At 51.3% G+C, this 56370-nt stretch carries 60 protein-coding genes and 1 other RNA gene (1 of these 61 only partly in view); 46 read left to right on the top strand and 15 right to left on the bottom strand.

Features of this window, described 5'->3' with window-relative positions; translation table 11 throughout:
• On the bottom strand, positions 1–402 hold the start of the coding sequence (locus Q3O06_RS02060) for an AI-2E family transporter (RefSeq protein WP_301817396.1). It extends 669 nt beyond the left edge of the window; the window shows 402 of its 1071 coding nt (coding positions 1–402); the start codon lies at positions 400–402; the stop codon falls past the left edge of the window.
• Between the two features lie 182 nt (positions 403–584).
• On the opposite strand from Q3O06_RS02060, the gene Q3O06_RS02055 reads away from it, so the two are divergent.
• From Q3O06_RS02055 to Q3O06_RS01925, 27 genes are all read left to right on the top strand, one after another.
• Positions 585–860, top strand: a complete 276-nt coding sequence (locus Q3O06_RS02055) for an HP0495 family protein (protein ID WP_301817395.1) — start codon at positions 585–587, stop codon at positions 858–860.
• A 1-nt stretch (position 861) separates the two neighbouring features.
• On the top strand, positions 862–1485 hold the full coding sequence (gene lipB, locus Q3O06_RS02050) for a lipoyl(octanoyl) transferase LipB (RefSeq protein ID WP_301817394.1): 624 nt from the start codon (positions 862–864) through the stop codon (positions 1483–1485).
• Positions 1478–2461 (top strand): lipoyl synthase, encoded by a 984-nt coding sequence (gene lipA, locus Q3O06_RS02045; RefSeq protein ID WP_301817393.1) that lies wholly within the window; start codon positions 1478–1480, stop codon positions 2459–2461. Before lipB ends, lipA begins: the two co-directional genes overlap by 8 nt.
• Positions 2462–2927: 466 nt before the next feature.
• Entirely contained in the window at positions 2928–3392 is a 465-nt protein-coding gene (gene bfr, locus Q3O06_RS02040) for a bacterioferritin (RefSeq protein WP_196428025.1), read from the top strand.
• Positions 3393–3419: 27 nt separating this feature from the next.
• The gene (bfr, locus tag Q3O06_RS02035) at positions 3420–3893 is read left to right on the top strand and encodes a bacterioferritin (RefSeq protein WP_301817392.1); all 474 of its coding nucleotides are present in this window, start codon (positions 3420–3422) and stop codon (positions 3891–3893) included.
• Positions 3894–4217: 324 nt separating this feature from the next.
• Positions 4218–4538, top strand: a complete 321-nt coding sequence (locus Q3O06_RS02030; RefSeq protein ID WP_003710267.1) for a helix-turn-helix domain-containing protein — start codon at positions 4218–4220, stop codon at positions 4536–4538.
• A 48-nt stretch (positions 4539–4586) separates the two neighbouring features.
• A complete protein-coding gene (gene glnD, locus Q3O06_RS02025) occupies positions 4587–7145 on the top strand; it encodes a [protein-PII] uridylyltransferase (protein WP_301817391.1) in 2559 nt (852 codons plus the stop codon).
• Positions 7146–7384: 239 nt separating this feature from the next.
• Entirely contained in the window at positions 7385–7822 is a 438-nt protein-coding gene (locus tag Q3O06_RS02020) for an SMI1/KNR4 family protein (RefSeq protein WP_301817390.1), read from the top strand.
• Between the two features lie 128 nt (positions 7823–7950).
• The gene (guaB, locus tag Q3O06_RS02015; RefSeq protein WP_301817389.1) at positions 7951–9414 is read left to right on the top strand and encodes an IMP dehydrogenase; all 1464 of its coding nucleotides are present in this window, start codon (positions 7951–7953) and stop codon (positions 9412–9414) included.
• Positions 9415–9737: 323 nt separating this feature from the next.
• Positions 9738–11270, top strand: coding sequence for a hypothetical protein (locus Q3O06_RS02010; protein ID WP_301817388.1), 1533 nt, complete (start codon positions 9738–9740; stop codon positions 11268–11270).
• 1 nt (position 11271) lies between these two features.
• Entirely contained in the window at positions 11272–11643 is a 372-nt protein-coding gene (locus Q3O06_RS02005) for a GtrA family protein (protein WP_301817387.1), read from the top strand.
• Positions 11640–12560 (top strand): glycosyltransferase family 2 protein, encoded by a 921-nt coding sequence (locus tag Q3O06_RS02000; protein ID WP_301817386.1) that lies wholly within the window; start codon positions 11640–11642, stop codon positions 12558–12560. Before Q3O06_RS02005 ends, Q3O06_RS02000 begins: the two co-directional genes overlap by 4 nt.
• 4 nt (positions 12561–12564) lie before the next feature.
• Positions 12565–13275, top strand: coding sequence for a methyltransferase domain-containing protein (locus Q3O06_RS01995; protein WP_301817385.1), 711 nt, complete (start codon positions 12565–12567; stop codon positions 13273–13275).
• An 81-nt stretch (positions 13276–13356) separates the two neighbouring features.
• Positions 13357–14001 carry a DedA family protein gene (locus Q3O06_RS01990; protein WP_301817384.1) on the top strand — a complete coding sequence of 215 codons (645 nt, stop codon included), beginning with the start codon at positions 13357–13359 and terminating at the stop codon, positions 13999–14001.
• A gap of 18 nt (positions 14002–14019) precedes the next feature.
• Complete coding sequence (locus Q3O06_RS01985) at positions 14020–15930, top strand: ATP-binding cassette domain-containing protein (protein ID WP_301817383.1); 1911 nt, start codon at positions 14020–14022, stop codon at positions 15928–15930.
• Positions 15931–15950: 20 nt separating this feature from the next.
• On the top strand, positions 15951–16316 hold the full coding sequence (locus Q3O06_RS01980; RefSeq protein ID WP_301817382.1) for a hypothetical protein: 366 nt from the start codon (positions 15951–15953) through the stop codon (positions 16314–16316).
• A 111-nt stretch (positions 16317–16427) separates the two neighbouring features.
• Positions 16428–17903: an anthranilate synthase component I gene (gene trpE, locus Q3O06_RS01975; protein WP_301817381.1), complete on the top strand. Its 1476-nt coding sequence runs from the start codon at positions 16428–16430 to the stop codon at positions 17901–17903.
• A 258-nt stretch (positions 17904–18161) separates the two neighbouring features.
• Positions 18162–19298, top strand: a complete 1137-nt coding sequence (locus tag Q3O06_RS01970) for a 5-(carboxyamino)imidazole ribonucleotide synthase (protein ID WP_301817380.1) — start codon at positions 18162–18164, stop codon at positions 19296–19298.
• Between the two features lie 46 nt (positions 19299–19344).
• The gene (locus Q3O06_RS01965) at positions 19345–19827 is read left to right on the top strand and encodes a GNAT family N-acetyltransferase (RefSeq protein WP_301817379.1); all 483 of its coding nucleotides are present in this window, start codon (positions 19345–19347) and stop codon (positions 19825–19827) included.
• 105 nt (positions 19828–19932) lie between these two features.
• The gene (locus Q3O06_RS01960) at positions 19933–20988 is read left to right on the top strand and encodes a sulfate ABC transporter substrate-binding protein (RefSeq protein ID WP_301817378.1); all 1056 of its coding nucleotides are present in this window, start codon (positions 19933–19935) and stop codon (positions 20986–20988) included.
• 5 nt (positions 20989–20993) lie between these two features.
• The gene (locus tag Q3O06_RS01955) at positions 20994–21179 is read left to right on the top strand and encodes a hypothetical protein (protein WP_301817377.1); all 186 of its coding nucleotides are present in this window, start codon (positions 20994–20996) and stop codon (positions 21177–21179) included.
• A gap of 389 nt (positions 21180–21568) precedes the next feature.
• Positions 21569–22174: a Smr/MutS family protein gene (locus tag Q3O06_RS01950; RefSeq protein WP_301817376.1), complete on the top strand. Its 606-nt coding sequence runs from the start codon at positions 21569–21571 to the stop codon at positions 22172–22174.
• A gap of 62 nt (positions 22175–22236) precedes the next feature.
• Positions 22237–22599, top strand: a transfer-messenger RNA (tmRNA) gene (gene ssrA, locus Q3O06_RS01945).
• A gap of 279 nt (positions 22600–22878) precedes the next feature.
• Entirely contained in the window at positions 22879–24102 is a 1224-nt protein-coding gene (locus Q3O06_RS01940) for a tyrosine-type recombinase/integrase (RefSeq protein ID WP_301817375.1), read from the top strand.
• A 54-nt stretch (positions 24103–24156) separates the two neighbouring features.
• Positions 24157–24927 (top strand): hypothetical protein, encoded by a 771-nt coding sequence (locus Q3O06_RS01935; RefSeq protein WP_301817374.1) that lies wholly within the window; start codon positions 24157–24159, stop codon positions 24925–24927.
• 133 nt (positions 24928–25060) lie between these two features.
• Entirely contained in the window at positions 25061–25294 is a 234-nt protein-coding gene (locus Q3O06_RS01930; RefSeq protein ID WP_030002182.1) for a helix-turn-helix transcriptional regulator, read from the top strand.
• 123 nt (positions 25295–25417) lie between these two features.
• Positions 25418–25672: a helix-turn-helix domain-containing protein gene (locus tag Q3O06_RS01925; RefSeq protein WP_118996886.1), complete on the top strand. Its 255-nt coding sequence runs from the start codon at positions 25418–25420 to the stop codon at positions 25670–25672.
• On the opposite strand, the gene Q3O06_RS01920 is transcribed toward Q3O06_RS01925, so the two are convergent.
• The 3 genes from Q3O06_RS01920 to Q3O06_RS01910 form a co-directional block, all read right to left on the bottom strand.
• Positions 25667–25987, bottom strand: a complete 321-nt coding sequence (locus tag Q3O06_RS01920; RefSeq protein WP_002234115.1) for a helix-turn-helix domain-containing protein — start codon at positions 25985–25987, stop codon at positions 25667–25669. The genes Q3O06_RS01925 and Q3O06_RS01920 overlap by 6 nt on opposite strands.
• A complete protein-coding gene (locus Q3O06_RS01915) occupies positions 25980–26321 on the bottom strand; it encodes a type II toxin-antitoxin system RelE/ParE family toxin (RefSeq protein WP_301817371.1) in 342 nt (113 codons plus the stop codon). Before Q3O06_RS01915 ends, Q3O06_RS01920 begins: the two co-directional genes overlap by 8 nt.
• A 156-nt stretch (positions 26322–26477) precedes the next feature.
• Positions 26478–26678 (bottom strand): hypothetical protein, encoded by a 201-nt coding sequence (locus Q3O06_RS01910; protein WP_301817370.1) that lies wholly within the window; start codon positions 26676–26678, stop codon positions 26478–26480.
• 33 nt (positions 26679–26711) lie between these two features.
• Between Q3O06_RS01910 and Q3O06_RS01905 the strand changes: the two genes are divergently transcribed.
• The 12 genes from Q3O06_RS01905 to Q3O06_RS01850 all read left to right on the top strand — a co-directional run bounded on the left by Q3O06_RS01905 (position 26712) and on the right by Q3O06_RS01850 (position 34624).
• On the top strand, positions 26712–27038 hold the full coding sequence (locus Q3O06_RS01905) for a hypothetical protein (RefSeq protein ID WP_301817369.1): 327 nt from the start codon (positions 26712–26714) through the stop codon (positions 27036–27038).
• Positions 26998–27222 carry a hypothetical protein gene (locus tag Q3O06_RS01900; RefSeq protein WP_301817368.1) on the top strand — a complete coding sequence of 75 codons (225 nt, stop codon included), beginning with the start codon at positions 26998–27000 and terminating at the stop codon, positions 27220–27222. The genes Q3O06_RS01905 and Q3O06_RS01900 overlap by 41 nt, the downstream gene beginning before the upstream one ends.
• 156 nt (positions 27223–27378) lie before the next feature.
• Positions 27379–27600: a hypothetical protein gene (locus Q3O06_RS01895; RefSeq protein ID WP_301817367.1), complete on the top strand. Its 222-nt coding sequence runs from the start codon at positions 27379–27381 to the stop codon at positions 27598–27600.
• The gene (locus Q3O06_RS01890; protein WP_070440650.1) at positions 27597–27782 is read left to right on the top strand and encodes a polyribonucleotide nucleotidyltransferase; all 186 of its coding nucleotides are present in this window, start codon (positions 27597–27599) and stop codon (positions 27780–27782) included. Before Q3O06_RS01895 ends, Q3O06_RS01890 begins: the two co-directional genes overlap by 4 nt.
• The gene (locus Q3O06_RS01885) at positions 27779–28831 is read left to right on the top strand and encodes a primase-helicase zinc-binding domain-containing protein (RefSeq protein ID WP_301817360.1); all 1053 of its coding nucleotides are present in this window, start codon (positions 27779–27781) and stop codon (positions 28829–28831) included. The genes Q3O06_RS01890 and Q3O06_RS01885 overlap by 4 nt, the downstream gene beginning before the upstream one ends.
• 105 nt (positions 28832–28936) lie before the next feature.
• The gene (locus tag Q3O06_RS01880; protein WP_373323483.1) at positions 28937–30679 is read left to right on the top strand and encodes a DUF927 domain-containing protein; all 1743 of its coding nucleotides are present in this window, start codon (positions 28937–28939) and stop codon (positions 30677–30679) included.
• Positions 30680–31296: 617 nt separating this feature from the next.
• Positions 31297–31635 (top strand): type II toxin-antitoxin system RelE/ParE family toxin, encoded by a 339-nt coding sequence (locus tag Q3O06_RS01875; RefSeq protein WP_301817357.1) that lies wholly within the window; start codon positions 31297–31299, stop codon positions 31633–31635.
• A gap of 98 nt (positions 31636–31733) precedes the next feature.
• Complete coding sequence (locus Q3O06_RS01870; RefSeq protein ID WP_301817355.1) at positions 31734–31949, top strand: helix-turn-helix domain-containing protein; 216 nt, start codon at positions 31734–31736, stop codon at positions 31947–31949.
• A 325-nt stretch (positions 31950–32274) separates the two neighbouring features.
• Positions 32275–32643 carry a type II toxin-antitoxin system RelE/ParE family toxin gene (locus tag Q3O06_RS01865; RefSeq protein ID WP_003754749.1) on the top strand — a complete coding sequence of 123 codons (369 nt, stop codon included), beginning with the start codon at positions 32275–32277 and terminating at the stop codon, positions 32641–32643.
• Positions 32640–32951: a helix-turn-helix domain-containing protein gene (locus Q3O06_RS01860; RefSeq protein ID WP_025458333.1), complete on the top strand. Its 312-nt coding sequence runs from the start codon at positions 32640–32642 to the stop codon at positions 32949–32951. Before Q3O06_RS01865 ends, Q3O06_RS01860 begins: the two co-directional genes overlap by 4 nt.
• Before the next feature lie 909 nt (positions 32952–33860).
• Positions 33861–34046 (top strand): hypothetical protein, encoded by a 186-nt coding sequence (locus Q3O06_RS01855; protein WP_234403402.1) that lies wholly within the window; start codon positions 33861–33863, stop codon positions 34044–34046.
• A 233-nt stretch (positions 34047–34279) separates the two neighbouring features.
• Positions 34280–34624 (top strand): DUF2513 domain-containing protein, encoded by a 345-nt coding sequence (locus Q3O06_RS01850; RefSeq protein WP_301817525.1) that lies wholly within the window; start codon positions 34280–34282, stop codon positions 34622–34624.
• A 52-nt stretch (positions 34625–34676) separates the two neighbouring features.
• Here Q3O06_RS01850 and Q3O06_RS01845 read toward each other — a convergent pair whose 3' ends face one another.
• The 3 genes from Q3O06_RS01845 to Q3O06_RS01835 are packed head-to-tail and all read right to left on the bottom strand — an operon-like array spanning position 34677 to position 37605.
• A complete protein-coding gene (locus Q3O06_RS01845; protein ID WP_301817353.1) occupies positions 34677–36131 on the bottom strand; it encodes a LutB/LldF family L-lactate oxidation iron-sulfur protein in 1455 nt (484 codons plus the stop codon).
• Positions 36128–36829, bottom strand: coding sequence for a LutC/YkgG family protein (locus Q3O06_RS01840; protein ID WP_301817351.1), 702 nt, complete (start codon positions 36827–36829; stop codon positions 36128–36130). Before Q3O06_RS01840 ends, Q3O06_RS01845 begins: the two co-directional genes overlap by 4 nt.
• A complete protein-coding gene (locus tag Q3O06_RS01835; protein WP_301817350.1) occupies positions 36826–37605 on the bottom strand; it encodes a (Fe-S)-binding protein in 780 nt (259 codons plus the stop codon). Before Q3O06_RS01835 ends, Q3O06_RS01840 begins: the two co-directional genes overlap by 4 nt.
• Before the next feature lie 282 nt (positions 37606–37887).
• On the opposite strand from Q3O06_RS01835, the gene Q3O06_RS01830 reads away from it, so the two are divergent.
• From Q3O06_RS01830 to Q3O06_RS01820, 3 genes are all read left to right on the top strand, one after another.
• On the top strand, positions 37888–39294 hold the full coding sequence (locus Q3O06_RS01830) for an MFS transporter (protein WP_301817524.1): 1407 nt from the start codon (positions 37888–37890) through the stop codon (positions 39292–39294).
• 108 nt (positions 39295–39402) lie between these two features.
• Positions 39403–40929 carry a phospholipase D family protein gene (locus Q3O06_RS01825; protein ID WP_301817349.1) on the top strand — a complete coding sequence of 509 codons (1527 nt, stop codon included), beginning with the start codon at positions 39403–39405 and terminating at the stop codon, positions 40927–40929.
• Positions 40930–41137: 208 nt separating this feature from the next.
• Positions 41138–41671: a C40 family peptidase gene (locus Q3O06_RS01820; protein WP_301817348.1), complete on the top strand. Its 534-nt coding sequence runs from the start codon at positions 41138–41140 to the stop codon at positions 41669–41671.
• A gap of 180 nt (positions 41672–41851) precedes the next feature.
• On the opposite strand, the gene Q3O06_RS01815 is transcribed toward Q3O06_RS01820, so the two are convergent.
• From Q3O06_RS01815 to zwf, 6 genes are all read right to left on the bottom strand, one after another.
• Positions 41852–43054: a lysozyme inhibitor LprI family protein gene (locus tag Q3O06_RS01815; protein ID WP_301817347.1), complete on the bottom strand. Its 1203-nt coding sequence runs from the start codon at positions 43052–43054 to the stop codon at positions 41852–41854.
• A gap of 217 nt (positions 43055–43271) precedes the next feature.
• Entirely contained in the window at positions 43272–44921 is a 1650-nt protein-coding gene (gene pgi, locus Q3O06_RS01810) for a glucose-6-phosphate isomerase (RefSeq protein ID WP_002241709.1), read from the bottom strand.
• A gap of 120 nt (positions 44922–45041) precedes the next feature.
• Positions 45042–45890 (bottom strand): DNA-binding transcriptional regulator HexR, encoded by an 849-nt coding sequence (gene hexR / locus Q3O06_RS01805; RefSeq protein ID WP_301817346.1) that lies wholly within the window; start codon positions 45888–45890, stop codon positions 45042–45044.
• Positions 45891–45939: 49 nt separating this feature from the next.
• Complete coding sequence (locus tag Q3O06_RS01800) at positions 45940–46926, bottom strand: glucokinase (protein ID WP_301817345.1); 987 nt, start codon at positions 46924–46926, stop codon at positions 45940–45942.
• Complete coding sequence (gene pgl / locus Q3O06_RS01795; RefSeq protein ID WP_301817344.1) at positions 46907–47602, bottom strand: 6-phosphogluconolactonase; 696 nt, start codon at positions 47600–47602, stop codon at positions 46907–46909. The genes Q3O06_RS01800 and pgl overlap by 20 nt, the downstream gene beginning before the upstream one ends.
• Positions 47603–47777: 175 nt before the next feature.
• Positions 47778–49223: a glucose-6-phosphate dehydrogenase gene (zwf, locus tag Q3O06_RS01790; RefSeq protein WP_301817343.1), complete on the bottom strand. Its 1446-nt coding sequence runs from the start codon at positions 49221–49223 to the stop codon at positions 47778–47780.
• A 413-nt stretch (positions 49224–49636) separates the two neighbouring features.
• Between zwf and edd the strand changes: the two genes are divergently transcribed.
• On the top strand, positions 49637–51472 hold the full coding sequence (gene edd, locus Q3O06_RS01785; RefSeq protein ID WP_301817341.1) for a phosphogluconate dehydratase: 1836 nt from the start codon (positions 49637–49639) through the stop codon (positions 51470–51472).
• 336 nt (positions 51473–51808) lie between these two features.
• Positions 51809–52447 carry a bifunctional 4-hydroxy-2-oxoglutarate aldolase/2-dehydro-3-deoxy-phosphogluconate aldolase gene (locus Q3O06_RS01780; RefSeq protein ID WP_301817339.1) on the top strand — a complete coding sequence of 213 codons (639 nt, stop codon included), beginning with the start codon at positions 51809–51811 and terminating at the stop codon, positions 52445–52447.
• 606 nt (positions 52448–53053) lie between these two features.
• Here the strand turns inward: Q3O06_RS01780 and Q3O06_RS01770 are convergent.
• Positions 53054–54094, bottom strand: coding sequence for a zinc-dependent alcohol dehydrogenase family protein (locus Q3O06_RS01770; RefSeq protein WP_301817337.1), 1041 nt, complete (start codon positions 54092–54094; stop codon positions 53054–53056).
• A gap of 162 nt (positions 54095–54256) precedes the next feature.
• Here Q3O06_RS01770 and mutY point away from each other — a divergent pair, with 162 nt between their 5' ends.
• Positions 54257–55297, top strand: coding sequence for an A/G-specific adenine glycosylase (gene mutY, locus Q3O06_RS01765; RefSeq protein ID WP_301817335.1), 1041 nt, complete (start codon positions 54257–54259; stop codon positions 55295–55297).
• A 162-nt stretch (positions 55298–55459) separates the two neighbouring features.
• Positions 55460–55888, top strand: coding sequence for a hypothetical protein (locus Q3O06_RS01760; RefSeq protein ID WP_301817334.1), 429 nt, complete (start codon positions 55460–55462; stop codon positions 55886–55888).
• 221 nt (positions 55889–56109) lie between these two features.
• Here the strand turns inward: Q3O06_RS01760 and Q3O06_RS01755 are convergent.
• On the bottom strand, positions 56110–56370 hold a 261-nt coding region (locus Q3O06_RS01755), incomplete at its 5' end, for a transposase (RefSeq protein WP_301817333.1).

The raw sequence follows: 56370 nt of genomic DNA, 5'->3' as shown, positions 1-56370 counted from the left end.
ATGCGCCTGAAGCCATGCGATAACGGATGCCTGATCGATTTCCACATAATTGCCCACAGTCTCTTTCAACAGCGGCAACAGCGTATTTTGTATAAAACCTGCAAGTTGGGGCAAACGGGATACCATGCTGTTGAACTGTCCGACCAGCATAGGGACAATAATCAAAAGCAGTGCCGCAAGCAGCAGCAAGGCAAAAACCATTACAGTCATTGACGCAACGGCACGGTTGAAACCTTTTTTCTGCAACCATTCAACCAAAGGATCCAACACATACGCCAATACTGCCGCAACCGCGAAGGGAGCCAGTGTGTCGCCAAGTGCGAAAGCCAGCCATATCAAGACCGTAAGGAACACCCCCGCACCAACCCAGGGTTTGATACTCTGCTTTTTTTTCTGATACATAACAACCCGTCCGGAAACCATTTTCATCATTATTATAGCAGAATGGGTTATATCGCAGATAAAGCCCGTGCCGTTCCGATAGCCTGTTATCACGGTTTGGGCTAAAATACCGCATATCTGATGCCGTCTGACAAACAAAACCCTGTTCAGACGGCATACCGTACACAACAAGGTAGCACATCATGACCGAACAAAAAAACAAAACATCCCTCATCGAATTTCCCTGCACCTTCCCATTAAAAGTAATGGGCGCGGTGCATCCCGAGTTTGAGCAGGCGGTATTGGACACCGTTCGCCTCCACGCCCCCGACACGCAGCCGCACCACATCACCACGCGTCCGAGCAGCAAAGGCAACTATACCGGTGCCACCGTTCAGGTAAAGGTTGAAAACCAAGAACAATTGGACAACATCTACCACGCGCTGACTTCGCACGAACTGGTCAAAGTGGTACTTTGAGATGAAAATCATACACAAAGGTTTGGTCGAATATCTGCCGACTTTTGAAGCGATGAAAACCTTTAATGCCGGACGGAATGCCGATACTGAAGACGAACTCTGGGTTGTCGAGCACCCCCCCGTGTTCACACAAGGACTGGCGGGAAAACCCGAGCACCTGCTGATTCACGACGACATCCCCGTTATCCAGATTGACCGAGGCGGGCAGATTACCTATCACGGGCCCGGGCAATTGGTCGTTTATACGATGATTGATTTCAAACGGCGCAAAACCAGTGTTAGAAACATCGTTTCCGCGCTTGAAAACAGCATCATCGCCACATTGGCGGAATACGGCATCGAAGCGGCGGCAGACCCCGAACGCCCCGGCGTTTACGTCGGCGAACGCAAAATCGCCTCGCTGGGGCTGCGTATCAAAGGAGGTTCCGTCTATCACGGTCTTGCGCTCAACGTCAATATGGACCTCTCGCCGTTTACCCATATCAACCCCTGCGGTTATGCCGGTATGGAAATGACGCAAATTGCCGACCTCGTCCACCCCTGCCCCACGCTGGACGAAGTCGCCGCCAAGCTGACCACACATCTTAAAACACAACTCACACCGAAAGCAGATAACAATGAGTGAAATCAAAACCGACGATCCCAAACGCGGCATCAAACTCAAAGGCGCGGACAAAACCGCCCGCATCCCCATCAAAGTCGTCCCCCTTCAGGAAAAACTGAAAAAGCCCGAATGGATACGCGCCAAACTCCCATCACGCAAATTCTTTGAAATCAAAGACATTTTGCGCGAACAAAAAATGCACACCGTTTGCGAGGAAGCCTCCTGCCCCAACATCGGCGAATGCTTCAGCAAAGGCACGGCGACCTTCATGATTATGGGCGACATCTGCACCCGCCGCTGCCCGTTCTGCGACGTGGGACACGGCCGTCCGAATATGCTCGACCCCGACGAACCGAAAAACCTCGCAGAATCCGTCAAAGCCATGAACCTGCGTTACGTCGTCATCACCTCGGTTGACCGCGACGACCTGCGCGACGGCGGCGCACAGCATTTCGCCGACTGCATCAAAGCCATCCGCGAAACCAGCCCGAATACCAAAATCGAAATCCTCGTTCCCGATTTCCGCGGCCGTCTGGACATCGCGCTGGAAATCTTGGCAGAAACGCCGCCCGACGTGATGAATCACAACTTGGAAACACATCCGAGCCTGTACAAAAAAGCCCGTCCGGGTGCCAATTATCAACATTCTTTAGACTTATTAAAACGTTATAAAGAAATGATGCCGCATATCCCGACCAAATCCGGCATTATGGTCGGCTTGGGCGAAACAGACGAAGACGTGCGCGAAATCATGCGCGATATGCGGGCGCACAATATCGAAATGATTACCATCGGACAATACCTCCAGCCTTCAGACGGACACCTGCCCGTCTTGCGCTACGTTACGCCCGAGCAGTTCAAAATCTTTGAAAAAGAAGCATACGAACTGGGCTTCAGCAATGCCGCCATCGGCGCGATGGTCCGTTCAAGTTACCATGCCGACGAACAGGCTGCCGAAGCCTTACGCGAAAGCCACGGCGGTTGCGGGCATCATTAAACCCGGAACACCGCGCCAAAGTAAAAAATGATTCCCTACGCCTGCCGCGCCGTTTGACACAAGCCGCCCCGCGTTAGCCGCCTATGCCGTCTGAAAGCCCTTCAGACGGCATGATTTATTCTCCGAATCCGATAATCTCAAAAGAATCTGTCAGTTAATGAGAACGATTCATTATAAATTTTGATAAAAAACCGTACAGTATTTGCTTTTCGCTATGGTTAACAAGTGTAAATGTTCTTTATGGATGATATGGATTCTTAGTTTTAGCAGCACAAAAAACCGATAAAAAACAGCATACTGATTTGGCAGGTATCGGGGAATACACCCTATTTCTTTTGATAATTGTTTGTATTTTAAATAGAAAATTTGTCATATCAAAAACTTTTGCATACAATGCACGCATCCCGAACAGTACTACATCCACTGTTTAACCACACGAAACCCAAATTAAGAAAAGAGAAATATTATGCAAGGCAATCAAGCAGTTTTAGATTACATGAACGAATTGCTGTCCGGCGAGCTGGCGGCGCGCGACCAATACTTCATCCACTCCCGCCTCTACTCCGAATGGGGATACAGCAAATTGTTCGAACGTCTCAATCACGAGATGGAAGAAGAAACCACACACGCCGAAGACTTCATCCGACGCATCCTGATGCTGGGCGGTACGCCGAAAATGGCGCGCGCCGAACTGAATATCGGTACAGACGTGGTTTCCTGCCTCAAAGCCGACCTGCAAACCGAATATGAAGTACGTGATGCGTTAAAAAAAGGCATCAAACTGTGCGAAGAGGCTCAAGACTATGTTACGCGCGACCTGATGGTTGCCCAACTGAAAGATACCGAAGAAGACCACGCCCACTGGCTGGAACAGCAGCTTCGCCTGATCGAGTTGATTGGCGAAGGTAACTACTACCAAAGCCAACTGTAAGCTGTATTCGGAATAAAAGGAGTCCGTATGAAAGGCGACCGTCTGGTTATCCGCGAGCTGAACAAAAACTTAGGCTTGCTACTGGTAACCATCAACCAATATTTCCTTCACGCCCGTATTTTGAAAAACTGGGGCTTTGAAGAACTGGGCGAACATTTCTTCAAACAGTCCATCGTTGAAATGAAAGCTGCAGACGATTTGATCGAACGCATCCTCTTCCTTGAAGGATTGCCCAATTTGCAAGAGCTGGGCAAGCTTCTGATTGGCGAGTCCACCGAAGAAATCATTGTCTGCGATTTGACCAAAGAACAGGAAAAACACGAAGCCCTGCTTGCTGCCATCGCTACAGCAGAAGCGCAACAGGATTACGTCAGCCGTGATTTGTTGGAAAAACAAAAAGACACCAACGAAGAACACATCGACTGGCTCGAAACCCAGCAGGAACTGATCGGCAAAATCGGTTTGCCGAACTACCTGCAAACAGCGGCGCAAGAGGACTAAAACACAAACCACTGCCAAATATAGCAGTCCCCTGCACCATCAGACGGCATATCTGCATAAACGGGTATGCCGTTTTTCTTTACCGGTTTGCGAATCAAATCTAAATTGATTTGAATCAATACTCGATAACGGTTTTTGTTTGATAATACCGACATGAAATCTAGATTGTTTGTTTGCTGTTTCCCAATCTGTCTTGATTTTACCTCTTTCCTCTTGATGTGTGTGTGTTTGGGTGTGGCTGTCGCCACCCCTTTTTTTGGCTTTTATGTGAAGTAAAATCCGTAACAGCAAATGCTTAACTTTTAACCATTTATCCGGAAACAAATGATGGGCAACAAATTGACTCTGCCTGCCGAACTGCCTGACGAACAGGATTTGCGGGCGGTATTGGCATACAATATGCGGCTTTTCCGCGTGAACAAGGGTTGGTCGCAAGAAGAATTGGCGCGGCAATGCGGTTTGGACAGGACTTATGTGTCGGCAGTCGAGCGCAAACGCTGGAACATCGCCCTGTCGAATATCGAAAAAATGGCGGCGGCTTTGGGCGTGGCGGCGTATCAGTTGCTGCTGCCGCCGCAGGAACGGTTGAACCTGATGACCAATTCCGCCGATACCCGACAAATGCCGTCTGAAAGCGGTATTTGACCGCCGAACCATCCGCCTCCCTTTTTCCCACCAATCGAAAGAATAAAAATGCCTGCAAACCTGTCTTCAGCACTGGAAACCTTCAAACAGCAGCGCGCTACCGCCGAAGCGCATTATTTGAAAGCCAACCGCGCGTCGGTATTTTTCAGGGAACATACGGCGGCAGTCGAAACCTTGCTGGCAGCATTGTGGGCAGCGTATTTTCAAAACAGCGCGCTATGCCTGATGGCGGTGGGCGGCTTCGGGCGCGGCGAACTGTATCCCTGTTCGGACGTGGATTTGGCGGTTGTCTCCCCTGCCCCGCTTTCAGACGGCATTCAGGAACAGATTGCCCGGTTTGTCCAAACCCTTTGGGACTGCAAACTGATGCCGTCTGTAAAAAGCGGCGGCATTGACGAACTGTGCGAAAGCGTGCGCAATGATATTACGGGGGACACAGCGTTTTTAGAGGCTAGGTTTTTGTTTGGCAACCGCCAAACAGCAGACGAATTGGCCGAAAAAATGAACGCGCAACGCAATGTAGCGGCGTTTATCGAGGCAAAACTGGTGGAGATGGAACACCGCCACGCCAAATCGCAAGGCTCAGGGGCGGTGTTGGAACCAAACATCAAAAGCTGTCCCGGCGGTCTGCGCGACATCCACACCCTGCTTTGGATAGCGAAAGCACAAGGCTTGGCGGCCAACCTGCCTGCGCTGGTCAAACAAGGCATTCTGACGCGCACTGAAGCCGGTATGCTTTCACACGGCTACCGCCGCCTCGCCCACATCCGCATCCATCTGCATTTAAACGCAAAGCGCGCCGAAGACCGCCTGCTGTTCGATTTGCAGCCGCAAGTTGCCGAAAGTATGGGTTATCAAGGCTTGAACCTCCGCCGTCAAAGCGAAGAACTGATGCGCGTATTTTACCGCGCGATTAAAACCGTCAAACAACTGAGCGGCATCCTCACACCCATGTTGCAAAGCCGCGTTTCCTCCACCCCGATGCTCGTTACCCTGCGGATTGACGACGACTACATCCAAGTCAACAACCAAATTGCCGCGTGGCACACCGATATTTTTTTGAGGCAGCCCGAACACATTTTCAAAATCGTCGAAATCATGCAGCAGCGCAACGACATTACCGCGCTCGAACCGCAAACCCTGCGCGCATGGTGGGGCGCGACGCGCAAAATTAACCGCAGCTTCTACCAAAATCCCGAAAACCGCCGCCGCTTCGCCGGCTTTTTCCGCAGCGGCAACGGACTGACCCAAACCCTGCGCTTCCTCAACCTCTACGGCGTGTTGGGACGCTACCTGCCCGCGTGGGAAAAAATCGTCGGCCTGCTCCAGCACGACCTGTTCCATATCTATCCCGTAGACGACCACATCCTCGCCGTCGTCCGCAACATCCGCCGCCTTGCCCTAGATATGCACAGCCACGAGCTGCCCTACGCCTCCGCGCTGATGCAGTCCTTTGAAAAACAAGACATCCTTTATCTCGCCGCCTTCTTCCATGACATCGCCAAAGGACGCGGCGGCGACCACGCCATACAAGGCATCGCAGACGCGCGCCAATTTGCCGCCGACCACTTCCTGACCGAAGAAGAAAGCAACCTGCTTGCCTGGCTGGTCGAAAACCATCTTCTTATGTCCACCGTCGCCCAAAAAGAAGACATCCAAGACCCCGACGTACTCGATGCCTTCTGCAAACGCGTGCAAACCCACGAACGTCTCAGCGCACTCTACCTTCTGACCATTTCCGACATACGCGGCACCAATCCCAAACTATGGAACGCATGGCGTGCCAGCCTGTTGGAAAGCCTGTTCCACGCCGCCGGACGCTACCTCGCAGGCGACGGCGGCAACCCGCATGCCCTCTTCGGCTGCCGCCAACAAGAAGCCGCCGAATTGCTCACCCGCGCCGCCGTCCCCGAAAAACAGCAGAAAAAACTATGGAACGCGCTCGGTTCTGCCTATTTCGCCCGCCATCAGTCCCGCGAAATCCTGTGGCATGCCGCCAACCTCGTACACGACTTTGAAACCCCCATCGTCCGCAGCCGCATCCTGCCCAAAAGCGATAGCTTTCAAGTCATGGTCTTTATGCCCAACGGCCCGCGCCTATTTGCCCGCCTCTGCCGCATCTTCAGCCGCCACGGCTTCGACATTCTCGCCGCCCGCGCCTTTATCACCGAACACGACTACATCCTCGACACCTTCATCGTGCAAATCCCCTCACAACACGCCCCCGAAGACTACCCCGACATCCAAAGCGCGCTCGAAGCCGAACTCAACAGCTTTATCCACGGACACACCGTTGCCGAAACCCAAAGCCACAGCCGTCGCATCAGCCGCCGCAGCCGCTATATGCCGATTGCGCCAAGCATCACCATCACCCCCGAAGAAGACTATCCAGACTGGTACTCCGTCGAAATCACCGCCGTCAACCGCCCCTTCCTACTCGCCGATATGGCGGAAGTCTTTTTCGCCCACAACGTCAGCCTGCGCTACGCCAAAATCTCCACGTTGGACGAACGTGTCGAAGACAGTTTTACCGTCTTCAGCCCCGATTTGAAAAATCCGAAAATCCAATCTACCCTGAAACAGGCTTTGCTGGAACAGTTGACATAAGCACCCTGCCGGTTTTCAGACGGCATCCGCCGCCGCGCCGTATGCCGTCTGAAGGCGGGGGATATTGCAAATAATTCCTGGACAACACCCATTTGGGAAGCAAAAAGGAACTGGATTAACACCTGATGAACGGGCTGCATTTAACAAATGGAAGCAAAAATATTGGAAAAGCCAAGCCGAAGCGGAATTAAAGGCGAGAGGCAAAAAAATAGGCTGTCATTAATTTTGAAAATACGGATATGAAACAAGAAGTCATAAATAAATTGAATGTTTTTTATCAGAAAAATCCCACTATGTTAGGAAAAGCGGCTACTAATGAACAAATCGCAAATGCAGAAAAAGAACTTAATATTATAATGGATAAAGATTATAAAGAGTTTATTCAAAACTTTGGAGGTGCTTATGCTGGATTAGCGATTCATGCTTTTATAAATGGAACATCAATAGGAAATGAAACAATATTTGATTTAACAAATAGCGCTCGTAGCCTTTTTAATGATACTAATCTTTTCCCTGAAATTAATAAAAGTCTTGTAATTGCTGATGATGGTTCGGGCAATCCTATCGCTATTATGCCTAATGGCGAAGTGGTGCTATTTGATTACGATACAGAAGAAAAGCAGGTGCTTTCAAACTCCTTTGAGGAATTTATTGAAGAGAATTTTGTGGAATGCTAATCTTTATCCAAATCTAAAAAAACATAACACAACCAGCTCAATCGAGGCGTTTTTCTGCATAGACTGTCAAGCTGCCGGCAACGTGCTATAATGCCGTGCATCTTGCACAAACTGAAAGACCGAGCATTATGCGTATCGTAGAAAAAGCCTATACTTTCGACGATGTTTTGTTGGTTCCCGCACATTCGACCGTGCTGCCGCGAGACGTTAAACTTCAAACCAAGCTTACCCGCGAAATCACACTCAACCTCCCCCTGCTTTCCGCCGCGATGGATACCGTTACCGAGGCGCGCCTCGCCATTTCGATGGCACAGGAAGGCGGCATCGGCATCATCCATAAAAACATGACTCCCGAAATGCAGGCGCGCGCCGTTTCCAAAGTGAAACGCCACGAAAGCGGCGTGGTCAAAGACCCTGTAACCGTTGCGCCGACAACGCTCATCCGCGAAGTCTTGGAAATGCGTGCGCAGCGCAAACGCAAAATGTCCGGCCTGCCCGTCGTTGAAAACGGCAAAGTCGTCGGCATCGTAACCAACCGCGACCTGCGTTTTGAAAACCGCGTTGATTTGCCCGTTTCCGCCATTATGACCCCGCGCGAACGTCTGGTTACCGTCCCCGAAGGCACAAGCATAGACGAAGCGCGCGAACTGATGCACGAACATAAAGTCGAGCGCGTTTTAGTCTTGAACGAAAAAGACGAGCTTAAAGGCTTGATTACCGTTAAAGACATTTTAAAAACCACTGAATTTCCCAATGCCAACAAAGATTCCGAAGGCCGTCTGCGCGTCGGTGCGGCAGTCGGCACCGGCGGCGACACCGAAGAGCGCGTTAAAGCCTTGGTCGAAGCCGGCGTTGACGTGATTGTCGTCGATACCGCACACGGACACAGCCAAGGCGTGATCGACCGCGTGCGCTGGGTCAAAGAAACCTATCCGCACATCCAAGTCATCGGCGGCAACATCGCCACTGCCAAAGCCGCTTTGGATTTGGTTGCCGCAGGCGCGGATGCCGTCAAAGTCGGTATCGGCCCGGGTTCGATTTGTACGACCCGTATCGTGGCAGGCGTGGGCGTGCCGCAACTGACCGCCATCCACAACGTTGCCGAAGCCCTCAAAGGCACGGGCGTTCCGCTGATTGCCGACGGCGGCATCCGCTTCTCCGGCGACATCGCCAAAGCCCTCGCCGCAGGCGCGTACAGTGTAATGCTCGGCGGTATGTTTGCCGGCACGGAAGAAGCACCGGGCGAAATCGAACTCTACCAAGGCCGCTCGTACAAATCCTATCGCGGTATGGGTTCCTTGGGCGCGATGAGCCAAGGTTCTGCCGACCGCTACTTCCAAGACAAAACCGACAGCACCGACAAATACGTCCCCGAAGGCATCGAAGGCCGCGTTCCTTACAAAGGTCCGATTGTGAACATCATCCACCAACTGACCGGCGGTTTGCGTTCCAGTATGGGTTATTTGGGTTGCGCCAATATTGCCGAAATGCACGAGAAAGCAGAATTTGTGGAAATCACTTCTGCCGGTATGAGCGAATCGCACGTTCACGACGTTCAAATTACCAAAGAAGCACCGAATTACCACCGCTGATTTGAACAGCCTTTCAGGACAAAATGCCGTCTGAAACCTGATTTCCGGGTTTCAGACGGCATTTTTTTATCTGAACTCCTCTAAATTGTTAAAATATATAATAATTAGTAAGAATAGGTTAAATATAGTCTGCAAATCTACCCCCCACCCCGATTTCTTTATTATGTCAACCGTAACAATTGTTTTGTTATGTAAAAGCCAACTGCCATACAGACGAGACACACATACGGTTCGGTCCTATGTGCGTCCCAATTTAGAAAGGCTTACCTTTCAAACATACTAATATCCTGACGGGTAGGAATGAAACAACCAAGAAAATTTTGATGAACATCGCACTACCTTTATCCGACAAAATACAAAACAGGCTGTTTTTCCTTACCGTCCTTGCAACGGTATGTTTCCTGTTTTATCCGAAATACCTGCCGATGAACGACCTGCCGCAACACGCCGCGCAGGTTGCCGCCTTGGATGATTTGCTCAAACACCGCAGTCCGTGGGCGGATATGCTGCAAATAAATTGGGATACGCCTTATCTGACCGTTTATGCCCTATGGTTGGCGCTGTATCAGTTTATGGGCATTAATGCTTCTTCTAAGGCTTTGGTCTCCCTCGAATTTTTATTTTTCATTTATACGGCAGTCAAAATGAGAAAGGAAATGGGGGCGGAAAGGATGACCGACTGGGTCGCGCTGACCTGTTTTTTCGGATTTGCCTTTCAATGGGGCTTTGTCGGCTACATTATGGGCATTCCCATCGGCATACTGTTTTTCATTACCAACAAGCGTTGGATTGAAAACCCCTCGGCAAAGATGCTTGCCGCCGTTTCCGCATTGGGGATATGGTCGTACTTCTCCCATATTCTGACCTTTTCGTTTTTCTGCTTGCTTTCATACGGATACTTTCTTTTCAGAATTAAAGAAATCCCTTGGAAACAGCGTTTTTCCCTGACAGCCGCCTATCTTTTTTTCGCCGCCCTTTTGGCACGTTATACCGCAAAACCCAACCCCGTCCCCTATAAGGCATTTGAAGACAACTTTATCCAACATTCCTTTTGGGACAAAATACTGGAAATTGCCTACCTGCCTTGGAATATGTCGGTCCTGTTCTACTACGACATTGCCTGCCTCTTCCTATTTGCCGCCCCCATAGCGGCAAACTGCCGCCCCACTCGGGAAAAAAGCCGGTACGTCCCGCTGCTTGCCTGTCTTGCGGTTTATTTCCTGATGCCTCATTTTACCTTTCAAACCAGCTTCCTTTACGAACGCTTCGCCCTGTTCGTCCCTATTTTTTATTATCTGATTTGGGAAAAGAAACCGGAAACGCCGGGCAGGATTGCAGCAAAAATATCGGAAGCAGCCTGCCTGTTGTCCGCCTTGTGCATCGCCGCGCTGACAGGCAAAGCCTACCTTAACAACATCCTTTTTGACCGCTCGCAGAAGCTGGCTGATTTTATAAAAATTTCCCAAATGATGGAAAACGGCAAAAAAGTCCTGACTGTCAACGACCCCTTGTCCATCAGCGAAGGCAGCCTGACTTCGGGCGGCGAGTTCTTCCATATCGCACAATGGTATCAGGCCGAAAGGCAGGGGTGGGCGGATTACAGCTTTGCCTCGGCGCACGCTATGCCCGTCCGCATGAAAATGAAAGAAATGTATGACGGGTACAGTCAAGTCAGGTTTTTGTCCGAATATAACCTGACTCGGAAAACAGACTGTCGCCGCTATGACTACCTGCTTATCCTGACCGCCAACCATACATCGGACACATTGGAAAAACTGCTTGCCGCCAATCCCTCCTGCTCCCGTGTTTCCCATATCAAGACCATAGGGGAATGGTCGCTTTTTAGACGGCATTGATATGCGGCTCAAACGGTTCTCGCGCTACGGCATGGTCGGTATCATCAACACCCTAATCCATATCGCCGTTTTTACCGTGCTGTCAAGCCGGCAATATCCCACCGCCGCCGCAAACCTCATAGCCTTTGCCGCAGCCTCAGCATTCGGTTTTGCCGCAAATGCAAGATGGACGTTCGGTACAAAAGCTTCCTTCAAACGCTATGCCTGTTTCGTACTGCTGATGGGTTTTGCGGCATCGGCAAGCGGTTTGGCATCGGATGCCCTTGCTATGCCGCCGCAGGTCGCTGCCGTCGGATTTTCCGCCATCAGCCTGATATATGGCTACCTGTGCTCGAGTTACCTTGTTTTTGCCCAAACAAAAGGAAAACCATGAAAATATCGCTTATCGTCCCGGTGTGGAATGAAGAAGCTGCCATTCCGATTTTCTACCGTGCCGTCAGGGAAAGCAGGGGGCTTCAAAAATACGAAGTCGAAATCGTCTTCTGCAACGACGGGAGCACGGACAATACGGAAACCGTTTTGGAAAACCTCGCCCTTGCAGACCCCTTGGTCAAACCGCTGCACTTTACACGCAATTTCGGCAAGGAAAACGCCCTTTTCGCCGGCTTGGAACACGCATCGGGCAATGCCGCCATTCCGATTGACGTCGACCTTCAAGACCCCATAGAACTGATTCCGACTATGCTCGAAAAATGGCGTGCCGGCGCAAAAACCGTATTGGCAAAACGCATCGGGCGGACGCAAGACCATCCGCTCAAAAGATGGAGCGCGTCCTTCTTCTATAAACTTTACAATAAAATCAGCCCCGTCAGAATTGAAGAAAATGTCGGCGATTTCCGACTAATTTCACGCGACATCATCGACACCGTTATCAAAATGCCCGAACGAAACCTCTTTATGAAAGGATTACTTTCCTGGCCGGACAGAGGGGAAGTTATCGAATACACCCGTCCGAAACGCATCATCGGCCATACCAAATTCAATGCCTTGAAACTTTGGAATCTCGCTTGGGACGGCATTACCGGATTTTCGACCGTCCCGCTGAAGATATGGACGTATATCGGCTTTTTGTTTGCATTTACCGCATTTTTATACGGCTCATTGATTATTCTCCGAACGCTCGTCTATGGAAAAGATATTCCCGGTTACCCGTCGCTTTTGGCCTGCATCCTGTTTCTCGGCGGAATCCAGCTCATCGGTATCGGCATACTCGGCGAATATATCGGGCGTATCTATATCGAAACCAAACAGCGTCCCCGATATATTTTAAAAAACCGAAAGAAAGGATAATAAAATGGATGTAAAAGAAAGCGGTATTTTGGGCGACAGCATCAACAGCCATTGGTATTACGCATCCAAAGCACTTGCCGTTGCCAATCTTTTAAAAGGCAGAACCTTCCGCAAAGTGCTGGATGTCGGCGCAGGCTCCGCCTTTTTTTCACACTTCCTGCTGGAAAATTCCGATATACGCGAAGCATTGTGCATCGACACCGCCTACACGGGTGAAAAAGATGAGTCATATTGCGGCAAACCGATTCATTTCCGCCGCACCATCGGCATGAGCGATGCCGACCTGGTGCTGATGATGGATGTTTTGGAACACGTCGAAGACGACAAGGCAATGCTAGAGGACTATATCGCAAAAGTCCCTTCCGGCACGGAATTCCTCATTTCCGTACCCGCCTTCCAGTCCCTGTGGAGCGGGCACGACGAATTTTTGGGGCATTACCGCCGCTACCGCCTGATACAGTTCGAGAACTTAATCCGCAGCACCGGGCTGACCGTCCTCGGGGGGAACTATTATTTTGGCGCAGTATTCCCCCTTGCCGCAACCGTCCGCCTGCTCGGACGGTTGAGATCCGGACAAAATCCCAAATCCCAACTGATGCGGCATCATCCCGTCATCAACCGCATACTGGCTTCAATATGCCGCCTCGAAATCCGCATACAAAAAAGCAACCGCTGCGCGGGACTGACCGCCTTTTGCCTTGCAAAGAAAAAATAAAACCGATGCCGTCTGAAACTTTTCAGACGGCATTTTTCCAATCGGTTAAAATACACGGTCTATTTTTTTAGGAAATGCACCGTGGTTGCATCTGCCATCGACTTCATCCTCCATATCGACCAACACCTGCTTGCGCTGTCGGCACAATACGGCATTTGGATTTACGCCATTTTATTTATTATTGTGTTCTGCGAAACCGGTCTGATTATTACCCCCTTCCTGCCCGGCGATTCGCTGCTGTTTGCCGCTGGTGGGATTGCCGCACTAGGCGGTATGGATATTCATCTGATGGTTATGCTGCTATTTGTTGCCGCCATACTCGGTGATGCTCTCAATTTTACCGTCGGTAAGTATTTCGGCGGCAGGCTGTTCGCCAATCCCGATTCTAAAATCTTCCGACGCAAATATCTCGATAAAACCCACCGTTTTTACGAAAAACACGGCGGGAAAACCATCATCATTGCCCGTTTTGTACCCATCGTCCGCACCTTCGCCCCCTTTGTCGCCGGTATGGGGAAAATGCACTATGCCAAATTTATCCGCTACAACATCATCGGCGGCTTGTTGTGGGTTATCCTGTTTTCTTATGCAGGCTATTTCTTTGCCAACTTCCCCGTCGTAAAAAACAATCTGGGCTTGGTGATGGGCGGCATCATTATTGTTTCCGTCCTGCCCGGCATCATCGAAATTGCCCGCGCCAAACTTGCGGCAAAATCCGAACGTTAATTGTTGGAAATTGACATTATGAATATATTATCCGTAGAAAACGCTTCCTTTGCCGTCGGCCACGTCGCCTTGCTCGACAAAACTTCCTTCCAACTCGACAGCGGCGAGAAAATCGGTTTAATCGGCCGCAACGGTGCGGGTAAATCTTCGTTTCTAAAAATCCTTGCCGGTGTGCAAAAGCTCGACGACGGGCAGATTATTGTTCAAAACAATCTCAAAATCGTTTATGTGCCGCAGGAGTCCTTTTTTGATAAGGACGCAACCGTATTTGATACCGTTGCCGAAGGTTTGGGCGAAATTCGCGATTTATTGCGCCGTTACCACCGCGTCGGCCATGAGTTGGAAAACGGTTCGAGTGAGATTTTGTTGAAAGAGCTCAACGAATTACAACTCGAAATCGAAGCGAAGGACGGCTGGAAACTGGATGCGGCAGTCAAGCAGACTTTGGGCGAACTCGGTTTGCCGGAAAACGAAAAAATCGGCAACCTCTCCGGCGGTCAGAAAAAGCGCGTCGCTTTGGCGCAGGCTTGGGTGCAAAAGCCCGACGTATTGCTGCTGGACGAACCGACCAACCATTTGGACATCGACGCAATTATCTGGCTGGAAAATCTGCTTAAAGCGTTTGAAGGCAGCTTGGTTGTGATTACCCACGACCGCCGTTTTTTGGACAACATCGCCACGCGCATTGTCGAACTCGATCGCGGCATTCTGCGTTCCTATCCCGGCTCGTTCTCCAAATACAGCGAGAAAAAAGCGCAAGAGTTGGCAGTCGAGGCGGAACACAACCGTCTCTTCGACAAATTCCACGCGCAGGAAGAGGCGTGGATACGCAAAGGCATCGAAGCGCGCCGTACCCGCAACGAAGGCCGCGTGCGCCGCTTGGAAGAGCTGCGCCGCCAGCGTGCCGAACACCGCAACGTACAAGGGCAGGTCAATTTCAAGCTCGATAGCGGCGAGAAAAGCGGCAAAATCATCGCCGAACTGGAACACGCTTCGTTTGCCTATGGTGACAAAGTCATCATGGATAAATTCTCCGCTATTTTGCAGCGCGGCGACAAAATCGGCTTAATCGGCCCAAATGGTATCGGCAAAACCACCTTCCTCAAGCTGATTTTGGGCGAATTGCAGCCGACCTACGGCAGAATCCGCATCGGCAGCAAGCAGGAGGTCGCCTATTTCGACCAGTTCCGCAGCGCGTTGAACGAAAACGACACCGTGTTTTACACCCTCGGACAAGGCAACGATTACGTCGAAATCGGCGGTAAGAAAAAGCATGTGATGAGCTATTTGGAAGATTTCCTATTCCATCCAGCCCGCGCACAAAGTCCCGTTTCATCGCTCTCCGGCGGCGAACGCAACCGCCTTTTGCTGGCAAAACTCTTTACCCGTCCTGCTAATATTTTGGTCTTGGACGAACCGACCAACGACTTGGACATCGACACTCAAGAGCTGCTCGAAGACCTGTTGCGCGATTACCAAGGCACGGTATTCCTTGTCTCGCATGACCGTATGTTCCTCGACAATGTAATTACCCAAAGCATTGTTTTCGAAGGACAAGGCCGTCTGAAAGAATACATCGGCGGCTATCAGGACTATATCGACGCAAAATCACGCGAAGCGAAGATTCAGACGGCATCCGCACCCAAAACAGCCGATGCCGAACCGGTGAAAGAAAAACCCAAAGCCAACCGCACGGTCAAACTTTCCTACAAAGAACAGCGCGAACTCGACGCCCTTCCTGACGAAATCGCAGCTTTGGAAACCGAGCAGGCTGAAATCAATACCCGGCTTTCCGATCCTGAAATTTTCAAAGATTACGAAAAAGCAGGTGCGTTACAAAGCAGGGCTGAAGAAATTGAAATGCTGCTTTTGGAAAAACTGGAACGCTGGGAGCTGCTGGAAACCAAACAGAACGGCAATGCCGTCTGAAATCAAATAGGAAGAAAAAAATGTTCAAACGACCTGAAGAAATCATTGTCCTGATACTTGCCGTCCTCTGGATTACCGGTACGTATTTTCTCGCCGCCCTGTTTGGAGCGGATACTTATACCGTGTTAAAAATCACTGCCCTTACCCTGCTTTGGTCTGCCGCATCATTCCTCCTTTGGCAAAAAAACCTCAGCCGGCATATCTGGCCGCTGCTGCTCGGCTGCCTGACTGCCTGTTGGTGGCCGTATCTGAATCAATCGGTCGCACCCGGTTCTTTACCTTGGTATGCATCATGGACGTTCAAAACCATCTTAGCCCTGATTCCCGTAACTGCAGGTTATCTGTTTAAATGGAAACAATACCGGCAGCGCAAAACAAAGCCGTAAGCCCGTCTTTTTTCAGACGGCATCTCCGGTCAGACTGTCAACAATTCCGATAAAATGCTATACTCGCACCCCTTATCATGCCGTCTGAAACCGCCTTTTGGGAAAGCAGAAATGATCAGCAAGCAAGAATACCAAGCCCAAGCCGCCCAAGGCTACAACCGCATCCCGCTCGTGCAAGAACTCCTTGCCGACTTGGATACGCCGCTTTCCCTCTATCTCAAACTCGCCAACTGCCCCTATACCTACCTGCTCGAATCCGTTGTCGGTGGCGAACGTTTCGGCCGCTATTCCTTTATCGGCCTGCCTTGCAGCCACTATCTCAAAGCCAGCGGCAAACATGTCGATGTTTACCAAAACGGCGAAATCGTCGAACAACACGACGGCAATCCGCTGCCCTTTATCGAAGCCTTCCACAACCGCTTCAAAACGCCCGAAATCCCAAGCCTGCCGCGCTTTACCGGCGGCTTGGTCGGCTACTTCGGTTACGAAACCATCTACAATTTCGAACACTTCGCCCACCGCCTGAAAAATACCGCCAAAGCCGACCCGCTCGGTACGCCCGACATCTTGCTGATGCTGTCGCAAGAGTTGGCGGTTATCGACAATTTGAGCGGCAAAATCCACCTCATCGTTTATGCCGATCCCTCGCAGCCCGACGGCTACGAACGCGCCCGCGAACGCCTCGAAGACATCCGCACCCAGTTGCGCCAAAGCTGCGCCATCCCGCTTTCGTTCGGCAGCAAACACACTGAAGCCGTCAGCGAATTCGGTGAAGAACCGTTCAAAGCCTGCGTCGATAAAATCAAAGGTTACATCTTCGCCGGCGACTGTATGCAGGTTGTCCCCAGCCAACGCATGAGCATGGAATTTACCGACAATCCGCTCGCCCTCTACCGCGCCCTGCGTACATTAAACCCATCGCCGTATATGTTCTACTACGATTTCGGCGATTTCCATATTGTCGGTTCCTCGCCCGAAATCCTCGTCCGCCGCGAACGCGACGATATCATCGTCCGCCCTATTGCCGGTACACGTCTGCGCGGCAAAACACCAGCCGAAGACCTCGCCAACGAGCAAGACCTGCTGAGCGATGCAAAAGAGATTGCCGAACACGTCATGTTGATTGACTTAGGACGCAACGACGTCGGCCGCATCAGCAAAACCGGCGAAGTCAAAGTCACCGACAAAATGATGATTGAAAAATACTCCCATGTAATGCACATCGTCTCCAACGTCGAAGGCCGTCTGAAAGACGGTATGACCAACATGGACATCCTCGCCGCCACCTTCCCCGCAGGCACACTCTCCGGCGCACCCAAAGTCCGCGCCATGGAAATCATCGAAGAAGTCGAACCGAGCAAACGCGGCATCTACGGTGGCGCGGTCGGCGTATGGGGCTTCAACAACGATATGGATTTGGCAATCGCCATCCGTACAGCCGTGGTGAAAAACAACACGCTATACGTCCAAAGCGGCGCAGGCGTGGTTGCCGACTCCAATCCTGAATCAGAATGGCAGGAAACACAAAACAAAGCCCGAGCAGTAATTCGTGCCGCGCAGATGGTGCAGGAAGGGTTGGATAGGTAGGCTTGGCGTTTTCAGACGCCCTTTAAGGAATCAACAGGCCGTCTGAAAATCCAAACAATAAGCAGCAATCGTTTGATTAAAACAACTACCTTTACCGTGTCATTCCCACGCAAGCGGGAATCCAGAAATTTGAAATGACAGGAATCTCTAAATATTTCCGAAAGATTGAAGCCTAAATTCCCGCCTGCGCGGGAATGACGGATTAACAGTTTCAGATGACCAGAAATAAACAGCAGAACACAGATAAATTAAGACGCTATGAACAAATCCCCCATCCTCCCACCCGCCATGCTCGGCATCCTCGGCGGCGGTCAATTAGGCAGAATGTTTGCCGTTGCCGCCAAAACCATGGGCTACAAAGTAACCGTACTCGACCCCGATTCGGACGCGCCGGCGGCGGAATTTGCCGACCGCCATTTGTGCGCGCCGTTTGACGATGAAGTAGCTTTGAAAGAATTGGCAAAATGTGCGGCAGTTACCACCGAGTTTGAAAACGTCAATGCCGACGCAATGCGCTTTTTGGCAAAACATACCAATGTTTCCCCGAGCGGCGACTGCGTTGCCATCGCGCAAAACCGCATTCAGGAAAAGGCGTGGATACGAAAAGCGGGATTGCAAACCGCGCCGTATCAAGTGGTTTGCCGTTCAGACGACATCAGCGAAGCAAGCGCGCAATTTTTGCCCGGCATCCTGAAAACGGCTACGTTGGGCTACGACGGCAAAGGTCAAATCCGCGTCAAAACGGTGGATGAACTCAAAGCCGCGTTTGCCGAACACGGCGGCGTAGATTGCGTTTTAGAAAAAATGGTGGATTTGCGCGGCGAAATTTCCGTTATCGTATGCCGTCTGAACAATGACAACGTGCAAACCTTTGACCCCGCCGAAAATATTCACGAAAACGGCATCTTGGCTTATTCCATCGTCCCCGCGCGGCTGAGTGCCGACGTACAACAACAGGCGCGGCAGATGGCGCAACGCTTGGCGGACGAATTGGATTATGTCGGCGTGTTGGCGGTGGAAATGTTCGTCGTCGGTGATACACATGAATTAGTCGTCAACGAAATCGCGCCGCGTCCGCACAATTCCGGACACCATACGCTGGATGCCTGCGCCGCAGACCAGTTCCAACAACAGGTACGCATTATGTGCAACCTGCCGCCTGCCGACACCAAATTATTATCGCCTTGCTGTATGGCGAATATTTTGGGCGACGTTTGGCAGGAAGACGGCGGCGAACCGGATTGGCTGCTCTTGCAAAGCCGGCCGGACGCGCACCTGCACCTTTACGGCAAAAAAACCGCGCGCAAAGGGCGGAAAATGGGACACTTTACCGTTTTAACCACCGATTCGGACACCGCATTTCAAGAAGCAAAAAAACTGCATCAGTCCCTATAATCCGACCAACGGCACAGATGCCGTCTGAAGCCGCCGACATACCGCCATGAGCCTGCTGACACTGTTACGCCCCGCCACCGTGCAAGACTGCAAAGACATCTTCACAGTCCACCTGCACTCCGTCCAATACACCTGCATCCTCAGCTACAACGAACACGCCCTAAAAGTATGGGAAGGTCTGCTCAATACAGACAGCTACCTACCGACCATTTCAGATCCCGATAAAGCACTTTGGGTCGCGGAATATAAAGGCAACATTCAAGGCTTTTTCCAAATCGACTGTCGAGAAGCACAGCTTGACGCACTTTACGTCCACCCCTTGTTCCACAATCTGGGGCTGGGTACTTCGCTGCTTCATCAGGCAGAAACTATTGCCCGCCAGTCCGGTCTGAGTTTCCTAAAACTCTATGCCTCACTCAACTCCATCCCGTTTTACCTCATCAACCGCTACGAATCACTTGGTTCCGCAATATTGCAGCTTGACTCAAGCATCAAAATCAAATGCGAACTGATGCGAAAACACCTCTGACTACTCCTTATAACCAAAACTGATAATCTTCAAATCAAACATTATTTCCACAAACACCAATAGCCGTATAGAGTTGCCGTATCCACCAACCGACAGGATACGCACATGAAAACCTACGCACCGGCACTCTATACCGCAGCCCTGCTCACCGCATGCAGCCCCTCTGCAAACCCAGATAATCCGTCAGGGCAAAATATCCCGGCAAATACCGAATCCAACGGTAAAACCATCGCCCTGCTCAATGCCTCATACGATGTAGCACGGGATTTCTACAAAGAATACAACCCATTATTTATCAAAGAATACCAATCCAAACATCCCGGCACATCCGTCAGCATCCAACAGTCCCACGGTGGTTCCAGCAAACAGGCATTATCCGTAGCCAACGGCCTTCAAGCCGATGTCGTCACCATGAACCAATCCTCCGATATCGACCTGCTTGAAAAAAAAGGACTGGTACAAAAAGGCTGGAAACAAGCCCTACCAGACCATGCCGCCCCCTACACCAGCACCATGGTTTTCCTTGTCCGAAAAAGCAATCCGAAACAAATCCACGACTGGAACGACCTTGCCAAAAACGGTGTTAAAATCGTCATCGCCAATCCCAAAACCACAGGCAACGGACGCTATGCCTTCCTCGGCGCGTACGGCTACGGCTTGAAAGCAACCAACGGCAACGAACAGGAAACCCAAAAACTCGTTGCAGCCATTCTCAAAAACATCCCCGTTTTTGAAAACGGAGGACGCGCCGCCACCACCACCTTCACACAACGAAACATCGGCGACGTACTCATCACTTTTGAAAACGAAGCCAACTACGTCAGCAAAAAACTGACCCAAGGACAGTTTGAAATCGTCTATCCGAGCTACACCATTTCCGCCGAAAGCCCCGTTGCCGTCGTCAACAGCGTCGTCGCGAAAAAAGGCACGCAAAAAGTCGCCCGATCCTATCTTGAATACCTTTGGAGCGAACCGGCGCAAGAACTCGCCGCCTCACTCTACCTGCGCCCGCGTAATGCCGAAGTATTGGCACGGCACAAAGCCGACTTCCCGGACTTAGACACCTTCTCTCCCGAAGAAAAATTCGGCGGCTGGGAAAAAATCATGAAAACCTACTTCGCCGACGGCGGCGTATTCGACCGCCTGACCGCACAAAAATGACCACTATGCCGTCTGAACCGCCTTTCAGACGGCATTTCACACATCAAAACAGAAAAACCGCACCCAAAATCATCATCACAAGACACAATGGCAAACCAGATACAAAACCCAACACCGCCGCCGAAATGCCGTCTGAAGCCGTCGGCGCAACCATCCTTATCTGGGACGCGCTTCATCAAAGGGGCGCATAACTTTTCTTAACCATCCCTTTTGACAGCCAAATAAACAGTGCTTTTGCCTGTCAGAAACAAAACCAATATTTTGCGGTTCGTATCGGAACATTTATAAAACATCAGATTTCCGTATTTCGCGTTTCCGGCAATTCAAAATTGGCAAAACCATTAACCTGCTTCGCAAGGCAGGTTTTTAAAACTTTATCAGGCGTTCGGGCATATCGGTTCGACCGGCCCGCATTTCCGGCAATCAACACTGCCGACGGTTGCCGCATTTCTTTTTGATATACAATCACACTTTCAAAAAACATACGACGGCAACAAAATCATCCTCCCCCGATTGGCAAACATTCCGGCAAATTAAAACCCCGCCCGAAACAGCCATCGGACAAATAACAGGAAAAAATATGAATACCGACTTCCAAAACATCCTCAAACAACTGGGCAAACAGGCCAAAAAAGAAGCGGCAGAAAAACAGGCAGCCGAAAAAAACAAGCAAAAACAAGAACAGGATTTCGATTTTTCACAAGCAGTCGGACAAGTCTCCCCATTAAAAACCCGGCAGCAATATTATGCGCCGCCCGACAAAACCCCCATCAAAGTCCGTCCCAAAGACAACCGCGCCGACGAAGAAAACTACTTCTACATCGGCAGCACATACAACGACCCACCCGCCAGCTTCAGCAAAAACGGACAAGGAAAAAACGACATCCAACGCCTGAAAAACGGATACTATCCCGTCGTTACCGATGTCGACCTACACGGCTACACCCAAGAAGAAGCCCAAAAAGTCCTCAACGAATTCATCGAGTTCACCCAAAAACGCGGTGTATGCGGAGAAATCATCCACGGCAGCGGATTAGGTTCCAAAGGCTATACACCCGTACTCAAAAACATGACCCGCAACTGGCTGATGCAGCACCCAGAGGTACTTGCCTATGTCGAACCGCGGGAAGGCAACGACGGCTGCGTCCGCATCCTGCTCAAACGCAAATTAAGGCAGCAAGACTGACAAATTTCTCCGACAGACTTGGCAGCACCGCACAATATCCGTATAATTTGCAAACCATTTCTGGGGGCGACCTTGGTTTCGACGGGGGTTGCGAAGCAGATGCGGGCATACCGGGATCTCAGATTCCCGTAAAACACTGAATTCAAATAGTCGCAAACGACGAAACTTACGCTTTAGCCGCTTAAGGCTAGCCGTTGCAGCAGTTGGTCAATGGGCTGTGTGGCGAAAGCCACCGCAACGTCATCTTACATTGACTGGTTTCCTTCCGGGTTACTTGGCAGGAAATAAGACTTAAGGTAACTGGTTTCCTGAAGGCCTGTTGGTCGGCATGATGGAAATAAGATTTTCAAATAGACACAACTAAGTATGTAGAACGCTTTGTAGAGGACTTTCGGACGGGGGTTCGATTCCCCCCGCCTCCACCATACCCTATTTTCAGCAGTATCCTGCAATACGCATAAAGCCTTGAAATTCAACAGTTTCAAGGCTTTTTTGTTACCTTGAATATGCTGGCGTATGCTTGAGTTTTCGCAATTTATGGGGTAACTTTTGGGGTAACTTTTCAGGAATTACCCTAAAAAAATGCCTTAAAAATGCAAAAGGCATGACCCATTTTTTAAAAAGGTTACCCCAAACTTAAATGGAAGCCTTTATTTATAAGGCTTGCAGCTTTCCAAACAAGTTACCCCAAAACGGATAAAAAAATGCCAAAACCGACATTACCGCTAACAGATAGCCAATGCAAAAAGCTACAACCCCCTAACCAGTTGTCAGATGGCGGCGGCTTGTATCTTCAAGCAAGGGGAAACGGTAAATACTGGCGTTTCCGCTATTACCGCCCAGGCGACAACAAGCGCGATGAGATGCGGCTTGGCATTTATCCCGATATAAGCCTGAAAGAAGCAAGAGAAAAACGCGAAGAATTACGCGGGCTGATAGCAAAAGGGATAGACCCTAAGCTACACCAGCAAGACAAAGCACAGGGGCAGGAAGAGCAGCTAAAAAACACATTTGAGGCTATTGCGCGCAAATGGCACAGCGACCAAGTGGCAAAGCCGAATAAATGGAAGCCAGACCATGCACAGAGGGTTATACGCAGCCTTGAGCTTCATATTTTCCCTGACCTTGCAACACGCAAAATAGACGAAATCATGCCGCTTGAGGTTTTAGGACTGTTGCAGAGGCTGGAATCGGCGGGGAAATATGACACGACACAAAAAGTTTATGACGTAGTAAACCAAGTTTTCAAATATGCCGTAAAACTTCGTTTGAGCCTGTTCAATCCCGCCGCTGAATTGCGGGGGGAGTTGGCACAGGTGGAGCAGAAACATTACCGAACCATTACCGACCCCGAAAAGATAGGCGGGCTGTTGCGAGCCTTAGACGGCTACACGGGCAGCCCGCAAACGCGGGCATTGCTGCAACTTTCCCCCTATGTTTTCGCCCGCCCGTCCGAATTGCGTTTATTGCGCTGGTGTGAAATCGACTGGGAGGCGCGGCAATACCGCAAAGACGGGGAGGAGATGAAAAACGGGATAGGCCACATTGTCCCATTGAGCCGCCAAGCCATAGCGATACTGGAAGGTCTGAAGCCCGTAACGGGGCATCATGAATTTGTGTTTGCCAACATCGGCAGCAAAAAGCCCTTGAGCGAAGGGGCGGCACGCAAAGCCTTGGCACGGATTGGCTTCCTAGACCAAATCACGCCGCACGGCTTCCGCCATATGGCCAGCACGCGCCTGAATGAGATGGGCTTCAATTCCGACTGGATAGAGCGGCAGCTTGCCCACAAAGACCCCAACACGACAAGGACGGCCTACAACCACGCGGAATACTTGGAGCAACGCGCCGAGATGGTGCAGGCATGGGCGGATTATCTGGACGGCCTGAAGGAGCAATCAGGCATATTGCGAAAGAATCAATCTTAGGCCGTCTGAAAACAAACATTTCAATTTTTACGGTGAATTTTTATAGGATTTGCAATGAATAATGAATCAGCAATTCTCAAATATGCGGCTATGAATCCTAAATATTCAGGTTTATACAGCATCAAGAACAGCCCTGAATTTGAAAAAGCATTAGGGGTTTTTAGTTTTTATGCCGAAAAAGTCCTTCGCAGAACTTTTTATAGTCTTACTGTGAAAGATAGAAAGTGCACTATTTCTTGGGAGCAAAAAAGTACGGCAGAGCTTGAAAATATCGAGCGGGAATGTGATGAGGCTGTAAAAAGATATAAGAAAGAAGTTGGGGAAGTGTATGATTATAGAGGGTATATTATTCACCCTATAACTGAAGGTTTGTTTTTTGAACAACCTTGGGAAACGTTGGTAGAAATGCAGCATTTTTTCACCACAAAAGCTATTTTTGATTATGTAACAGGATTTGATGGCTTTAGTTGTGAGGAAAAATTTTATGAATTTCAGTCTATTGCAATTTTGATAACCGATTCTATTGAATTGATAGGGTTGGAAGCGGAGGCCGAAGAAATCGGAATAAGAGCCCGTATAGAAAACGCCCGAAAGGCAGGGCTGGCCAAGCAAAGCCGCTATGAAAAGGCCGGCACGATAGCCGCCGTAAACAAACTGCTGGAAGAGAAAAAGGAAATGTTGGATAAACGGGGAGGGAAAGCTGAATTAACCCGCTTGATTATCCGCAAAATTGAAAACGATGAAATCAATGCCCCCGATATTCCGACCGAAAAAACCGTTATGAAGTGGATATCCAATTTCCAAAACAGGAAGTCATCTAGCTGACTTCCTGAAATTAACACGTTATTACCTGAAATCAACATGTTACTTCCTAGAAGCCGCCCACAGAGGCGGCTATATTTATGCCTATCGAAACGCCAGCACCACGCAGGCAAGACCAACCAAACGGAGGCGATAAATGCACATTATCAATATCGACAGCTTACCCGATACCGCGCAATTAACTATTGCAGAACTTGAGACCAGCCAAGCAAAAGGACGGCGCGGAATCACACGCTTAAGCGGAAGCCAAATCAGACGGCTGGAGGCAGCAGGACAATTCCCGCAATCACGCCTGATTATCGGCACACGCAGCCGCTTTTATGTAGCAGGAGAAGTGAAGAAATGGCTTGCAGAACAGGCAAGCCAATAGGAAGTAAAACAGAGTTTTAGGAGCAATACGCGCGCGCGCGATAGATAAGCAGACAGATTAATTTATCGGGCAAAACAAAGCCGCCAAAACGGACATTCAGGCGGCAGAAAGGGGAAACCGACGATGAAGCATGATTGTACCAACGACAAGCCCAAAACGCCAAACCAAAGACAGCGCATTTTAGCCCGATTGAAGCAGGGCAGCGTTACCTCATGGGAGCTTACCCAAATGGGGATACTTTGCTACAACACGCGCATTATGGAGCTTCGCCAACAGGGGCATAACATCGTTACCACAATGGAGGAAATCCAAAACCAATTTGGCGAAACCGTGAAGCGCGGGCGGTTTTCGCTGGTGTCGGAGGGTAGGCAATCATAGCGCGGCAATCGTCTTAAACGTTTTAGGCGATTTTTGCACCATACGCAGCAATAAGGCGGCTTGGGGGTTCGGGCGCGTTTTGCCTTGTTCCCAGCCCTGATATGTACGGACGGAGCAACGGAGTTTGCGGGCAAAGACCGCTTGGGAGAAATTCAGGCTTTCGCGAATGGCGCGTATTTCTTCAGGAGAAATGGCAGCCGCCCCGTTTTCGGGTATTTCCGCTTCTATTGCCCGCAATGTGATTTTCCCTTGCAAATATTGTTCGGCGGCTTCCAAGCCCTCTTTCAGTTCTTCAAACAAATTGCGTTCAGACATCGTTATTTTCCTTGAGCTTATGGAGCAGGGCGGAAAGTATCTTCCTTTCACTTGGCGATAAATCGTCTTTGACGTTTTTGCCGTAAACAGTGAACAAAAGGAAAACGGCACGGCTGGCCGCCCAATAGTAGATAACCCTAGAGCCGCCCCGCTTGCCCTTGCCGCGCTTGGAATCGGCAACGCGGATTTTACGCAGACCGCCCGTCCCTTGTATTACATCGCCTTTTTCGGGATTTGCCATCAATTCATTTTGAAAGGCGCGGTATTCCTCACTGCTGAAGTAGTCAGCACGGAAACGTTCAAACGGCGGCAGTTCGACAAATACGGCTTTCATTAAAAGCCCCTTTGAATGAAAACCAAATCATACGCGCAAAGCGTATAGAAAGGCAACGCCGCACGGCTTCCAATGCACGGCAACGAGGCATAACGTGATTTAATAGTAAATGGAATCAGCGGCTTGTAAAAATGCCGTCTGAAAAGTATTTACAAATCAGGATTGAGAAATTAGATTGGAGTTTCTCTCTAAAATCGTATAGCCCAAAATCAGCAGGGTAAACGCTGATTTTTTCACGCCATAATTTCCCCTTATGCCGCGTTTCAGACGGCATATCCAAGTTATGGCGGTGTGTGGTAGCAGCAATGCCCACGCCTGACTATACGCAGGAGAGAGCACCGCCCCCTTTTCGGGCATTTCTCAAATCTCAAACGTATAGGAGCATTTAAAATGCAATCTTGCACTTCTACCCAAATCCAAACCATTCAAAATCAAGCCCAAACGGTAACCATCCCCTTAGAGCTGGCAAACCGCATTATGGATGCGCTGTACTACGGCGGCGAATTTATCGCCAATACGGGCGCAATCATCGACACCATTTGCGACAACATGGCCGCCCATCACGTCCACAATACCCCCATAAGTGCGATCAGAAGCACGGCACGCCTTGCCACAGTCATTCAAACCCTAGTCCCCCATGCGGAAAACTTGGAATCTTTCGATTTGTCATCCGAGCTTGCGGGATACATTCAAACTGACCCTGTCCCCGCGCCCTGACGATTCAGACGGCGGCGGCTACATCTGCAACCAATGCACCCCCAAAGGCGGCAGCGGTTTTGACCTACTGACGTTGGTGTTTGGTTACAGCTTTACGGAATCTGTAAATCAGGTTTCCGCCCTGCCTGGGCTTTCAGACGGCCTGAAAGAATGGGCTACTTACAGCGTAACCAAAGCAGATTAAGCCCTCTTATTCCCTGAAATTTACCCGCCTTTATGCCGCCTATTTTTAGGCGGTAGGGGCAAACTCAAACCTATTTTTTAGATAACACATTGAATTATATATGTTTGAGGGTTCGGGTTTATGTTTATTCCGAACATTGGCACAGGAGAAAAAGCCATGAGACAAGACAACAGACCGCGCAAAACGCCATACGCAGGGGCGGCGGTTTTCCTGATTTTCGGTTTTGCCTTTGCAGGCATGACGCACCACGCCCCCGAAAACCACGCGGCGGATATTCCGCCCGCCGTTGAGACGCAGCCGCAAACGCCCGCGATATGGGAGACCGACCCGATGGCTGGAATTGTTTTAGAGCCGGTATCAGAGGAGGCAGAGCAATGAAAACCATCATGGATAAGCTGGCAAACCAACTAAACAGCAAAGAGAAAGCAATCGCAGCGGTGGACGTTGTAAGCACTATCTTGCTGATTGTGAATGACGGAGCAAGCCAAAAAGAGGCGATTCATACCGTATCAGTCATAGCCCGCGAAGCTATGGACAGATTCGAGGAGGTAGGAAAATGAAACCGACTTATCAAGACATTAAAGCCGCCGCGCAATACCGCTGGCAGGAGATACACGCCGCTATCGGCATAGACCCTAAGTTTTTACGCAACAAACACCAGCCTTGCCCCGCTTGCGGCGGTAAAGACCGCTTTCGATACGACGACAAGGACGGCAAAGGCACATTCATTTGCAGCCATTGGGAGAACGGCGCGGGCGACGGTTTCGGGCTGGTGATGCACTACCTGAACTGCAATTTTGACGAAGCATTACGCACCGTAGCGGGCGTTTTGGGCTTGGACGACACAACCCCCTTACCGATACCGCCAACGCGCCCACAGCCTCAACCACGCCCCGAAAAAGACCATATCGGCAAACTTGCCGCATTGTGGGACGGAGCAGAACCGTTAACGCCCGATTGCCCCGTTGTCCAGTATTGGGCATCACGGGGCTTAAACGCGGCATATCCCCCTGAAAACATCCGCCATCACGCAGGCATGGAATATTGGACGCAGGGGGAGGACGGCAAACCGCTGTTTATCGGGCGTTTCCACGCGGCAATAGCGGCTTCCACACGCGGCGGCACTGTTTGCGGCTTGCACATTACTTACTTGGAAGCACAACGGGGCGGCGGCTTTGCCAAAGCGCGGATTAAGCACCCCCAAACGGGCGAAGCCTTGCCCGCCAAGAAAATGCGAAGCCGCAAACAGGGCGCAATGACGGGCGGGGCTGTTTACCTGTTCCCCGTCCCTGAAAACGGGCGGCTGATGGTAGCGGAGGGCATAGAGACCGCCTTAGCCGCGCGTGAGCTGTTCAACGCCCGCGATTGGGGCTTATGCGCCGCCCTAAGCGCAAACGGCATGAAGCGGCTGGAGCTTTCAGACGGCATTAAAGAGCTTGCCGTTATCGCAGACCACGACGCACCGCGCCCCGTAGGGGAAACGGCGGCATTAAGCCTGGCAAAACGCGCCCAAAGCGGCGGGATAGCCGTCCGATACTGGATAAGCGGCACGGCAGGCTATGACGCGCTGGACGAATTGAACGACCGCAAACGCAGCGGCAAGGCGTAAAAAATGCCGTCTGAAAAACAGGCGGCAATGGATTATTTATCAAGCGGAAACCAAACGCGGAAAACCGCGAAAGGCAACCAAACCCATACAGGAGATTTTAACACTATGTGTAAAGATGTAAAGCCGAATTTCACAGAAGAAGCCGCCCCGTTGGGCGATATGTCGGAATTTGCCGCGCCGTTTGCACAGCCGCGCTATGACGTGGACGGCACGGGCGTGTGGTATATCGGCGTTAAGACCGACAGGGAGGGCAACACGCAGGAAGCCACGCCCGTAAAACTATCATCCCCCATCGACATCATAGGCAGGGGCACGGACAACGACGGCGCATATTACCGCGTGATACGCTGGCAGGACACCAACACACGGCGAACCAAAACCGCCGCCATCCCGCAAGCGGAAATCGGCACGGTTCAAGGCTGGCAGCGTTTGCAGTCTTACGGCTTGGCTGTCTTATCGGGCAGGGTTAAGCGTGAGCGGCTTTCCGACTATTTGCAGACGCAGGGCAGCGGCGATATTTACACCATTACCGACCGCGCGGGCTGGCACGGCAACGCCTATATCCTGCCCAGCGGGGAAACCATCACGGCAACCGACAAAGACCCCGCCATCATCTACAACGGCGACACCAGCCAAGCAAAGGCATATCAGCCAAACGGAGAGCTTACCGACTGGCAACAAAACATAGCCCGATACGCAGCAGGAAACAGCCGTCTATGCCTGGCATTGGGCGCGTCCTTTGCCGCCCCCTTACTTTCCCTGTTAGACGAAGAATCGGGCGGCTTTCACTTAATGGGCGATTCTTCAGACGGCAAGACCACAGCCGCAAAAGCAGCCTTAAGCGTATGGGGCAAACCATCGGGCAGCCTGATAACTTGGAGCGGTACAAAAATAGGCTTTTCCAACACAGCCGCCGCCCGCAATGATGGCTTGCTGGTGTTGGACGAAATCGGGCAGGCAAGCCCGCACGTTATCGGCGATACCGTTTACAGCGTTATGAACGGTATCAACAAAGTGCAAGGCGCAAAACAAGGCGGAAACCGTGCTTTGACCCGCTGGAAAGTGATGATGTTTTCCACCGGCGAAAAGACCCCCGATTCCATCCTGAAACACCACAAAGGCGATTGGAACGCAGGACAAGCAGCCCGCCTGCCCAGTATCAGAGCCGCCGCCCGATACGGTATTTACGACACCTTGCACGGCTTCGAGAGCGGCGCATTGTTGAGTGAGCATATCGCCCAATCAGCAGATAAATATCACGGAACGGCAGGAAGATTATTTATCCGACAGCTTTTAGATGAGCTGGAACAAACCAAGCAGCAGGCAACAGAGCGCATAGCCGCATTTATGGCAACCATTCCCGAATTATCAGGACAGGCGCGAAGAGTAGCAAAACGCTTTGCCCTTGCCGCCGCTGCTTTGGAGCTTGCCGCCCCTGTTACCGGCTTGCCCGTAGGTGTAGGCATGGCAGGCGTGAAACAATGCTTTGATGAATGGCTGGAAGCCAACGGAGCAGGAAAACACGAAGACCGCCGAATCATTGAGCAGGCAGAAGATTTTATCGCCCAGTACGCATTAGGCACGCGGTTTATGGAATGGAGCGATAAAAGCACCAATAAAGACCATGCAGGATATAGGAAACAGGAGGGGGAAAAATTGGAATTATGGGTAATCCGCCGTGTCTTTGCCGATGAAATCGCCCAAAGTTTCGATGAATCAAAAGCCTGCCGTGTATTGGCGGATAACGGGTTACTGAAATACAACCACAAGAACAAAGGCTACCAACACCAGCGGAAAGGTAATGGCTGGTTTCATGTTTTAGCTACAAGTATAGAACTGGAAGACTAAAATACTAACCAAGCCCGCCATGATCGACACAGGCGGGCTTTTTTTACGTCCAAACATCAAGCAGACCAACCAAGAAAGCATAAAATCGACAGGAAGCCCCTAAATCTCAAAAATTAGAGCCATTCACCCCCCTGCCCTATACCTACCCCTACCCAAACAATGAAACACGCTTACAGCGTAAATTTACCCTATTCCCGCTATGACCGACAAAGACAGACGAGGGATAAATAATTTCGACACCAATACGCGCGCGTAAATAAAATCCCTATGCGCGAGGCAAAATCATTTGTTACCTTTGTTACCACAAAACTTTACATTTATAACCATATGAATATCAATATAAAAATACAGAAAAAATGGTAACAAATGAACATAAATTTACTTGTTACCGATTTGTTACCATTTGTTACCCCTTTATATTCATATGGTTACATCCAAAAAACAGGGGCGGTAACAAACGGTAACAAGGTTAAGATATGTGTTTTGTTACCGTGAAAGCCATGACCGGCAAGGCTTTCAGCCATTGGTAACAAAGGTAACAAACGATTTTGCGTTTTTTTGTATATATACGGTTTTTATTCTTGCCCCTTACTGCTTATTTGTATAAAATTTGATACATGAACAAAGAAAAGCCCATAGAATGGCGTGATACATCACTGGAAGACCTTAAAACATTCCCGCTTGAGGCGGTAAAGCATTTCGGTTATGAGTTGGGGTTAATCCAAAATGGCTTAGAGCCGACAGACTTTAAACCGATGATTAGTCTTGGCAGCGGGGTTATGGAACTTAGAAAACGTTTGCCCGATGGAGCGTTTAGAGTGGTTTATGTAGCCAAGTTTGAAAAAGCCGTCTATGTATTGCACAGCTTCCAAAAGAAGAGCCAAAAAACCGCCCCGAAAGACACGGCAATCATCAAGAGCCGATATAGGGCATTGATACAGGAGATAGCAAAATGACATCAAAAACCACGCATATTACGCCTGTTGGTGGTAATGTTTTTGCTGATTTAGGATTTTCCTCCGATGAAGCCGCAAAACTTAAGGCACATAGCGATATGATTATCAGAACCAAGTTACAGCTTGCCGAAAGCATCAGCGAATGGATAAAAGAGCGGAACTTGAAACAGGAGCAGGCGGCGGAAATCTTCAACACCAGCCGCCCCCGTGTTTCCGACTTGGTAAACGGCAAAATCAGCAAGTTCACGATAGACGCACTGTTAACCATGCTTGCCAAGACGGGGAAAACCGCCGAACTGAATATCAGAGCATAGCGGAAAGCCGCCGAAAACATCCCCGTATGACCGACAGGCACGGGGATTTTTCACACCCATACAAAGCCAAAACGCACGGAAACGCGCCAAATTTGAGCAGGAATGGCGGTTAAACCGCTTGGATAGACACAGACATAGATAGACTGCAAAACGCGCTAAAAACGAAAATTTGAGCCATTGAAAGCGATTGATTAAAAAAATAATCAAGTTAGCCGCTGGTGTTTCAGACGGCACAAATGCAGAAATTGCGAAGTATAAAAAAGGCGGCTTGCCGTGTTTTGTTCTACTGTATATAATACTTAGCATGATACGAAAGCAGTAGAAAATGAAGATTTACAAATACCGAGCTTTTGAAAAATTTGCCAAGAAGCACAAAATCAGTGATTCCGAGCTGCTGGAAGCGGTAGAGCGGGCGGATAACGGGCTGATAGACGCAGACCTTGGCGGCGGCGTGATTAAGCAGCGCATAGCGCGGCAAGGGCAAGGCAGACGCGGCGGATATAGGAGCATTATTCTATTCAAACGCGGGGATAAGGCTTTTTTTGCGCATGGCTTCGCAAAGTCAGAGCAAGAAAACATCAGCGTGCAAGAAACGATTTTCTTTAAAGCATTGGCAGCGGAAAGCCAGTCATTGAACGACGGGCAGATAGAGAGCCTGAAACAGAAAAAGCAATTAACGGAGATAGAATCATGAAATACAAAAGCCCCGTAAGTGAGAGCATCCACAGCATAGCAAGCGCATTACACGACATCGGCGTAATCGACAAAAAGACCATGCGCGATTTTGACAAATCATGTCTGACCGAAATCAAGCCGTTAAACGGCGAAGATATTAAGGCAATCAGGGAGAAGGAGGCACTATCGCAAGCCGCCTTTGCTATCTACCTCAACGTGGGGAAAAACCATGTTTCAGCATGGGAGCGGGGCGTTAAAAAGCCAAGCGGCGCGGCGTTGAAACTGCTTACCATCGTTAAAAACAAGGGTATCGAAGCCATCGCATAGCCGATTGTATAGGGTTAATCTTAAACCACACAGAGCCGCCGAAATAAGGCGGCTTTTCCATGCCGTGCAGAAACTGACCGGCACAAAAAACCGCTTGCCGTTTTTTTGCCGTTTTTCAGATACTGCATGGCGGCAATATGGCAGTTATTAAATTTTGCTTAACAACTGGTAACACTAAAATACCCCTTAAGGCAAACACCAGCCCGCAAGACGGCGCGTAATTGCTGGTGTTGCAATCAAACCATATTTCACAGCTTGGCAGAAATACCCAAAAATATTTTTGCCCATGCCAAACAAACGGCTTAAACTGGCAATCTGACAAAGAGGAAAATAGTGTCAAAAAATACCCTACCAAGCGATTATGGGGTAACTTTTGGGGTAACTTTTACTAAATATAAAAATGTGATTCTATTTAAATCAATAAGTTAAGTTTAAAGTACGGTTGACCCCGCCTCCACCATACCCTATTTTCAGCAGTATCCTGTAATACGCATAAAGCCTTGAAATTAAACAGTTTCAAGGCTTTTTTGTTGCCTCGGATACGACGAGCTATACCTGAATTCTCATCATTTATGGGGGAAGCTTGCCACAAGTTACCTTAAAACAGAAGAAAATGCCAAAGCCAACATTACTGCCGACAAATCGGCAATGCAAAAAGCTGCAAGCTTCCAGCCAATTATCAGGCTGTTACACACTTTTGTGCTTACACAAGCTATCCGCAAACACGCACCCTGTTGCAGTTCCCCCCCATGTATTCGCCCACCCGTATGAATTGCGCCTATATATGCTGGTATGAAATCAACCGGGTGGTGGGATAATACTGCAAAGACATTGTTGCGGTATGTGTTATCATTGCCGCAAGAACAGCGGGATAAAGTCTGCTTATTGATAAAAATATCGGAGTAGGTCATGCCGTCTGAACTGTATGTCAGCCGAGAAATAAAAGTATTTTTAAGTAGGAAAACCGCCCCGTCCGAATTGTTCGACTATCTGTCGGCTGGAATTGACAGGGAGGCAGCCGAGCAGATGCAGAGCGAGTTGTGGGCAGCGTATTTTCGATTGCGGATTTGTCCGTGTGTGCGAATGGATACTTGAGGCGGCTGAAAAGTCCGAGTGGGTCAAACCGTACAAGTCCGATTTGAAAACCGCTTCGGAAGCAGACCTGGGATTAAAATCCGCATAACTAAAAGACCGTCTGAAACCGTTTCAGACGGCCTTTAAAACATCTTCAAGGATAAAAAGTGAAACGCGACTGGGATTTGATACGCCATATCCTGACCGAATTGGAAAATAAACCCAACCCCGACCGCTGACTCGTTTCCACCTGTATCGAAGGTTGGACAAAGGAAGAAGCCGCATATCATCTGTGGCTCTTGATACAGGACGAACTGATTGCGGGCAAATGCAACCGCGATCAGCAGGGCAATGGGTTTGCCTGTTACAGAATCCGCCTGACGTGGGCGGGGCATGATTTTCTCGCTTCCATCCGCAGCGATACGGTTTGGCGGCGTATACGCAGCCTGTTGAAGGAAAAGGCGGTGGATTTGTCGTTTGAAGCCACCAAAGCCGCCGCGCTGAAACTGTTGGAGGTGCGAATGCAAGGGTTTGAACGGCGGCATGGCAATGCCGCCCTACGGCTGTCGGAAGCCGACCCAAAATTCAAAGCCGAATAACCAAGCAAATGCCGTCTGAAAAGATTTCAGACGGCATTTCATACACAATCGCTTATGCTTTTTCTTTTTGGCGCATTTTTTCCGCCATCAGTTCGTGCAGGGTTTTCTTCGCCGGTTTCATCGGTACGCGGTTTTGCGTCCAACCCAACTGTTTGCGCGGGGTCAGGTTGCGGAACTTGGTGGCTGCCCAACCGAAGGCGCGGTAGGTTTTGCTGCCGCTGAAAATACCGTTGAATGTGCGCCACGCCATTTGTTCGCCGAAGGTATGCGATGCGCCTTGCCCTCGGATGGGGTGCGGCACGGTTTCGGTCGGCGAACGTTGCGCTTCAACGCGCAAACGCTGCATTTGTTCGGTAATCGGGATGCGTACCGGACAGACTTCCACACACGCACCGCACATGGTACAGGCGGTCGGCAGGTCGCGGGTGGCATCCAGACCCAACAGGTGCGGGGAAATAATCTCGCCAATCGGGCCGGGATAGGTTGTGCCGTATGCCGCGCCGCCGATGCGGGTATAAACCGGGCAATGGTTCATACACGCGCCGCAACGGATACATTGCAGGGTGCGGCGCATTTGGTCTTCGGCATAAGCCTGGCTGCGGCCGTTGTCGAGCAGAACCAAGTGCATTTCCTGCGGGCCGTCTAATTCCTCACTGCGGCGCGGGCCGGTAATCATATTGAAATAGGTTGTGATGTTCTGACCGATGGCGGAACGCGGTAGCAGGCTGTACAAGGGTGGGATGTCGGACAATTTCGCCACCACTTTTTCAATACCGGTAATAGCGATATGCACGGGCGGAACGGTGGTACTCAAGCGGCCGTTGCCTTCGTTTTCGACCAGACACAGCGTACCCGTTTCGGCAACGGCGAAGTTTACGCCGCTCAAACCGACATCGGCAGTGCTGTAAATATCGCGCAGAGCTTTGCGGGCGAAGCCGGTCAGTTGGTCCACGTCGTCTGTAAGCGGTGTGCCGAGGTTTTGGTGGAACAGTTCGCTCACCTGTTCTTTGGTTTTATGGATTGCGGGCATCACAATATGGGTCGGTTTTTCGCCTGCCATTTGGACGATAAATTCGCCCAAGTCGCTTTCCACCGCTTTAATACCTTTTGCTTCAAGATAATGGTTCAGCTCGATTTCTTCGCTGACCATTGATTTGCCTTTGACCATCAGCTTGCCGTTTTTGGCAGTAATGATGCCGTGGATGATTTCGCAGGCTTCGGTCGGAGTTTCCGCCCAATGTACTTTCACGCCCAACTTAGTCAGGTTTTCTTCCAGTTGCTCCAGCAGGGCGGGCAATTTGGACAGAGAACGCTGACGGACGTGTTCGCACAAATCACGCAGGCTTTGCAGCTCTTCTTCGTCGGTCAAAACGGCTTTGCGCTTGGTCATCAGCATATCCATCGCGGTACGCAGGCTCTTACGCAAAGGCTTGTCTTGAAGGGAAATTGCGGCGTTTTGTTTGAAAGTTTCCGGCTTCATGTGGAACTTGATGGTTTGCGTAGTCATGCGTTTTCCTCCAAATCGGCAGGGGAAATGTGGTCAGGCAGGATGGCGAGAATGACCAAATCACGCGGACCGTGCGCGCCGTAAGCAAGCGTCAATTGGATATCTGCGGTTTTGGACGGACCGGAAATCAGGAAAACATTGGTCGGCATACCGTTTTCCACCAGTTTTTCGCCTTCGACAGCGTTGTGAAATTCGTTATACATTTTTGCCGTATCAAACAGGCAGAAATGCACGGGCGGAACAAGACTCAAAGTACGCGGCTCTTCGGGGCTGGAAAACAGCATCAGCGTACCGGTACGGGCGATGCCGCATTGCGCGCCGCTGAAGCCCGCATCGATGTTCGCGAAGAACTCGGTTTTCCAAGTATCGATTTCACGCTCGAAAGCAATCGGTTCGATATTGCTGTCCACCAACGCGGCACGGGCGATTTGTCCGTGCTCGGTTGCGAGAGGCAGAAGGATGTTTTTCAAACCCTTGCCTTCTGCCGCTTCGCGGAAAACCTGCATCCAATTGCTTTTCGTCACCCAATAGATTTCGGTTTTGACCGCGCGCATTGCGGCAGCCCAATGTTTCAAACGCTCGGCTTCGCTGTCCCAGGAAACACCCTTTTCGCGGTAATAATCGAAAACCGCAGGCTCTTCCATCGGCAAGGCATCGGCTTTTTTCAGTTTTGCCAAAATATTTTCGCGCGCGCTCATGCTTTACCTCCGGTGCGTTCCAACAGGAAGGATGCGATATGTTTCGGACGCGGCATATCCGGCTCGTCCTTGGCGATTTTGCCGCCGATGTTCATCATACAGCCACAGTCCGCGCTGATGATTTCGGTCGCACCGGTTTCTTTCAGCGCGGCGACTTTGTCCGTAACCATCGCGCCGGAAATATCGGCTTGTTTGACGGAGAATGTACCGCCGAAGCCGCAACATTCGCTTTCGTGGTCGTGAACGATACGTTCAACGTTTTTCATGCCGTCAATCAACTGCCAGCCCGAGAGATGGACATTCATTTCGCGGCGGGCGGCGCAGGAAGTGTGAACGGCGACTTTGACTGGCTCGCCTTTGTCTTCAGGTTTATAGCCGATGGCAAGCAGGAAGTGGGTAAACTCGATGATGCGGCCGGCGCAATCCACAGCCCTTTCCTCGTACTCGCTGCCTTTAAACAGCGTCGGCCAATGGTGTTTCATCATACCGCCGCACGAACCGGACGGCACGACGATCGGCCACTCCTCGGGGAAAAGGTCGAGTTGCGCTTTGGCGACATCAAAGGCTTCGGTCGGATGGCCGGATGAATAGGCAGGCTGGCCGCAGCAGCTTTGCGCCATCGGGAAATGGACGCGTATGCCCTGCTGCTCGATTAGGGTAATGGCATCCATACCGGCTTCGGGCATAAAGAGATCGAGGACGCAGGTGCCGAAAAAATAGACATCTGTCGGATTGCTGTCGTATCGGATGATTTTTGGGGGAGTGGTTGCGCTCATTTTTTTGATAACGGGAAACCCGTTTTTTTCTGTAGAAAGGTAAGCGTTTACTTTAAGTAATTGACTGTTGTGGGTCAAGTCTAATTTTAAAAAATAATCCGGTTTTTTTTACAAACTGCCCCATAACGCTTACTGTACCTTACTCTGATAATTTTCGATAATAATTATCATTACAATAAAATGCTGATTCGTTTGCTTGTGAACATTCAGGACGCCGACTCTGACGGCATTCAGACGGCATCTGAAAACGATAATGGCACAAGGATGGGGTACAATCGCCCTATGGAAAAAAACACCCTATCCGCCCGCGCACCATCCCCTTGGCTGCCGCTTCTGCTGGCAATTGCCATTTTTATGCAGATGTTGGATGCGACCATTTTAAATACCGCACTGCCCGAAATTGCCGCCAACCTGAACGAATCGCCTCTGGATATGCAACTGGCAGTCGTTGCCTATACGCTGACGGTTGCCCTGCTGATTCCTTTGAGCGGTTATTTGGCGGACAAGTTCGGAACGAAAAAAGTCTTTTTCGGTTCGATTGCCGTTTTTATGCTCGGATCAGCATTGTGTGCCGCATCGGGTTCGCTGTTTGAATTGACGCTTTCCCGTGTCGTTCAGGGCATCGGCGGTTCGATGCTGGTTCCGATACCGCGTCTGACCATCTTGCGTGTGTACGACAAGTCTAAGCTGCTCAACGCCATCAATTATGCGGTCATGCCTGCACTGATCGGCCCTGTGTTGGGACCTTTGGCGGGCGGTTATCTGGTCGAATACGCTTCGTGGCACTGGATTTTCCTGCTCAACCTGCCTATCGGTCTGCTGGGGTTTATATTGGGACGCAACATCATGCCCGATGTCAAAGGCAACGATACCGCTCTGGATTTCAAAGGCTATCTGACCTTTTCCGCTGCCGCCTGCCTGCTGCTGCTTGCGGCAGAAAGCCTGTCGCACGCGCTGCCTCCGTATTTTGCACTGTTGCCGCTGTGCGGCGGACTGCTGTTTGCACGCCGTTATTTCCGACATATGAAAACCGCGTCCAAACCGATTTATTCCGCCGACCTGTTTCTGATACGCACTTTCCGTCTGGGACTGGCGGGCAATCTGTTCAGCCGTCTCGGCATCAGCTCGATTCCTTTTCTGATGCCCCTGATGTTTCAAGTCGCTTTCGGCTTCGGCGCAAGCCTGTCGGGTTGGCTGGTCGCACCCGTCGCCCTGTCTTCGCTGCTGGTCAAACCGCTGATTGCACCGCTCATGAAACGTTTCGGCTACCGCACGGTACTGCTTTGGAACACCAAGCTGCTTGCCGCCTTCATCATGCTGCTCGCCCTGCCTGACGGAAACTCGCCGCTGTGGATTTGGATTTTCCTCTCGCTGGCGATCGGCGCGTGCAACTCCCTACAGTTTTCTGCCATGAACACACTGACCCTCGCCGATTTGCGCCCGCAACAGACCGGCAGCGGCAACAGCCTGATGGCGGTCAACCAACAGCTTGCCATCAGCATGGGCATTGTTGCCGGCGCATTAATCCTTAAAAACTGGACATTTCTGATACCGGCTTCTTCAGGTCTGCATTCCGCCTTCCGTATGACCCTGCTCAGCATCGGCGGCATCACCCTTGCCTCATCGCTGGTATTCAATCGGCTGCACGTTTCAGACGGCACCAACCTGACACGGAATACACCGTCCTGAAGCGGTCCGCACGCAAAACTTTTACCCGTTTCAACGTTTGGATTATGATGTCGCACTTCCATGTGCGCCAACCCAAAACACAGGCAATGCCGTCTGAACCGATTTCCTATGAAAACACGCAGCCTCCTTCCCCTGTTGTTCCTCCTGCTCTGCTCGTGCGCCGCATGGCTGCCGCCCTTGGATGAACGCACGGAAAGCCGCCATTTTGACACTGCTTCCCCCGTCCGTTTGGATAAAGTCCTGCACATCCGCCATTTCCCGTCCGACAGCCGCCTGTCCGACATTTACCTGCTCGACGACCCCCACGAAGCCTTTGCCACCCGCGCCGCCCTTATCGAATCCGCCGAACACAGCCTCGATTTGCAATACTACATCTGGCGCAACGACATTTCCGGCAGACTTCTATTCAACCTTATATACCTTGCCGCAGAACGCGGTGTGCGCGTGCGCCTGCTGTTGGACGACAACAACACGCGCGGCTTGGACGACCTCCTGCTCGCCCTCGACAGCCATCCCAATATCGAAGTGCGCCTGTTCAACCCCTTCGTTTTCCGCAAATGGCGCGCATTGGGCTATTTGACCGACTTCCCCCGCCTCAACCGCCGTATGCACAACAAATCCTTTACCGCCGACAACCGCGCCACCATCCTCGGCGGACGCAATATCGGCGACGAATACTTCAAAGTCGGTGAAGACACCGTTTTCGCCGACTTGGACATCCTCGCTACCGGCAGCGTCGTCGGCGAAGTATCGCACGACTTCGACCGCTACTGGGCAAGCCATTCCGCCCACAACGCCACGCGCATCATCCGCAGCGGCGACATCGGCAAGGGTCTTCAAGCACTCGGATACAACGACGAAACGTCCAGGCACGCGCTCCTGCGCTACCGCGAAACCGTCGAACAGTCACCCCTCTACCGGAAAATACAGACAGGACGCATCGACTGGCAGAGCGTCCAAACCCGCCTGATCAGCGACGACCCTGCAAAAGGACTCGACCGCGACCGCCGCAAACCGCCGATTGCCGGGCGGCTGCAAGACGCGCTCAAACAGCCCGAAAAAAGCGTCTATCTGGTTTCACCCTATTTCGTCCCCACAAAATCCGGCACAGACGCACTGGCAAAACTGGTGCAGGACGGCATAGACGTTACCGTCCTGACCAACTCGCTGCAGGCGACCGACGTTGCCGCCGTCCATTCCGGCTACGTCAAATACCGAAAACCGCTGCTCAAAGCCGGCATCAAACTCTACGAGCTGCAACCCAACCATGCCGTCCCCGCCACAAAAGACAAAGGCCTGACCGGCAGCTCCGTAACCAGCCTGCACGCCAAAACCTTCATCGTGGACGGCAAACGCATCTTCATCGGCTCATTCAACCTCGACCCCCGTTCCGCACGGCTCAATACCGAAATGGGTGTCGTCATCGAAAGCCCCAAAATCGCAGAACAGATGGAGCGCACCCTCGCCGATACCACACCCGAATACGCCTACCGCGTTACCCTCGACAAACACAACCGCCTGCAATGGTATGATCCCGCCACCCGAAAAACCTACCCGAACGAACCCGAAGCCAAACTTTGGAAACGCATCGCCGCAAAAATCCTATCCCTGCTGCCCATAGAAGGTTTATTATAGAAATATAGTGGATTAACAAAAACCAGTACGGCGTTGCCTCGCCTTAGCTCAAAGAGAACGATTCTCTAAGGTGCTGAAGCGCCAAGTGAATCGGTTCCGTACTATTTGTACTGTCTGCGGCTTCGTCGCCTTGTCCTGATTTTTGTTAATCCACTATACCGTCTGAAACACCTTCAGACGGCATATCCGAACCCGCAAAGGAAAAACCATGTTTCCCCTCGACAAAACCCTTTTCCTCTGTCTCAGCGCACTGCTCCTCGCCTCATGCGGCACAACCTCCGGCAAACACCGCCAACCGAAACCCAAACAGACAGTCCGGCAAATCCAAGCCGTCCGCATCAGCCACATCGACCGCACACAAGGCTCGCAGGAACTCATGCTCCACAGCCTCGGACTTATCGGCACGCCCTACAAATGGGGCGGCAGCAGCACCGCAACCGGCTTCGATTGCAGCGGCATGATCCAATTCGTTTACAAAAACGCCCTCAACGTCAAGCTGCCGCGCACCGCCCGCGACATGGCGGCGGCAAGCCGCAAAATTCCCGACAGCCGCCTCAAGGCCGGCGACCTCGTATTCTTCAACACCGGCGGCGCACACCGCTACTCACACGTCGGACTCTACATCGGCAACGGCGAATTCATCCATGCCCCCAGCAGCGGCAAAACCATCCGAACCGAAAAACTTTCTACACCGTTTTACGCTAAAAACTACCTCGGCGCACATACTTTCTTTACAGAATAGCGGCGACACACCGCAACAAAACAAACGGCAGCATGGCAATGCTGCCCTACGGCTTCAACCCGCAGCCGTAAGTCGGGCATTTATACCCGACAAAAACGGTCGCTGTTCAAAATTGCCATCCCGACAAAAAATGCCGTCTGAAACGCAAAAGCATTTCAGACGGCATCTTCAAATCGAAGGTCAGTTAATCAGATAACCTTGGATTTCTTTGGTTTTCGCATTGATTTCTCTGGTACGGCAGTCGGATTGTGCCACGCCGTATTCGTCGCCGTCGGCGCATTTGGCATTCAAACCGTTTTGCCAGTTGCGGTACTCGGGCATGACGGTTTCGGCAATATCGGCGGGCAGTGCCTGAACCGCGCTGTTCAGAGCCGCTTTGGCAGTTCTTTCTTTCTTGTCCGCTTCCCTGACCATTTCGTCGATAAGGGCTTTTTTACGGTTGTGCAGCTCTTCCAAGCGTGCTTCGGTTTCTGCCGTTTTGCATGCCAGTTCGCTGACTTTTATGCCGTTTGGCGTTTCACCTTCGGCTTTCGCATTGTTGGCACAGATTTTGTCCATACCGCTTTTCCATGTTTTCTGCGAAGCTTGCAGTTTATTCTGTACAGTTTGCGGCAATCCTTTCCAGAACTGCTCGAACTCGCTGCGCGACAACTTGTAGCGTTCTTCCCATTCGGATACGCGGGCGGCTTCCTGCTCCCGACCCAATGCCTCCTGCGCCGCCGCTTCTTCTGCCTCCCTCGCTTCCTGCGCGGCGGCTTCTGCCGCTTCAAGTTCTTCGTTCCTTTGTTGCGCTTTGTCCAACGGTTCTTTAATCAGTGCCATAGACACCAGCTCGCTGATCGGATGGATGATATCGTGTGCCTGATTCAGTTCGGCAAAGATTTTGCTTTTGTCGTCTGTCGGCTGGACGCTGTAAGAAATGGTTTTGATGTAATACGCGCCTTCTTTGCGGTAGTAGCGTTCAAAAAAGTCGGGCGTTTTCTTATAGCTGTTACCTATGGATTGGTTGGCGGCGACGGCATAATCGACAACATCGTCGGGCACGTCCAGTTTCAACGTGGCTTCACATTTGAGTTTGCCGGACGCGTCGGTTTTTTCGGCAGTACGGATTTCATCGACGGTTATGCCCAAACGTTCGACCATGCTGCGGATATGCGATATGCCGATGTCGGCAAATGCCTGGTCTTTGAATGCGTCATCGTCAAAGGTTTTGACGGTTTCACCTTCGACATTGTCGCGGACGAGTTTGACCAAAATCTCTTTAGCCTCTTCGCTTCCGCAGGAAATTTCCTTTCCGGAAAACGGGTTGCCTATTCCCAAACGGTCGCAGCCCGACAAAATCAGCATACTTGCCAATGCCAGTGCGGGTAAGTTTTTTTTCATCGGATTTCCTTTGCCGTCCAAACACGGACTGTCTGTTGCGTATTTCCACACACGCTACGGCACTTGAAGTACATGGCTGCGGAACATACATGTTTAAATTTATGCGAACCATCATATCGGGATTGCACACGCTCTGCAAGTTTACCGACGGTTTTCCTGTTCGATAAAAATGCCGTCTGAAACGGTCGGCGTTCAGACGGCATTTTGCCCGGAGATTTTATGATTTGCGGTTGGTTTGCAGGTAAAGCCTGATCAGGCGTTCGGTCGAACTGTCGTGCTTTTGCGGCACGGTTTCGCCAGTCAGTTCGCCCAAAATGGTTTTAGCCAGTTGTTTGCCGAGTTCCACGCCCCACTGGTCGAAGCTGTTGATGCCCCAAATGATGCCTTGTACGAAGGTTTTGTGTTCGTACATGGCAATCAGGCTGCCCATATTGCGCGGGTTGACCTTGTCCATGAGGATGAGGTTGGTCGGGCGGTTGCCGGAGAAGGTTTTGTGCGGGACCAGCTCTTCGATACGCGCCTCATCCATACCCTGCGCTTTGAGTTCGGCGCGGACTTCGTCGGGGGTTTTGCCGCGCATAAAGGCTTCTGCTTGGGCGAAGACGTTGGCAAGCAGGATTTCGTGGTGTCCGGGCAGGTTGCTGCGTTTTTCAAGCGAGGCAATCAGGTCGATGGGGGTAATGTGCGTGCCTTGGTGCAGCAGTTGGAAGAAGGCGTGCTGACCGTTGATGCCCGTTTCGCCCCAAATAATCGGCGAGGTTTCGTGTCCGACTGCTTTGCCGTCCAACGTAACCTGTTTGCCGTTGCTTTCCATATCGAGCTGCTGGATGAATTTGGGCAGGCGGTGGAGGTGTTGGTCGTAAGGCGCGATGACGTGGCTGCCGCCGCCGTAGTAGTTGATGTACCAGATGCCGATGAGGGCGAGGATGACGGGCAGGTTGCGCTCGAGCGGGGTGTTGATGAAGTGTTGGTCCATCAGGTGCGCGCCGTTGAGCATTTCGATGAAGTTTTCTTCGCCGAGATACAGCATAATCGGCAATCCGATGGCGGACCACAGGCTGTACCGGCCACCGACCCAATCCCAAAATTCAAACATATTGGCGGTGTCGATGCCGAATTCGGCGACGGCTTTTTGATTGGTGGAAACGGCGGCGAAGTGTTTGGCAACGGCTTCTTCGTCGCCCGCATGATTCAAAAACCATTCGCGCGCGGTCAGCGCGTTGGTCAGCGTTTCCTGCGTGGTAAATGTTTTGGAGGCGATGATGAACAGCGTGGTTTCGGGGTGGACTTTGGACAATACGTCGCGCAGTTGCGAGCCGTCCACGTTGGAGACGAAGTGCATATTGAGGCGCGGATGACCGAAAGGTTTGAGCGCGGTACACATCATCAGCGGGCCCAAATCCGATCCGCCGATGCCGATGTTGACAACGTCGGTAATGACTTGGTTGGTATAGCCCAGCCAGCTTCCGCTGCGGACTTCGTGTGCAAATTCGCCCATACGTTGCAAAACGCGGTTGACTTTGGGCATAACATCTTCACCGTCAACCACAATCGGCGAATTGGTGCGGTTGCGAAGGGCGACGTGGAGGACGGCGCGGTTTTCCGTCGTATTGATTTTTTCGCCGTGGAACATCTGCCGCATCCGCTCCGGCACGCCTGCTTCGCGGGCAAGCTCGAACAAAAGCGACATGGTTTCGTCGTTGATGCGGTTTTTGGAGTAGTCCAGCGTCAGTCCGCCGACTTGCAGCCAGTAGCGTTCCGCACGCTGCGGGTCTTGCTCGAACATTTCGCGCATATGCAATGTTTTGCTGTCGTCAAAGTGGTTCCACAATTTCGACCATGCGGGTAAGTCGTGAAGGTGTTTCATCTGTATGCTCCTGAATGAGGTTTTTTGTTGTGGGATGCAGAGGCTGCCGGAAACTGCCGCAAGCCGCTGACGGCCGTTGTCCGGCATTTCAGACGGCATTTGTGGGATGCCGTCTGAAGGTCAATCTTTGTCGTAATCGATGTGCTTGTTGTGTATGCTTTTTTTGCTTTTCTGCAATTGCAGGCTGGCAGCATCGCCCAAGCGCAGGGCAAGTCCGATGGCGAGAATGTCGATGACGGCAAGCTGCAAGAGGCGGGAAACCATGGGCGTGTAGAGTTCGGCATTTTCCTGTGTGGCAACGCTCAACACGCAGTCGGCAAGTTGCGCCAGAGGCGAATCGTTGCGGGTCAGCGCGATGACGGACGCGCCGTTTTCTTTGGCGATGCTGACCGCATCCAAAAGTTCGATAGACGAACCCGTGTTGGAAATGGCAACCAAAACATCCTGATCGCTCAAAACGGATGCCGCCATCAGCTGCGTGTGCGTATCGACATAGGCGACCGTGGACATTCCGAAACGGAAAAACTTGTGCTGCGCGTCCTGCGCGACGATACCGGAATTGCCGACACCGTAAAACTCGACGCGGCGGGCGTGCATCAGCGTGGCAATGGCGTTTTCCAGCTCTGACTCTTTCAGGAAGCGGCGTTCGCCCAACAGCGAGGCTGCGGCATTGCCCAATACTTTCTCGACCACGCTTGCCATATCGTCGTCGGCGTTGAGTTCTTCGTGGACATAGGGCATACCCTCATGACCGATGCTGGCGGACAACGCGAGCTTGAACTCGGGCAGTCCTTTATAACCGAGGCTGCGGCAGAATCGGATGACGGTCGGCTGGCTGACGGACGCATGTTCGGCAATTTCGGCAACGGCGGCATGGACGAACCATTTGGGTTCCGCCAATGCACATTCGGCGACTTTGCGTTCCGCACCGGAAAGGTTTGCCAGTGATTCGCTGATTTTGCTTAACATAATGATATGCCCTTCGATAATGCAGCCCCGCTGCAAGGAGCCGCTGTGGTTAAACGTTTCTCAAATGGTTGTCGAGAGCCGCAGCCGCACCGGAAATTCCGGGAAACTCGCTCAAGACGACATACACGGGAATCGCGGCAAGATAGGCTTCAAACCTGCCCTTGTTCTCGAAACGGCTGCGGAACGGGGAAGTTTTGAAGTATTCCAACACGCGGGGAATAATGCCGCCGCACAGGTACACGCCGCCGCGCGCGCCCAGCGTCAGGGCGAGGTTGGAAGCAACCGTGCCGAGCATGGCGCAGAAGATGTCCAAAGTCTGACGGCACAAAGGCGACGTGCCGCTCAAAGCCTTTTCCGTGATTTCAGACGGCATCAGTTTGGCGGGTTTCGCTTTCTGTTTTGCAGCCAAAGCCTCGTAAACCAAGCTCAAGCCCGCGCCGCTCAAAAAGCGTTCGGCGGAAACATGGCCGTATTTGTTTTTGGCGTACTGCCAAATCAGCACTTCCATATCGTCAAACGGCGGGAAACTGGTATGCCCGCCCTCGCCCGCCAAAGCCACCCAGCCTGCGGGGCTGTGCACCAATCCGCTCACGCCCAGGCCGGTACCGGGGCCGATAACGGCTTTTGGGGAAAATTCGACAGGTTTTTGCCCGCCTACCTGCATCAGGTCTTTGCTTGAAGTCTGCGTTACCGCCAATGCCTGCGCGGTAAAGTCGTTCAACAGAATCAACGTTTCAAAACCCAAAGCCTGACGGGTGGTTTCGATGGAGAATGCCCAGTGGTGGTTGGTCATCTGCACCCAGTCGCCCAAAATCGGGTTGGCGATGGCAAAGGCGGCGTGCCGCACGCCTGTTGCACCGCTTTGCTTCAGGTAGGCGCGCACCGCGTCGGTAACCGTGTCGTATTCCTTACACGGCAGGACGGCGACTTTCTCAATCACGCACGGCGCGGTTTCCAGAGCAAAGCGTGCATTCGTACCGCCGATGTCGGCGACCAGCCTCGGGTAATCGGCGTGTTTATTCGGCGTAGAAGACATGGCAGTTCACTCCTTGGCGGTTCAATACGAAGCTGATCGGATATTCGCGGTTTTCGCCTTGTGCGGCTTGGTCGAATACGGCTTTTTTCTCCGCGCCCTGAATCGCCAAAAAGATATTTTGCGTCCGGGCGATTGCGCCCAAGGTCATGCTGATGCGTTCGTGCGGCGCGGTAACGGGCGTGGTATGAACCAGCGCGACACCTGCCGAACCGTCGATTGCCGTCTGAAACTGGGGCGATTTCGGGAAAATCGAAGCCGTATGCCCGTCGTTGCCCATACCCAAAACCAAAACATCGGGCTGCTTGTAATGTTTCAGTGCATAATCGACAACAGCATCGGGATGTAATTCGGTTTCAGTTTTTCCGTCTTCCACCATAGGAATCCACATTGCCGCTTCCGCTTTGTTCTTCAACAGGTATTCGCGCACCAGACCGGTATTGCTGTCGGCGTGGTTGGTCGGCACGACGCGCTCGTCAACCAAAGTAACGCCCACTTTGCCCCAGTCCAAATCTTTTTGCGAGAGCGCATTAAAAAACGCAATCGGAGAACGCCCGCCGGAGACTGCCAACACCGCACTGCCTTTTTCATCCAGCGCGCCCTGCAAAGCATCCGCCACTGCGTCAGCCAAAGACTGCGCCGCTTCTGCCGCATTTTCGTATTCGTGCCAAACAAACATATTTGTGCCCTTTTTTTATTTCAGACGGCATATTCCGTTATGGAAACGGGTTGAGCAATATGCCGGCCGAACAGTTGTTTATGCTTTTGATACCAAATATCGGGACTGCTTTTTACTGCTTTACTTGCGTTCAGACGGCATTTCAAACCCCATGCCGTCTGAACGCATTATTGCATTACTGCTCTTCGTGCCACTTGTGTCCGTCGCGCGCCAACAGTTCGCGGGCGGCTTCGGGACCCCAAGAATGTGCGCCGTAACCGTGCGGCGGCGTGGTATTGCCTGTCCAGTTTTCCAAAATCGGCATCACATATTCCCAAGCGGCTTCGAGTTCGTCGCGGCGGTTGAACAAAGCGAGTTTGCCGTTAATCACATCCAACAGCAGGCGTTCGTAAGCCTCGGCGCGACGGCCTTTCAATGCTTTGCCCAAATCGGTTGCCAGCGGCACGGTTTCGACCTTATTGCCAGCACCCGGGGTTTTCATCTGCGTATAGAGGCGCACGGATTCATGCGGTTGTAACTCGATAACGAGCCGGTTGGGCGCGGTGCGGCTGCCTTCAAAAATATGGCTGTTCAAATCTTTGAAGTTCAAAACGATTTCCGCCACTTTGCCCGCCATGCGCTTGCCTGTACGCAGGTAAAAGGGAACGCCCTTCCAGCGTTCGTTTTCGATTTCGGCTTTAATGGCGACGTAGGTTTCAGTGAAGCTGCCTTTCGGTACATCTTTTTCTTCTAGATAGCCCTTCATACCGTTGGCTGCAACATATTGCCCGCGAATAACATTTTCGTTGACGGATTCGATGGTCAGAGGTTTCAGCGATTTGATGACTTTGACTTTTTCGTCGCGCACCGCGTCGGCATCCAAACTGGCGGGGGCTTCCATCGCAGTCATGCACAGCATCTGCATCAAATGGTTTTGCACCATATCGCGCAACGCGCCGGTAATGTCGTAAAACTCGCCGCGCTCTTCCACGCCGAGCTGTTCGGCGATGGTCAGTTGTACGCTTTCGATGTATTTGTTGTTCCACAACGGCTCGAACATCACGTTGGCAAAACGCAGCGCCAGCAGGTTTTGCAGGCTTTCTTTGCCTAAGTAGTGGTCGATGCGGTAGATTTGCCTTTCTTTGAAATAACGCGCCACATCGGTATTGATTTGTTGGGAAGAAGCCAAATCCGTACCCAGCGGTTTTTCCAAAACCACGCGCACATTGTCGGCATTCAAACCGATCGCAGCAAGGTTCTCGCAGGCTTGCGCGAAGAATTTGGGCGCGGTGGACAGATAGATGACGACGTTGTCGGTTTCTTTTCGTGCTTTGACCAAATCGCCCAAAGCGGCAAAATCGTCCGGCTGCGTGACATCGACTTTGAGATATGCGAGACGTTCGACAAACGATGTCCAAGCCTCATCGGAAAAATTTTCTTTCACATGGATTTTGGAACTGGTTTCCACCTTCGCCAGAAAACCTTCGGTATCCAACTCGCTGCGGCTGACCCCCAAAATACGCCCTTCGGGATGAAGCAGACCGGCCACGTGCGCCTGATACAGGCAGGGCAACAGCTTGCGCATCGCCAAATCGCCGGTCGCACCGAACAACACCAAATCAAAATTTGTTTGTGTACTCATCGTATTATCTCGTCAGGAAAGAATTTTTCGATGCCGTCTGAAACCTGCTTTTCCCATCACGCTGCATCGCAATATCGGAAACAAAGGCAGGCGGCATAATGAGTAGTAATACTACACACCGCTACACTTTTTGTCTATTCCCATTTTTACAATTTATTTGACTTAGTCCAAAAATCGGGCAGGTTTCCCCTATTCCGTTACAACAATCGGAAGATTCTGCGATTTAAATCAAATTTCTTTTCAATGCCTGACTTTTTTGTAACAAAATTACAAATTTTGTACTATAATAGCACTCGCTTCCCACTTTCAGACGGCATATCTTTTAAAACACTCCCCGTCTGAATACCCGATACAAAAATCAGAAACGCACAAACAAATCCCCAATACCACCCCGTTCCGACAGGAGACCGACCGTGAACACTACTCCTACCCACCCCAAACTCGCCGAAATTACCGGGCGCATTATCGAACGCAGCCGTCCGACGCGTGAAAAATATCTGGCGAAAATCCGCAGTGCCAAACAAATGGGACGCTTAGAGCGCAACCAGCTCGGCTGCTCCAACTTGGCGCACGGCTATGCTGCCATGCCTAAAAGCATCAAAATCGAAATGCTTCAGGAAACCGTCCCCAACTTAGGCATCATCACCGCCTACAACGACATGGTTTCCGCACATCAGCCGTTTAAAGACTTCCCCGACCAAATCAAAGACGAAGCCCAGAAAAACGGCGCGACCGCCCAAGTCGCCGGCGGCACGCCCGCCATGTGCGACGGCATCACGCAAGGCTACGCCGGTATGGAACTGTCGCTGTTCTCCCGCGACGTGATTGCGATGAGTACCGCCGTCGGCCTGTCGCACCAAATGTTCGACGGCGGACTGTTTATGGGCGTATGCGACAAAATCGTACCGGGTTTGATGATCGGTGCATTGTCGTTTGGCCATATCCCAGGCATCTTTGTCCCTGCAGGCCCAATGTCCAGCGGTATCGGCAATAAGGAAAAAGCCCGCACCCGCCAGCTTTTTGCCGAAGGCAAAGTCGGACGCGACGAACTTTTGAAAAGCGAAATGGGTTCTTACCACAGCCCCGGCACCTGCACTTTCTACGGCACGGCAAACTCCAACCAAATGATGATGGAAATGATGGGAGTACACCTGCCTGCCGCCGCTTTCGTCCACCCATACACCGACCTGCGCGAGACCCTGACCCGCTACGCAGCCGGACACCTCGCACGCGGCATCAAAAACGGCACCATCAAACCATTGGGCGAAATGTTGACCGAAAAATCCTTCATCAACGCCCTGATTGGCCTGATGGCAACCGGCGGTTCGACCAACCACACCATGCACCTCGTCGCCATGGCGCGCGCCGCAGGCGTGATTTTGAACTGGGACGACTTTGACGAAATTTCCTCCATCATCCCGCTGCTCATCCGCGTGTATCCAAACGGCAAAGCCGACGTGAACCACTTTACCGCAGCGGGCGGACTGCCTTTCGTCATCCGCGAATTGCTGGACGCAGGTCTGTTGCACGACGATGTCGATACCGTCGTCGGACATGGTATGCGCCACTACACCAAAGAGCCTTTCCTCATCGACGGCAAACTCGAATGGCGCGAAGCCCCTGAAACCAGCGGCAACGACGATATCCTGCGCAAAGCCGACAACCCGTTCTCTCCGGACGGCGGTCTGCGCCTGATGAAAGGCAACATAGGTCGCGGCGTGATTAAAGTGTCTGCCGTGCGCGAAGGTTGCCGCATCATCGAAGCGCCCGCCATCGTGTTCAACGACCAACGCGAAGTTTTGGCTGCATTTGAACGCGGCGAGTTGGAACGCGATTTTGTGTGTGTTGTCCGCTACCAAGGCCCGCGCGCCAACGGTATGCCCGAGTTGCACAAACTGACCCCACCTTTGGGCATCCTGCAAGACCGCGGCTTTAAAGTGGCACTGCTGACCGACGGCCGTATGTCCGGCGCGTCCGGCAAAGTTCCAGCCTCCATCCACATGACACCCGAAGCCCTGATGGGCGGCAACATCGCCAAAATCCGTACCGGCGACCTGATCCGCTTCGATTCCGTGACCGGCGAACTCAACGTCCTGATTGACGAAGCCGAATGGAATGCCCGCGAAATCGAACACATCGACTTGGGCGCGAACCAACAAGGCTGCGGCCGCGAACTCTTCGCCGGCTTCCGCAGTTTGACCAGCGGCGCGGAAACCGGCGCGATGAGCTTCGGCGGCGAATTTGCTTGATGCACGTTTCAGACGACCTTTGTAAACGGAAGGTCGTCTGAAAAATTATTGAAGCCGTTTAAGATAGACGTAGGCCGGATTCTCGAATCCAACGTTATCAGGGCATTTGTCGAATATGAGTATCCGAATACAGCCTCTAAAGGTCGTCTGAAACTTAAACCCCGTCCCGTTTGAACACAGCAGACGTAGCGTGGGCTTAGCCCGCGAATAAAACCAAAGACGTAGGTCGGATTCTCGAATCCGACCTACAGCCCCCAAAGGTCGTCTGAAAACTTAAACCCCCATCCCGTTTGACCGCAGCAAAAAACAACACCCCCTTCCACTTGGAGAACCGAAATGTCCAAACTGACCCCCCGCAAAATTTTAACTGCCGGCGCAGTTGTGCCGGTAATGGCGATTGACGACTTGAGCACTGCCGTCGATTTATCCCATGCCCTTGTCGAAGGCGGCATTCCTACCCTCGAAATCACCTTGCGCACCCCCGTCGGCCTCGACGCCATCCGCCTGATTGCCAAAGAAGTGCCCAACGCCATCGTCGGCGCAGGTACGGTAACCAATCCCGAACAGCTCAAAGCCGTCGAAGACGCAGGTGCGGTTTTCGCCATCAGCCCGGGTTTGCACGAATCCCTCGCCAAAGCCAGCCACAACAGCGGCATCCCACTGATTCCCGGCGTTGCCACTCCGGGCGAAGTCCAACTGGCTTTGGAACACGGCATCGATACTCTCAAACTCTTCCCTGCCGAAGTCGTCGGCGGCAAAGCCATGCTCAAAGCCCTCTACGGCCCTTATGCTGACGTACGCTTCTGCCCGACCGGCGGCATCAGCCTCGCCACCGCGCCCGAATACTTGGCACTGCCCAACGTCTTGTGCGTCGGCGGCTCATGGCTGACCCCGAAAGAAGCCGTGAAAAACAAAGACTGGGACACCATCACCCGCCTCGCTAAAGAAGCGGCGGCGTTGAAATCCAAAGCCTGAACCGCATCGTAAAAATGCCGTCTGAAGCCCTTTGCTGTTTCAGACGGCATTTTGCCGCTTGGCGGCGCAGTCGGCATACACGGCAGCACTTCCTCGGCACACCGTCCCCTAAAATACCCATCCATCTCCCGCATAATGCGAAGGACGCGCGATGTGCGGAAACATATAACAAAAAAATAATTATAATATACTTATCAATTAGTTAGAGAAATCGCCCTATCGGTAAAATACCGTGATGAACGGCTGAAACTAACAAATTAGCCGTCGTTAAAAAACGCTTAGAGACCTTTGCAAAATTCCTTTTCTTCAAACAGCCGACATCCAACCACAGGTTTTTCGAATATTTTCGTTTCAAATAACTGCCGTTCCCACCAAAATATAGTGGATTAACAAAAATCAGGACAAGGCGACGAAGCCGCAGACAGTACAAATAGTACGGCAAGGCGAGGCAACGCCGTACTGGTTTAAATTTAATCCACTATACCCCATTAATCCCCCTTAAATACCTGATTGATCAGGAACAGCCCATTTTACACGGCTGAAAAAATGCCGTCTGAAACACGTTCAGACGGCATCCGGTTAAAAAAACAACTGATTCAACGCCGATTAATCCGCTTCCAAAACCACTTTCATCGCTTGGTTTTCGGCAGCGTGTTTGAACACATCATAAGCTTTTTCCAATTCGCTGAATTTGAAACGGTGGGTCAGCATTTTGGTGTAATCGACGGAGCTGCTGGAAATCGCCTTCATCAGCATTTCGGTGGTATTGGCGTTTACCAAGCCGGTAGTAATGGCGAGGTTTTTAATCCAAAGTTTTTCCAGTTTGAAATCAACGGATTGACCGTGTACGCCGACAACGGCGATATGACCGCCGGGTTTCACGATGTCTTGACACATATTCCATGTGGCGGGGATACCGACGGCTTCGATGGCGCAGTCCACGCCGTCTTCGCCGACGATGGCAAAGACTTGTTTGGATACGTCGCCGGAAGCAGGGTTGACGGTATGGGTCGCGCCCAACTCTTTCGCCAGTTTCAAACGGTTTTCATCCATATCGCAAACAATGATGGCGGCGGGGCTGTACAGTTGGGCGGTCAACAGGGCGGACATACCGACAGGGCCTGCGCCAGCGATGAATACAGTGTCGCCGGGTTTGACATCGCCGTATTGCACGCCGATTTCGTGGGCGGTCGGCAAGGCATCGCTCAACAACAGGGCGACTTCTTCATTGACATTATCGGGCAGCGGAACAAGGCTGTTATCGGCATAAGGCGTGCGGACGTATTCGGCTTGCGTGCCGTCGATCATGTAGCCCAAAATCCAGCCGCCGTTGCGGCAGTGTGAATAAAGTTGGATTTTACAGTTGTCGCAAGTGCAGCATTTGCTGACGCATGAAATAATGACTTTATCGCCGACTTTGATATTTTTTACAGCCTCGCCGACTTCTTCTACAATACCGATGCCTTCATGACCGAGAATACGGCCGTCGGCAACTTCGGGGTTTTTGCCTTTCCAAATACCCAAGTCGGTACCGCAAATCGTGGTTTTGACGATTTTCACCACCGCATCGGTCGGATCGATAATCTGCGGGCGGGGTTTTTCTTCAAAACGAATGTCGTTTGCGCCGTGATAAACCATTGCTTTCATAATGATACTCCTTGCTTGTTGATAGATAATTTCAATGTTGCAATAAAGTTTCTCTATATGAGTTATATACCCCTACAAACTGCATGTCAATAAGCATTACCTTCACAATGCCATACCATAACATACTGTTTTAAATATAAATAAAACCATCGATTAATATTAATGAACACACCCTCCCCCTTCTCCGAACGGCTTATCCGCTGGCAAAAACAATACGGCAGGCACCACCTGCCTTGGCAGGTCAAAAACCCTTATTGCGTCTGGCTTTCGGAAATCATGCTCCAGCAGACGCAGGTCGCCTCCGTGTTGGACTACTATCCGCGTTTCCTGGAAAAATTCCCAACCGTGCAATCGCTTGCCGCCGCGCCGCAAGACGAGGTTTTATCCTTATGGGCAGGCTTGGGCTATTACAGCCGCGCACGCAACCTGCACAAAGCTGCGCAACAAGTTGTCGGACAATTCGGCGGTATCTTTCCACCCGAACGCAAAGACTTGGAAACGCTCTGTGGCGTAGGCAGAAGTACCGCCGCTGCCATTTCTGCCTTTGCTTTCAACCGACGCGAAACCATCTTGGACGGCAACGTCAAACGCGTTCTCTGCCGCGTGTTCGCCCGCGACGGCAATCCGCAGGACAAAAAATTTGAAAACTCGCTTTGGATGCTTGCCGAAAGTCTGATGCCGTCTGAAAACGCCGATATGCCCGCCTACACGCAAGGTTTGATGGACTTGGGCGCAACCGTGTGCAAACGGGCGAAACCCTTGTGCCATCAATGCCCGATGGCGGACATCTGCGAAGCGAAAAAGCAAAACCGCACCGCCGAGCTGCCGCGCAAAAAAACCGCCTCCGAAGTGCAAACCCTGCCGCTTTACTGGCTGATTGTCCGCAACCGGGACGGCGCAATCTTGCTGGAAAAACGCCCCGCCAAAGGCATTTGGGGCGGGCTGTATTGCGTACCGTGTTTTGAAAGTTTGAACGGGCTTTCCGACTTTGCCGCCAAACTCTCCCTGACGATGGAGGATATGGACGAACAAACCGCCCTGACCCACCGCCTGACGCACCGCCTGCTGATGATTACGCCGTTTGAAGGACAAATGCCGTCTGAAAGCCCTTCAGACGGCATTTGGATAAATCCGGCGCATTTGAAAGATTACGCCCTGCCCAAGCCTTTGGAAATTTATTTAAACAGTAATAGGTTAGAATAAACAAAATAAACCCATTAAACTGTTGTTTGCAGGTATCGCAGCAAGAACAGCCGATGAATTTGGGTCGTATTTTAGGCAGCGGGATAATGTTCAAATGGGACATTTGGAACGGAAAAAGTCGGCAATTTAAAAAGGATTTTAGAAACAAAGAGGGTCAAAAACATGAACACAAACTTAAATGACAAAGACAAAGCCATGGATACCGCAATCAGGTTTCAGAAAAGGATGAGGATTCCAAAATTTTTCTTTTTAATTCTCGAAATCACAGTGGTTTTGGCATTTATCCAAGACGTGATAACGGGTTCTAACTTTCTGCAAATAACAATTGTGCAAATAATATTTGCGATATATTTCAGTTTCGGAGGTATCATAATTTTATTCTACATAATCATCGCAGGAATCTGCCCCTATTGCCACGAATTCCAAAAGATGAATTATGGCACCTCCGTCGGCATCGGGTCGGATAGCTTTACTTTCTTTAAAGGCATTTCCCCTGTTCCAAAAATCGATTACTGCAGCAAATGCGGTAAGCCCCTGTCTCCCGAAGCCGTAAATAAGGTAATGAATGATAAAACCGATAAAGGAATGTGAACAGCGTTTTAACAACAGTGAAATAAAATATAAAATTTCAATTTTAAAATAATGAGCTAATGGAAATTTGATCCGAGACCTTTGCAAAATTCCTTTCCCCACAACAACCAAAACCCCAACACAGGTTTTCGGCTGTTTTCGCCCTAAATACCTCCTAATTCTACCCCAATACCCCCTTAATCCTCCCCGGATACCTGATAATCAGGCATCCGGGCTGCCTTTTAGGCGGCAGCGGGCGCACTTAGCCTGTTGGCGGCTTTCAAAAGGTTCAAACACATCGCCTTCAGATGGCTTTGCGCACTCACTTTGAGCAGACCAAAATAGGCTGCCCGAGCATAGCGGAATTTACGGTGCAGCGTACCGAAGCTTTGTTCGACCACATAACGGGTCTTCGACAAATATCGGTTGCGTTTGGTTTGCGCTTCCGTCAGCGGGCGGTTGCGGCAGGCTTTGCGCATAATGCCGTCTGACAACTGATGCTC

Origin of the sequence: Neisseria maigaei (assembly GCF_958267405.1) — a bacterium.
Classification (GTDB): domain Bacteria; phylum Pseudomonadota; class Gammaproteobacteria; order Burkholderiales; family Neisseriaceae; genus Neisseria; species Neisseria bergeri.
Note: the sequence above shows the minus strand (reverse complement) of the source record. Positions and strands in the feature narration are given on the sequence as shown.

What these genes read in the sequence shown, in the direction of transcription:
- Q3O06_RS02055 (WP_301817395.1), top strand. Translation starts at nt 585, where the DNA reads ATGACCGAACAAAAAAACAAAACATCCCTCATCGAATTTCCCTGCACC.
- lipB (WP_301817394.1), top strand. Translation starts at nt 862, where the DNA reads ATGAAAATCATACACAAAGGTTTGGTCGAATATCTGCCGACTTTTGAA.
- lipA (WP_301817393.1), top strand. Translation starts at nt 1,478, where the DNA reads ATGAGTGAAATCAAAACCGACGATCCCAAACGCGGCATCAAACTCAAA.
- bfr (WP_196428025.1), top strand. Translation starts at nt 2,928, where the DNA reads ATGCAAGGCAATCAAGCAGTTTTAGATTACATGAACGAATTGCTGTCC.
- bfr (WP_301817392.1), top strand. Translation starts at nt 3,420, where the DNA reads ATGAAAGGCGACCGTCTGGTTATCCGCGAGCTGAACAAAAACTTAGGC.
- Q3O06_RS02030 (WP_003710267.1), top strand. Translation starts at nt 4,218, where the DNA reads ATGATGGGCAACAAATTGACTCTGCCTGCCGAACTGCCTGACGAACAG.
- glnD (WP_301817391.1), top strand. Translation starts at nt 4,587, where the DNA reads ATGCCTGCAAACCTGTCTTCAGCACTGGAAACCTTCAAACAGCAGCGC.
- Q3O06_RS02020 (WP_301817390.1), top strand. Translation starts at nt 7,385, where the DNA reads ATGAAACAAGAAGTCATAAATAAATTGAATGTTTTTTATCAGAAAAAT.
- guaB (WP_301817389.1), top strand. Translation starts at nt 7,951, where the DNA reads ATGCGTATCGTAGAAAAAGCCTATACTTTCGACGATGTTTTGTTGGTT.
- Q3O06_RS02010 (WP_301817388.1), top strand. Translation starts at nt 9,738, where the DNA reads ATGAACATCGCACTACCTTTATCCGACAAAATACAAAACAGGCTGTTT.
- Q3O06_RS02005 (WP_301817387.1), top strand. Translation starts at nt 11,272, where the DNA reads ATGCGGCTCAAACGGTTCTCGCGCTACGGCATGGTCGGTATCATCAAC.
- Q3O06_RS02000 (WP_301817386.1), top strand. Translation starts at nt 11,640, where the DNA reads ATGAAAATATCGCTTATCGTCCCGGTGTGGAATGAAGAAGCTGCCATT.
- Q3O06_RS01995 (WP_301817385.1), top strand. Translation starts at nt 12,565, where the DNA reads ATGGATGTAAAAGAAAGCGGTATTTTGGGCGACAGCATCAACAGCCAT.
- Q3O06_RS01985 (WP_301817383.1), top strand. Translation starts at nt 14,020, where the DNA reads ATGAATATATTATCCGTAGAAAACGCTTCCTTTGCCGTCGGCCACGTC.
- Q3O06_RS01980 (WP_301817382.1), top strand. Translation starts at nt 15,951, where the DNA reads ATGTTCAAACGACCTGAAGAAATCATTGTCCTGATACTTGCCGTCCTC.
- trpE (WP_301817381.1), top strand. Translation starts at nt 16,428, where the DNA reads ATGATCAGCAAGCAAGAATACCAAGCCCAAGCCGCCCAAGGCTACAAC.
- Q3O06_RS01970 (WP_301817380.1), top strand. Translation starts at nt 18,162, where the DNA reads ATGAACAAATCCCCCATCCTCCCACCCGCCATGCTCGGCATCCTCGGC.
- Q3O06_RS01965 (WP_301817379.1), top strand. Translation starts at nt 19,345, where the DNA reads ATGAGCCTGCTGACACTGTTACGCCCCGCCACCGTGCAAGACTGCAAA.
- Q3O06_RS01960 (WP_301817378.1), top strand. Translation starts at nt 19,933, where the DNA reads ATGAAAACCTACGCACCGGCACTCTATACCGCAGCCCTGCTCACCGCA.
- Q3O06_RS01955 (WP_301817377.1), top strand. Translation starts at nt 20,994, where the DNA reads ATGCCGTCTGAACCGCCTTTCAGACGGCATTTCACACATCAAAACAGA.
- Q3O06_RS01950 (WP_301817376.1), top strand. Translation starts at nt 21,569, where the DNA reads ATGAATACCGACTTCCAAAACATCCTCAAACAACTGGGCAAACAGGCC.
- Q3O06_RS01940 (WP_301817375.1), top strand. Translation starts at nt 22,879, where the DNA reads ATGCCAAAACCGACATTACCGCTAACAGATAGCCAATGCAAAAAGCTA.
- Q3O06_RS01935 (WP_301817374.1), top strand. Translation starts at nt 24,157, where the DNA reads ATGAATAATGAATCAGCAATTCTCAAATATGCGGCTATGAATCCTAAA.
- Q3O06_RS01930 (WP_030002182.1), top strand. Translation starts at nt 25,061, where the DNA reads ATGCACATTATCAATATCGACAGCTTACCCGATACCGCGCAATTAACT.
- Q3O06_RS01925 (WP_118996886.1), top strand. Translation starts at nt 25,418, where the DNA reads ATGAAGCATGATTGTACCAACGACAAGCCCAAAACGCCAAACCAAAGA.
- Q3O06_RS01920 (WP_002234115.1), bottom strand. Translation starts at nt 25,987, where the DNA reads ATGTCTGAACGCAATTTGTTTGAAGAACTGAAAGAGGGCTTGGAAGCC.
- Q3O06_RS01915 (WP_301817371.1), bottom strand. Translation starts at nt 26,321, where the DNA reads ATGAAAGCCGTATTTGTCGAACTGCCGCCGTTTGAACGTTTCCGTGCT.
- Q3O06_RS01910 (WP_301817370.1), bottom strand. Translation starts at nt 26,678, where the DNA reads ATGCCCGAAAAGGGGGCGGTGCTCTCTCCTGCGTATAGTCAGGCGTGG.
- Q3O06_RS01905 (WP_301817369.1), top strand. Translation starts at nt 26,712, where the DNA reads ATGCAATCTTGCACTTCTACCCAAATCCAAACCATTCAAAATCAAGCC.
- Q3O06_RS01895 (WP_301817367.1), top strand. Translation starts at nt 27,379, where the DNA reads ATGAGACAAGACAACAGACCGCGCAAAACGCCATACGCAGGGGCGGCG.
- Q3O06_RS01890 (WP_070440650.1), top strand. Translation starts at nt 27,597, where the DNA reads ATGAAAACCATCATGGATAAGCTGGCAAACCAACTAAACAGCAAAGAG.
- Q3O06_RS01885 (WP_301817360.1), top strand. Translation starts at nt 27,779, where the DNA reads ATGAAACCGACTTATCAAGACATTAAAGCCGCCGCGCAATACCGCTGG.
- Q3O06_RS01880 (WP_373323483.1), top strand. Translation starts at nt 28,937, where the DNA reads ATGTGTAAAGATGTAAAGCCGAATTTCACAGAAGAAGCCGCCCCGTTG.
- Q3O06_RS01875 (WP_301817357.1), top strand. Translation starts at nt 31,297, where the DNA reads ATGAACAAAGAAAAGCCCATAGAATGGCGTGATACATCACTGGAAGAC.
- Q3O06_RS01870 (WP_301817355.1), top strand. Translation starts at nt 31,734, where the DNA reads ATGATTATCAGAACCAAGTTACAGCTTGCCGAAAGCATCAGCGAATGG.
- Q3O06_RS01865 (WP_003754749.1), top strand. Translation starts at nt 32,275, where the DNA reads ATGAAGATTTACAAATACCGAGCTTTTGAAAAATTTGCCAAGAAGCAC.
- Q3O06_RS01860 (WP_025458333.1), top strand. Translation starts at nt 32,640, where the DNA reads ATGAAATACAAAAGCCCCGTAAGTGAGAGCATCCACAGCATAGCAAGC.
- Q3O06_RS01855 (WP_234403402.1), top strand. Translation starts at nt 33,861, where the DNA reads ATGCCGTCTGAACTGTATGTCAGCCGAGAAATAAAAGTATTTTTAAGT.
- Q3O06_RS01845 (WP_301817353.1), bottom strand. Translation starts at nt 36,131, where the DNA reads ATGACTACGCAAACCATCAAGTTCCACATGAAGCCGGAAACTTTCAAA.
- Q3O06_RS01840 (WP_301817351.1), bottom strand. Translation starts at nt 36,829, where the DNA reads ATGAGCGCGCGCGAAAATATTTTGGCAAAACTGAAAAAAGCCGATGCC.
- Q3O06_RS01835 (WP_301817350.1), bottom strand. Translation starts at nt 37,605, where the DNA reads ATGAGCGCAACCACTCCCCCAAAAATCATCCGATACGACAGCAATCCG.
- Q3O06_RS01830 (WP_301817524.1), top strand. Translation starts at nt 37,888, where the DNA reads ATGGAAAAAAACACCCTATCCGCCCGCGCACCATCCCCTTGGCTGCCG.
- Q3O06_RS01825 (WP_301817349.1), top strand. Translation starts at nt 39,403, where the DNA reads ATGAAAACACGCAGCCTCCTTCCCCTGTTGTTCCTCCTGCTCTGCTCG.
- Q3O06_RS01820 (WP_301817348.1), top strand. Translation starts at nt 41,138, where the DNA reads ATGTTTCCCCTCGACAAAACCCTTTTCCTCTGTCTCAGCGCACTGCTC.
- Q3O06_RS01815 (WP_301817347.1), bottom strand. Translation starts at nt 43,054, where the DNA reads ATGAAAAAAAACTTACCCGCACTGGCATTGGCAAGTATGCTGATTTTG.
- pgi (WP_002241709.1), bottom strand. Translation starts at nt 44,921, where the DNA reads ATGAAACACCTTCACGACTTACCCGCATGGTCGAAATTGTGGAACCAC.
- hexR (WP_301817346.1), bottom strand. Translation starts at nt 45,890, where the DNA reads ATGTTAAGCAAAATCAGCGAATCACTGGCAAACCTTTCCGGTGCGGAA.
- Q3O06_RS01800 (WP_301817345.1), bottom strand. Translation starts at nt 46,926, where the DNA reads ATGTCTTCTACGCCGAATAAACACGCCGATTACCCGAGGCTGGTCGCC.
- pgl (WP_301817344.1), bottom strand. Translation starts at nt 47,602, where the DNA reads ATGTTTGTTTGGCACGAATACGAAAATGCGGCAGAAGCGGCGCAGTCT.
- zwf (WP_301817343.1), bottom strand. Translation starts at nt 49,223, where the DNA reads ATGAGTACACAAACAAATTTTGATTTGGTGTTGTTCGGTGCGACCGGC.
- Q3O06_RS01780 (WP_301817339.1), top strand. Translation starts at nt 51,809, where the DNA reads ATGTCCAAACTGACCCCCCGCAAAATTTTAACTGCCGGCGCAGTTGTG.
- Q3O06_RS01770 (WP_301817337.1), bottom strand. Translation starts at nt 54,094, where the DNA reads ATGAAAGCAATGGTTTATCACGGCGCAAACGACATTCGTTTTGAAGAA.
- mutY (WP_301817335.1), top strand. Translation starts at nt 54,257, where the DNA reads ATGAACACACCCTCCCCCTTCTCCGAACGGCTTATCCGCTGGCAAAAA.
- Q3O06_RS01760 (WP_301817334.1), top strand. Translation starts at nt 55,460, where the DNA reads ATGAACACAAACTTAAATGACAAAGACAAAGCCATGGATACCGCAATC.